A 55713-nucleotide genomic window follows, 5' to 3' on the forward strand; every position below is an offset into this window, starting at 1 on the left:
CCGGGGCGCTGACCGGCCTGCACGAGCTGGGCGTGCGGGTGCCCGGCGACGTGTCCGTCACCGGGTTCGACGACATCCCGTTCGCCCGCTACACCACTCCCCCGCTGACCACGGTGTCGATCCCCAAGAACGAGCTGGGCCGGCAGGCGTGGGACCGGCTGTGGGCGCTGATGAACGGCGAGAGCGGCGGCTACAACGTGCGCTTCCAGCCCCGGCTGCTCATCCGCGACAGCACGGGACCGGCGCCGCCCTGAGAGCAGGCGGGGCTGAGCCTCAGCCGAGCGCGCGGTCGAGGTTGAACGCCGCGCTGATCAGCGCCAGGTGGGTGAAGGCCTGCGGGAAGTTGCCCTGCTGCTCGCCGCTGCGGCTGATCTCCTCGGCGTACAGGCCCACGTGGTTGGCGTAGGTCAGCATCTTCTCGAACGCCAGCCTGCCCTCCTCCACGCGGCCCGCGCGCACGAGCGCCTCAACGTACCAGAACGAGCAGATGGAGAACGTGCCCTCCTCCCCGCGCAGGCCGTCCGGGCTGGCCTTCGGGTCGTAGCGGTAGACCAGCGAGTCGGACACCAGCTCGGCGGTGAGCGCGTCGAGGGTGGCCAGCCACTTCGGGTCGGTCGGCGAGATGAACTTCACCAGCGGCATCATGAGGACGGCGGCGTCGAGCACGTCGGCGTTCTCGTACTGCACGAACGCCTTCAGCTCCTTGGACCAGCCGCGGCTCATGAGCGTGCGGTAGATCTCGTCGCGGGCGAGCCGCCAGCGCGGGATGTCGGCGGGCAGGCCGCGCCGGATGGCCACCCGCATGGCCCGCTCGATCGCCACCCAGCACATCAGCCGCGAGTAGAGGAAGTTCCTGCGCCCGCCCCGGGTCTCCCAGACGCCCTCGTCGGGCTGGTCCCAGTGGTCGCAGACCCAGTCCACCAGGCCGCAGACCTCGTCCCAGTGGTCGCTGGAGATGGGCTGTCCCCACTTGTCGTAGAGGTAGATGGAGTCGATGAGCGCTCCGTAGATGTCGAGCTGGAGCTGGTCCGCGGCGGCGTTGCCGACGCGTACGGGGGCGGAGCCCTGGTGCCCTTCCAGGTGGTCGAGCTCGCGTTCGGGCAGGTCGGTACGCCCGTCGATGCCGTACATGATCTGGAGCGGTCCCGACGGGCCGTCCGCGCACCGGGTGACGCGCCGGGTGAGGAAGTTCATGAACGCCTCGGCCTCGCCGGTGAATCCCAGCCGGAGCAGGGCGTAGACGGCGAAGGCGGCATCGCGTACCCAGAGGTAGCGGTAGTCCCAGTTGCGCTCGCCGCCGACCTGCTCGGGCAGGCTCGTCGTCGGCGCGGCGACGATCGCGCCCGTCGGGGCGTACGTGAGCAGCTTGAGGGTCAGCGCGGACCGGTGCACCATCTCCCGCCACCGGCCGCGGTAGCGGGAGGCGGACAACCACCGCCGCCAGAAGGTGACCGTGGCGGCGAACTCGTCCTCGGCCTCGGCGTACGCGCAGGCGCGCGGCATCACCTCGCCGCCGACCTGGTCGAGCGCGAACACCTCCGACTCGCCCTCGTCGAGGGTGAAGGCCGCTCTGGCGTCCAGGTCGTCGCATTCGACCGGCACCGTGGCGGTCAGCGCCAGCGACAGGTCCTCCGACTCGAACAGCACCATCCCGTCGTGCTCGCGCACGCGGTGCGGCTGCGCCGCGTAGCCGAACCTGGGCGCCACCCGCGCGTGGAACGGGATCGACCCGCGCACGCAGATCACCCGCCGGATCAGCCGGTGGCGGCGGGCCTCGCCCGAGTCGGTGGTCACCGGCATGAAGTCCTGGATCTCGCCCACCCCGCCCTCGGTGAAGAACCGGGTGATCAGGACGTTGGTGTCAGGGAAGTAGAACTGCTTGGTCTTCGCGGGCACGCTCGCGGCCAGTTCGAACGCTCCGCCCTTGTCGGCGTCGAGGATCGAGCCGAAGACGCTGGGCGAGTCGAAGGTCGGGCAGCAGTACCAGTCGATGGTGCCGTCGGTGCCCACCAGCGCCACGGTACGCAGGTCGCCGATCAGGCCGTGCTCGGCGATCGGCAGGTAACGGGCGGGCCCGCCGCGGACCCCCTGATCGAATGTCTCGGCCATGGCAACCTCTTCTCCGGCGTCGCGCTGTCCCTACCCACGGTGCGCCGCCCTCTCTCCCGATCCGGCGGTGCGAACGCCATGGGCGTGCCACGTGTCGGCGGGGCTGCCCCGATCCCGCCGCCCTCCGGTGCAGACTGGCCCGATGGGGGTGCGGGTCCGGGTCGAGGGTGTGGTCCAGGGGGTGGGGTTCCGCCCGTTCGTGCACGGGCTCGCCACCCGGCTGGGTCTGGCGGGCCGGGTCGGCAACGACGCCCGCGGCGTCTTCGTCGAGCTGGACGGCGAGCACGACCGGATCGCCGAGTTCCTGACGCGGCTCGAACGCGACGCGCCCCCGCTGGCCGCGATCGAGAGCGTGACCGTCACCCCGAGCGGCCGGGCGGCCGCCGGGGGTGGCGGCCGGTTCCTGATCGTGGCGAGCGAGCGCTCGGGAACGCCGCGCACGCTGATATCGCCCGACATCGCGACGTGCGCCGACTGCCTGGCGGAGCTGGCCGACCCCGCCGACCGGCGCTACCGCTACCCCTTCGTCAACTGCGTCAACTGCGGGCCACGGCTGACGATCACCCGGGCCCTGCCGTACGACCGGCCGCTGACGACCATGGCGGGCTTCGCCATGTGCGACGCCTGCCTGGCCGAATACCACGACCCGGCCGACCGGCGCTTCCACGCCCAGCCCGTCTGCTGCCCGGCCTGCGGCCCGGCGCTCAGGCTGGTGGACGCGCGGGGCAGGCCGCAGGCCGGCGGCGACCTGCCGGCCGCCGCCGGAGTGCTGGGCGGAGGCGGGGTGCTGGCGGTGAAGGGCCTCGGCGGCTACCACCTGGCGGTCGTGGCCTCCGACGAGCGGGCCGCCGCGGAGCTGCGGCGGCGCAAGCGGCGGGCGGACAAGCCGTTCGCCGTCATGGTGGCCGACCTGGCGCAGGCCCGGCGGCTGTGCGAGGTGGACGCGGTGGCGCAGGAGCTCCTGACCGGCCGCGAGCGCCCCATCGTGCTGCTGCCCCGCCGCACGGACGTCTCCGGGGCCGTGGCGGGCGCGGTCGCCCCCGGGCAGCGCCACCTCGGGCTGATGCTGCCGTACACGCCGCTGCACCACCTGCTGCTCGCGGAGACGGGCGCGCCCATCGTGCTGACGAGCGCGAACCTCGCCGGCGAGCCGATCGAGTACGACGACCGCGCCGCCCTCGACCGGCTCGGCGGCATGGCGGACGCGTTCCTGACCCATGACCGGCCCATCCACCTGCGGGCCGACGACTCGGTCGCCCGGGTGGTCAGGGGCAGGGGCACGCTGGTGCGGCGCTCGCGCGGCCACGCCCCGGCCCCGTTCACGCTGGCGTGGGAGGCGCCCCGGCCGGTCCTCGGCTGCGGCGCGGCGCTGAAGAACACGTTCTGCCTGGTGAGGGGGCGGCACGCGGTCGTCTCCCCGCACCTCGGCGACCTGGAGGGCTACGAGACGCTGCGGGCGTACGAGGCGGGGATCGAGCATTTCTCCGCCCTGCTCGGGGTGCGCCCCGAAGTGGCCGCGCACGACCTCCATCCGGACTACCCGTCCACCCGGTACGCGCTGAGCCTGCCGGACGCCGAACCGGTCCCGGTGCAGCACCACCACGCGCACATCGCCTCGTGCCTGGCCGACAACGGCGAGCACGGCCGGGTGATCGGCGTCGCGTTCGACGGCCTCGGCCACGGCGCCGACGGGACGTTGTGGGGCGGCGAGTTCCTCCTGGCCGACCTGGTCTCCTTCGAGCGGGCCGGGCATCTGGCGCCCGTTCCCATGCCGGGCGGCGCGATGGCGGTCAGGCAGCCGTGGCGGATGGCCGCCGCCTACCTGGCGGGCCTGGACGGCGCGGCGGACGCGGCCGTGGCGCGCCGCGCGGGGGACCGGTGGAGGGCCCAGTGGGAGAGCGTGACCGCGCTGGCCCTGCGCGGCGGGGCGGCGGCGCCGCTGACCTCGAGCGCCGGGCGCCTGTTCGACGCCGTGGCGGCGCTGGCCGGCGTGCGCGACACGATCACGTACGAGGGGCAGGCCGCGATCGAGCTGGAGCAGCTCGCCGACCCCGCGGAACGCGGCGCCTACCCGGCGGGCATCGCGCGGCACGACGGGGTGCTCGTGGTCGCCGGCGCGGACCTGGTGCGGGCGGCGCTGGAGGACCTGACCGGGGGCGCCGGCCCGCCCGTCGTGTCCGCCCGCTTCCACAACGGCGTCCGCGAGCTCATCGTGCGCTGCTGCACGGCGCTGCGCGAGGAGACGGGGCTGACGACGGTGGCGCTGTCCGGTGGCGTCTTCCAGAACGTGCTGCTGACGGAGCGCACGGTGGAGCGGCTGGAGCAGGCCGGGTTCAGGGTGCTCACCCATGCGGGCGTTCCGGCCGGCGACGGCGGCATCAGCCTCGGCCAGGCAGCCGTCGCCGCCGCCCGCGACCTCTTCCGGTAGCCGGGCGCGTTCGCCTCCGTGCAGGTCAGCGAGGTTTCGGCCGGCTTCGGGGGCGGTATGTCCGCTACGTAGAGCTACAGTCCGGGCACATCACGACACCGGACCGGAATCTCTGCATCCGGCCACGAAGGGGGCTTGGGCCATGACGACCACGCAGACGCCAACAGGTCTGGACGAGCTTCACATCCTGTGGACCTCGGAGGGGATGAGCTGCGACGGCGACACCGTCTCCGTCACCGCGGCGTCGCTGCCGAGCCTGGAGGACGTGCTGCTGGGGCTCGTGCCGGGGCTGCCCAAGGTGCACCTGCACAACAAGGTCCTGGCGACCGAGGTGGGCGACGCCTTCATGGCCGCCTTCCACCAGGCCCATCAGGACGAGCTCGGCCCGTTCATCCTCGTGGTCGAGGGATCGATCCCCAACGAGAAGATCAACGGCGACGGCTACTGGACGTCGATGGGCAACGACCCGGCCACCGGCGAGCCCATCACGGTGAACGAGTGGATCGACCGGCTGGCTCCCAAGGCCTGGGCGGTCGTCGCCATCGGCACCTGCGCCACGTACGGCGGCATCCACGCCATGGCCGGCAACCCGACCGGCTGCATGGGGCTGGCCGACTACCTCGGCAAGGACTTCCGCTCGGCCGGCGGCCTGCCCATCGTCAACGTGCCCGGCTGTCCCGTGCAGCCGGACAACTTCATGGAGACCCTGACCTGGCTGCTCTACCAGGCGGCGGGGATGGCCCCCACCATCCCGCTCGACGAGATGCTCCGGCCAACCTGGTTGTTCGGCAAGACCGTGCACGAGGGCTGCGACAGGGGCGGCTACTACGAGCAGGGCGACTTCGCCCACGACTACAACTCCCCCAAGTGCCTGGTGCGCGTCGGCTGCTGGGGCCCGGTGGTCAACTGCAACGTCACCAAGCGCGGCTGGATGGACGGCGTCGGCGGCTGCCCCAACGTGGGCGGCATCTGCATCGCCTGCACCATGCCCGGCTTCCCCGACAAGTTCATGCCGTTCATGGACGAACCCCCCGGCGGATCGGTGTCGGCCGCGGTCAGCGGCGCGTACGGCTCACTGATCCGCAAGATGCGGTCGATCACGAACAACACGGCCAACAAGGAACCGAAGTGGCGTCACAACCGCCGCAGGCTGACGAGCGGGTACGACCCGCGCTGGGGAAACGGCTAAAGGGAGAGTGGCGAGGTGACAACCCGTACGGCGGGCGCCAAGCAGCAAGCGGGCGAGGCCCGCGAGCTGGTGGAGATGTCCTGGGATCCGATCACGAGGATCATCGGCAACCTGGGCATCTACACCAAGATCGACTTCAAGAACCGCGAGGTCGTCGAGTGCAAGAGCACCTCGTCGCTGTTCCGCGGCTACAGCGTGTTCATGAAGGGCAAGGACCCGCGCGACGCGCACTTCATCACGAGCCGGATCTGCGGCATCTGCGGTGACAACCATGCGGTCTGCTCGATCTACGCCCAGAACATGGCGTACGGGGTCAAACCCCCGCCACTGGCCGAATGGATCATCAACCTGGGCGAAGCGGCCGAATACATGTTCGACCACACCCTCTTCCAGGACAACCTGGTCTTCGTCGACTACTGCGAGCAGATGGTCAAGGAGACCAACCCCAGCCTGCTGCGGCGGGCCGAGACCGCCGAGGCGCCGAACGCCGGGGTGCACGGTTTCCGGACGATCGCCGACATCATGCGCGCGTTCAACCCGTTCAGCGGCTCCGTCTACAAGGAGGCGCTGCAGGTCAGCAGGGTGACCAGGGAGATGTGCTGCCTGATGGAGGGCCGGCACGTGCACCCGTCGACGCTCTACCCGGGCGGCGTGGGCACCGTGGCGACGCCCCAGGTGTTCACCGACTACCTGGTGCGGCTGCTGCGGGTGCTCGACTTCGTGAAGAAGGCCGTCCCGATGAACGACGACCTGTTCGACTTCTTCTACGAGGCGCTGCCCGGCTACGAGGAGGTCGGCCGCCGGCGGGTGATGCTCGGCTGCTGGGGCGCCTTCCAGGACCCGTCCGTGGTCGACTACGACTACCGGACCATGAACGCGTGGGGCAGGAAGATGTTCGTCACGCCGGGCATCGTCCTGGACGACGAGTTGCTGACCACCAACCTGGTGGACATCAACCTCGGCATCCGGATCCTGCTGGGCAGCTCCTACTACGACGACTGGCAGTCCGAGGAGACGTTCGTCACCCACGACCCGCTCGGCAACCCGGTGGACCAGCGCCACCCGTGGAACCAGACGACCCTGCCCAAGCCGCAGAAACGCGACCTCGAGCACGGCAACTACAGCTGGGTGATGAGCCCGCGCTGGTACGACCAGCGCACCGGCGACCACCTGGCGCTCGACACCGGCGGCGGCCCGCTGGCGCGGCTGTGGTCGACGGCGCTCGCAGGCCTGGTCGACACCGGCACGGTGCGCGCCACGGGCCGGAGCGTCGAGATCAACCTGCCCAAGAGCGGCTCCCTGCCGGAGATGCGGCTGGAGTGGAAGGTGCCGCGCTGGGCCAACACCATCGAGCGCAACCGGGCCCGCGCGTACTTCGTCGCGTACGCGGCGGCGATGGCGGTGCACTTCCTCGACCAGGCGCTGGGAGAGGTGCGGGCCGGCCGCACGCAGGTGTTCACCGACTTCGACGTGCCGGACGACGCGATCGGCTGCGGCTTCCACGAGGCGGTGCGGGGCGTGCTGTCGCACCACATGGTGATCCGCGACGGCAAGATCGCCAACTACCATCCGTACCCGCCGACGCCGTGGAACGCCAGCCCGCGCGACATGTACGGCACGCCGGGGCCGTACGAGGACGCGGTGCAGGGGTTGCCGATCTTCGAGGAGAACGGGCCCGAGGACTTCAAGGGCATCGACATCATGCGTACGGTGCGCAGCTTCGACCCCTGCCTGCCGTGCGGCGTGCACATGTACCTGGGTGGCGGCAAGGAGCTCAAACAGGTGCACTCGCCCACCTTCGGCGCGAGTCTCTCCGGTTAGGGGCGGGACATGGACGATCGCATCGCGCGGATCGAGGTCATGCTCGACGAGGCCGGCCCCGACGCGGTCGAGCTCGTCAGAGAGCTGCTCGACCTGTACGGCGAGGGCCTGGCCCGTGTCATGTCGGTCCTGGAGGAGGAGCAGGCGGCGCGGCTGGCCGCCGACGAGTCGGTGGCGCCGCTCCTGCTGCTGCACGACCTGCATCCGGTGGACGTGCGGGCCCGCGTGGAGGCGGCGATCGGCGGCTCGGCCGAGGTGCTCGCCGTCGAGGACGACCTGGTGCGGCTGCGCGTGCGGCCCGCCGGCTGCCGCTCCTCCTCCGAGGCCGCGACGTCGGCCCTGCGGGAGGCGGTACGCGCCGCCGCCCCGGAGATCGAGCACGTCGACATCGAGGTCGAACGCGGGGAGACGCCGCTGATCCCGGTCGAGAGCCTGGCCGTGCGCTCCGGCCCGCGGGCGCCGTGACCGGCCTGCTGCGCCGGCTCGCCGCGCAGGCGCAGCAGGCCCGCGAGCGGGAGCCGTCCCGTCAGGCGGAGGCGTGCGCGTTGTGCGGCGAGGCGCTGCCGGACGTGCACCGCCACCTGCTGGAGCTGCCGTCCCGCGAGCTGCGCTGCGCGTGCCGGGCCTGCCAGGTGTTGTTCGACCACGTGGCGGCCGGTGGCGGGCACCTCGTCCTGGTGCCGGACCAGCGCCGGCGGCTGAGCGGCTTCGTCCTTCCCGAGCCGGTATGGGCGCGGCTGGGCGCCCCGGTGCGCATGGTGTGCCTGGTGCGCGACTCGGACTCCGGAGGGATCGTGCAGTTCTACCCGAGCCCTGCGGGGGCGGTGCGGGCGCCCGCCGACCCGGCGGCCTGGGACCTGCTGGTGCGGGACAACCCGGTGCTCGCGCAGCTGCGCCAGGACGTGGAAGCCCTGCTCGTCGACCGTGACCGCGGCGCGTGGATCGTGCCGCTGGACGACTGTTACGCGCTCGTCGGGACGATCCGGGCCCGCTGGCGCGGGCTGACCGGCGGCCAGGACGTGCGCACGCACCTCGCCAGATTCTTCACCGACCTCGACGACCGGTCCGTCACCGTACCGGCCACCGACACCAGGAGCCCAGCGTGAGCAAGAAACATCCGATCAGGACAGGCCGCCCGGACGTGCATCCCGACGCCTCCGCACACGTGAAGGGTGTCAAGGAGGGCAACAGCCGCGGCAACTACGACAAGCAGGACGGCCACCTGCCCGACGGCCGCTCCACGGCCCGGCGCTCGACCGGCATCAGCCCCCGCAAACACGATCCCGTCGACCCCGACATGCCCAACCTGTCGCCCGCCTGATCACGATGCCACCGACAGCACCGGCCGTGCGGATCGATGTCCAGGGCGTCGAGCCGGCCGCTCCGGCCGCTGCGCCCGCCCTGGACTTCCGGCTGCGCGTGCACGCCGACGCGCCGGTCCGCGCGCTCACGCTGGCCACGCAGCTGCGCATCGACGCCGACGCGCGCGACTACGACGAGGACGCGCGACGGCGGCTCGAAGGGCTGTTCGGCCCGCCCGAGACGTGGGGGCGCAACGTGTCCAGCCTGCTGTGGGCCCGGACCGTCACCCACGTGCCCGCCTTCACCGGCAGCACGCCGGCGACGCTCACCGTCCCGTGCACCTACGACTTCGACGTGGCCGCGGCCACCTACCTGCACGGCCTGCCCGGCGGGGAGGTGCCGCTGCGGTTCCTGTTCACCGGCACCGTCTTCTACCTCGACGGCGGTCGCCTGCAGGCGGCCTGCCTGCCGTGGGACACCGAGGCGGGCCACCGCATGCCGGTGCGGGTGTGGAAGGAGCTCATGGACCGCCACTTCCCGCGCACGGCCTGGATCCGGCTGGAGCGCGACACGTTCGACCGCCTGTACGCGCACCGGGTGCGGCACACCCTGCTCGGATGGGACGACACGGTCAGGTCACTGTTGGAAACGAGCGGAGGCTGACCGCGCATGGACCCGCAGACGGATCAGGTACGGCAGATCGCCCAGGCCGTGCTGTACGAGGGCTACCTGCTGTGGCCGTACCGCGAGTCGTCGCTGAAGAACCGGCACCGCTGGACGATCGGCGGCGTGCACCCGGAGGCGTACGGCCGGGCCCACGAGGGCAACCGCTGGCTGATGCGTACGGAATGCCTCGTCGAAGCGGAGCCCGGCGACACCGTCGACTTGTGCGTGCGGTTCCTGCACGTCGTCACCCGCGAGCCGGTCGCCGGCGGCCCCGGCCGCCGGCCCGGCGAGGAGGCGCGGGAGCGCGAGCTGACCATGCCCGGCCTCGTCGTGGACGAGCTGGCGCAGGGCCCGGCCGTCACGGCCATCGACCTGCCCGCCGGACGCCGGATCGAGCCGCTGCACGCGCTCGACGGCGCCACGGACCGAGCCCCGGCGCCGCCGGGCGAGCCGTCAACCGGGCCCCCGACCGGGCTGTCCCCCGGGGCGGGCGGGCCGGCGGGCGCGGTGGTGCGCAGCTGGGAGCCGCTGCGCGGCCGGATCGAGGCGAGCGCGCGGCGGCTGGGACCCGGCCTGTTCGCGATCGCCGTGGAGGTGGTCAACACCACGCCCTGGGGTCCGGGCACCCGCGCCGACGCGCTGCGCCGCACGCTGGTCTCCGCGCACACCGTGCTGCACGCGCCGCGCGCCCGGTTCGTCTCACTCACGGATCCGCCGCCGGAGCTGCGCGAACACGCCGAGGCGTGCCGCAACGAGGGCGCCTGGCCGGTGCTCGTGGGCCCGCACGGCGACCGGCACACCGTCCTGGCCTCGCCGATCATCCTGTACGACCACCCGGAGATCGCGCCCGAGAGCCCCGGCGACCTCTTCGACAACACCGAGATCGACCAGCTGCTCACGCTGAGCGTGCTCGCGCTCAGCGACCAGGAGCGGCAGGAGATCCGTGACGGCGACCCGCGCGCCCGCGCGATCCTCGACCGCTGCACCGCGCTCGCTCCCGAGGACCTGATGCGCCTGCACGGTCTCATGCGCAGGACGGAGCCACAGGCATGAACGACTTCTGGACGCGGATGGCCGGGCGCGGCCCCGGCGAGGTGATCGTGGACGGGACGGCGGTCGGCCCCGGCAGCCTGGTCCGGCTGCGGCCGAGAAGCCGGACCGACGTCTTCGACCTCGTCCTCGACGGCCGGGTGGCGGTCGTGGAGAGCGTCGAGCAGGACGACGAGGGCGCCCTGCACGTCGCGGTCACGCTTGCCGACGATCCCGGACGCGACCTGGGCGAGGCCAGGATGCCCGGGCACCGGTTCTTCTACTCCGCCGAGGAGATCGAGCCGATGGGCGAGCACCAGGAGCGGCCGAGCGGCGCCCGGATCCTGGTCGCCGGCATCGGCAACGTCTTCCTCGGGGACGACGGCTTCGGCGTCGAGGTGGCCCGCCACCTGGCCGAAGGGCCCGCCGTCCCCGGCGCGGACGTCGTCGACTTCGGCATCCGCGGCATGGACCTGGCCTACGCGCTCCAGCGCGCGTACACGGGCGTGATCTTCGTGGACGCGGCGCCACGCGGCCACGCGCCCGGCACGCTCACCGTGCTCGAACCCGACCTGCCGGGCGACGGTGAGGTGTCCTCGGGAGGGCACCTGGAAGGACACGGCATGGACCCGGTCAGCGTTCTGCGGCTGGCCAGGCGGATGGGACACCTGCCCGCCCTGGTGCGGGTCGTCTGCTGCGAGCCGGTCACCGCCGACGAGGCGCTGTTCGAGCTCAGCGAGCCGGTACGCGCCATGGTCGCGACGGCGGCCGACCTCGTGAAGTCCCTGGTTATGGAAATGATTGCGGAAAACGCCGGGCCTGGTTCCCGGGCTCCGCACCCACAGTGAGGTGATGTGAGATGTGGAAGAAGCGCGTGGTGAAGCTGGTCGCGCTCTGCGGGCTGGTGGCGATCGTCGTCCACCAATGGCCGGAGATCCACCGGTACATGAAGATCAAGCGAATGTAGGACGGCATGCACGAGATCGGGATGTGCGAGGGCCTGGTCGAGCTGATCGAGCAGCGGGCGGCGGGCAGGCCGGTCACGGCCGCACGGGTACGGGTCGGCGCCCGCCACGCCGTCGTGGACGACGCCTTCGGGCAGGCCTTCACGCTGGCCGCGGCCGGCACCGCCGTCCAGGACGCCGTGGTGGAGCTGGTCATCACGCCGATGACGGTGGTCTGCCGCGCGTGCGGCGGCCGCTCCGAGTCGGCCGACCCGCTGGCGGCCTGCCCGCTCTGCGGCGACGGGAGCGTCGACCTCAGCGGCGGCGACGAGCTGGTCCTGGAGTCGGTCACCTTCGGCGAGGAGGCGGCCGATGTGCCTCGGCATCCCCGGTGAGCTGGTCGAGTTCGCCCAGGAGCACGAGGACCTGGCCGTCGTCGACGTGAGCGGCGTGCGCCGGCGCGTCAACGTCGGCCTCCTCGCCGACGAGGGGCTGCGGCCCGGCGACTGGGTGCTCGTGCACGTCGGGTTCGCGCTGTCGAAGATCTCCGAGCGGGAGGCGCAGGCGGTGTTCGACTACCTCCAGGGGCTCGGGCGACCGTACGCGGACGAGCTCGACGCGCTGCGCGGCTCGGACATCACGTGAGGCGTGTGAGCTGGAAGGACCGGAGGGGGACCGATGCGGTTCGTCGATGAGTACCGCGACGCGGGCCGGGCGCGGGCGCTGGCCGAGCGGATCGCCGAGAGCTGCCGGCCGGGGCGCCGGTACACGTTCATGGAGGTGTGCGGCGGCCACACCCACACCATCTACAAGCACGGCCTGGAGGACCACCTGCCGTCCGAGGTGAACCTCGTGCACGGCCCCGGCTGCCCGGTCTGCGTGATCCCGATGGGCCGGGTGGACGACGCCATCCACATCGCCCGGCAGCCCGACGTGATCATGACGTCGTTCGGCGACATGACGCGCGTGCCGGGCGGATCGGGGTCGTTCCTGGACGCCAAGGCGGCGGGGGCCGACATCCGGATGGTGTACTCCCCGCTGGACGCGCTGAAGATCGCGCGGGCCAACCCCGACCGGCGGGTCGTGTTCATGGCCATCGGCTTCGAGACCACCGCGCCCTCCACCGCGATGACCGTGCTGCGGGCCGCGGCCGAGGGTCTGGGCAACTTCTCCGTCTTCTGCAACCACGTCATGATCATCCCGGCGATCAAGGCCATCCTCGACTCGCCCGACCTGCGCCTCGACGGGTTCATCGGCCCCGGCCACGTCTCGGCGGTGATCGGCTGCCGGCCGTACGAGTTCATCGCCCGCGACTACCGCAAGCCGCTGGTGGTGGCCGGCTTCGAACCGCTCGACATCCTCACCTCGGTGCACATGCTGCTCGGGCAGCTCGCCGAGGACCGCTGCGAGGTGGAGAACCAGTACGCCCGCGTGGTGCCCTGGGACGGCAACCGCATCGCGCTGTCGGCCATGGGCCAGGTGATGCGGCTGCGGCCGCACTTCGAGTGGCGCGGGCTCGGCTTCATCGCCCACTCCGCCCTCGCCATGGCCGACGAGTACGCCGCCTTCGACGCCGAACGGGTCTTCGACCTGCCCGGCCTCCGCGTCGCCGACCCCAGGTCGTGCCAGTGCGGCGAAGTGCTCAAGGGCGTGCTCAAGCCGTGGGAGTGCAAGGTGTTCGGCACCGCCTGCACCCCGGAGACGCCCATCGGGACGTGCATGGTCTCCTCCGAGGGCGCGTGTGCCGCGTACTACAACTTCGGGCGGTTCAGCCGCGAGCAGATCAGCGCGGCGGCGCGCGAGCCGAGGGAGGCGAGCCGGCCGTGACCCGCGAGCAGCAGGTGCTCGACCGCATCGAGCGGATGCGGCGGCGCAAGCCCGTCGTCAGGGAGGAGCGCATCACGCTCGCCCACGGCGCCGGAGGCAAGGCCACCCAGACCCTGATCGAGGCCGTCTTCCTGGAGGCGTTCCGCAACCCTATGCTCGCCCCGCTGGACGACGGCGCGCTCGTGCGGCTCGGCGACGGTCCCGTGGCCTTCACCACGGACTCGTACGTGGTCTCGCCGCTGTTCTTCCCCGGCGGGGACATCGGCGACCTGGCCGTCAACGGCACCGTGAACGATCTGGCCATGTGCGGGGCCCGCCCGGTCCACCTGTCGGCGGGCTTCATCCTGGAAGAGGGCTTCCCCGTAGCCGACCTGCGGCGCATCACCGCCTCGATGGCGGCGGCCGCGGCGGAGGCGCAGGTGACGATCGTCACCGGTGACACCAAGGTCGTCCAGCGCGGCAAGGCCGACGGCTGCTACGTCACCACGGCCGGGGTCGGCGTCGTCGAGCAGCCGGTCACGCTGTCGGCCTCGGGCGCGCGGCCGGGGGACGCGGTCATCGTCTCGGGCCCGATCGGCGCTCACGGAGCCGCCATCATGCTGGCCAGGGACGACTTCGGCATCGAGGCGGCGATCACGTCCGACACCGCGCCGCTGCACGGCATCGTCGCCGCGTTGCTCGAGGCGCTGCCGCGGCACGTCAGAACCCTGCGGGACGCCACCCGGGGCGGGGTCGCCACCGTGCTCAACGAGGTGGCCCGCGCGTCCGAGGTGGCCGTGGTGCTGCAGGAGGACGAGGTCCCCGTGCACCCGGAGGTGACCGGGGTGTGCGAGCTGCTCGGCCTCGATCCCCTCTACGTCGCCTGCGAGGGCCGCTTCGTGGCCGTGGTCGACGGCGAGCACGCCGGGGAGGCCCTCGACACGCTGCGCGCCCACCCGCTGGGCGCAGAGGCCGCGATCGTCGGGACGGTCGCCGCCGAACCGCCGGGACTGGTGCTGCTGCGCACCGCCTTCGGCGGCACCCGGGTGGTCGACGTTCTGGTGGGCGATCCGCTACCGCGCATCTGCTGAGACCAGCTCGGCCAGCACGTGGTAGAGCGTCGCCTGCGCCTCCTGGATCCGGTGCACCGACGACGACGGGATGACGAACAGGTGCTCGGCCAGCCGTTCCTCGGCCATGCGCCCGCCTCCCGAGCCGGCGAAGCCGACGGTCGTCATGCCCTGGCTCCTGGCCTGGGCCAGGCCGCGCAGCACGTTCGCCGAGCCGCCGCTGGTCGACAGCGCGCAGGCGATGTCGCCGGGACCGCCGAGCGCGGCGAGCTGGCGGGCGAACACCACGTCGAACCCGACGTCGTTGCCGAGCGCCGTCACGAGCGCCGTGTCGCCGGTCAGCGACACCGCCGGCAGGCCGTGGGCGGTGCAGAGGTCGGCCACCGACTGCGCGTCCGTGCTGCTGCCGCCGTTGCCGAAGGCGAACAGCCGCCCGCCGGCGCGGAACGCGGCCGCCAGCTCCGCCGCGGCCACCGCCAGCGGCGTCGACAGCTCGTCGAGGACCCGGCGCCGCAGCTCCAGGCTCTCGCGGGCCTTCTCCTCGGTGGACGCCCGCACGTCCAGCGGGTCGCGCCGCAGGAACGGGTACATCGTCTCGGTCATGCGCCTGCCCTTTCCACCACGGCGATCGCCTCGCCCGCGTGCACCAGCACGGTGTCGCCGACGCGCGCCTCGACCAGCGCCACGCTGATCTCCTCCGTACCCGCGTCCGCCTCTGTGCCCGCGCCGCCTGTACCCGTGCCTGTGCCCGTACCTGTGCTGCCCGTGCCCGTGCCCGTGCCGACCAGCGCCAGCCCGCCGGGCAGCAGGCCGACGACGCGTACGCGCACGGCGACGTCGCCGCACGTCACGCACGAGTCGCAGAACGGTGCCGCCCCTTCGTCGCCATCGCCGGTCACGTGCCCTCCTCCGACTCCAGGAACACGTGCGCCAGCTCCCACAGCAGGTGGTACACCGTGATGTGGATCTCCCGCACGATCAGCGGATCATCGCTGTGCGCGGCCAGCACGTGCTCGGCCGCGACACCCGCCGGCGCGCCCGCCGCTGTGGCAGGCGTGTCGCGGGTCGCGTTCGCGACCAGGGCGACGGTCAGCATGTCCAGCTCGAGAGCGGCGGCGAAGTCGCCCGCGGCCGGGAGCACGCCCACGGCGATGTCACCCGACCGCCCCAGCACCGGCAGCAGGCCGGGCTCGCCGCCCAGGCAGTGCGCGGGAAGCGCGGGCTTGCCGACGATCACCGGGTGGCTGAACTCCACCGCCACGTGCGCCGCGTCGGCCGCCGCCGCGCCCCGGCCGAAGGTCAGCAGCCTGCTCCCCCGCCGGAACCGCCCGGCCATGGCGGCCGCGGCCTCGACGACGGCGCCGGCGTCGGCCACCAGCGCCTGACCGGCGGACTCCCGGCCGGCGCGGATCCGATCGAGCACTCCGGCCATCTCGCCACCCCGCCTTCCCCCCGCTTACCACGACACCGCCCATTCCACCGTGGTCCCGCGCGGCCGGCGCGGCGTTTCCCGCCAGGGGTCCGGCAAGGTCCCGGCAAGTTTCTCCACTTGGTCCCGCCTGCTGGGCCGCCGCTGAGGGCCCGTACGACTGTGTGCCCGCGACGTGGGTAGCTCTCCTGCCGGCGCCCGCGTGGCGGCGGCAGACGTGATCCCCCACCGAGAGGACGTCATGTTCCCGGTCATCCTCGCCCGGATCCGGATGCCGATGATCATCATCGGCCTGCTCCTGGCGATCGGCGAGTTCGTCCACCACGTCCCCCTGCTCAGCGTGGCGGGCGTGATCCTGTTCCTGGCCGGCTTCGCCTCGATGTTCCTGCCCGCGGGCTCCGTCGAACGCGCGCCGATCCCGATCGCCAGCCCCGTGCGGGGACGCTGGCTCGCGGTCAACAGCCCGGCCGACAAGGTGCCCAGCCACGGCCTGCACGCCTACGGCCAGACGTACGCGGTGGACCTGGTGAACTGGCCGGACGAGGACACCGAGTGGAAGGCCGTGGTGCGCGCGCCGTTGATGAGCCGCCCCGAGACGTTCCCCGGCTTCGGCCGCCCGATCTACGCGCCCGCCGCCGGCACCGTCGTCGCCGCCAGGGACTTCTGGCGCGACCACCTGAGCCGCAACTCCTGGCCCGCGCTGGCCTACACCATGGCCGAGGGAGTCGTCCGCGAGCTGGCAGGCCCGGGCGGCGTGCTCGGCAACCACGTTGTCCTCGACCTCGGCGACGGCGTGTACGCCGCGTTCGCCCACCTCAAGCGCGGCTCGGTCCAGGTCCGCAAGGGTGAGCGGGTCGAGGCCGGCCAGCTGATCGGGCAGTGCGGCAACTCGGGCAACTCCAGCGAGCCGCATCTGCACTTCCAGCTCATGGACAACGCGCACCCGTCCATCGCGGCCGGGCTCCCGTTCACCTTCGAGGAGACCCTTCCTGACGGCACCACCCGCCGGCGCGTCCCGAGCAAGCGGCAGCCCTTGCTGTCACCGGCGCGCTGACCGGCACGCGCACGGAGTCTGCACCCCGTAATACGTCAGAGCTACGCCGGAGGTGCACCCCGCAGCGGGACGCCGGCTAGCCGCGGTGATCCATACCTTCGAGGCCCGAGTACGTCTCCGGCACGGAAGGATCACCGCCCATGGCGACCCGCCGGCGAGGCAGCCTGCGCCGCGTCCTGCTCACCACGCTCGTCACCGCCTCGGTGGCGGGACCGATCAGCGGCGTGACCCGCCCAGGCGCGGTTCCGGCGCCCGCGCCCGCCTTCGTGGCCCCGCTGGCCGCCGCGACCCCGTCCGAGCTCGCCCGGCGGTACGCGTCCGCCCGCGCGGAGATCCTGGCCGCCGAACGGACGGCCGCCCGGCACGGCCACCGGTGGCGGGCCGCCCGGCTACGGGAGATGGCCGATCCCGCGCGGCGGTTCCTGGCCTTCGACGGCCGGGACGGCGGCAGGACCGTGGAGGTTCTCGGCGACCTGGCCGCCGCCGAGCGGATCGCCGTGATGGTCCCGGGCGCCGGCGTCGACCTGGACAAGTACGGGATGTTGCGCGGCGGCTCGCTGCGCCTCCATGACGCGCTCGGCGACCGGTCGGCCGTGGTCGCCTGGCTCGGCTACCCCACGCCGAGCAGCGTGAGCCTCCAGGCGGTGACCCCGCACCGCGCCGCCGAGGCCGCTCCCCGCCTGCGCGCCTTCGTACGGGAGCTGCGCGCGGCCAGGCCGGACGCCCGGATCACGCTCCTGTGCCACTCCTACGGCTCCGCGGTGTGCGGCCTGGCCGCGCCGGGGCTGGACGTCGCCGGCATCGTCCTGTCCGGCAGCCCAGGCGCGGGCGTGCCCGACGCCGCCGCGATGCGTACCCCGGCCACGGTGTGGGCGGGGCGCACGGCCGGAGACTGGGTCGCGGGCGTGCCGCATGTGTCGGTCGCGTTACCGTTCGTCACGGTGGGGCTCGGCGCCGACCCGGTCTCGCCCCGGTTCGGCGCCCGGATCTTCGCGGCGGGCGGGGGCGGGCACAGCGACTACCTGGCATCCGGATCGAAGGCGCTCGAGAGCATCGCGCGGATCGTGTCCGGGCCGGCCGGCGCCGATGCGTGACCTCACCGCACGGACCGCGTCCGCGCGACCCGCACGGATGCGTGACCTCGCCACGCGGATCGACGCCGCGACCCCGGCCGGCCGCGACCGCGCCCTCGACGCCCTGCGCGCCCTGGCCATCCTCGGCGTGGTGGCCGGGCACTGGATGGTGACCGCGCTGGTCGTGGAGAGCGGGACCGTGCGGGTCGCCAGCCCGCTGCGGCACATGCCGCAGCTCGCGCCGCTGTCGTGGGTGTTCCAGACTCTGGCGGTCTTCTTCCTGGTGGGCGGGCTGGTGGGGACGCGGTCCCACGTCCGTGCCCGTGCGGAGGGCATGCCGTACGGGCGGTGGCTCGCCGGGCGGGTGGCCCGGCTCTTCCGGCCGGCGGTGGTCGTGCTGGCGGTGTGGGCGGTGGTGGCCCTGGTGATGCTGGCCGGCGGGGCGCGGCTGGAGAGCGTGCAGGCGCTGGTCAAGCTCGTGCTGTCGCCGATGTGGTTCCTGCTGGTGTTCGCGGCGCTGACCACGGCGACCCCGCTGGTGTCGAGGCTGCACCCGGCCTGGCCGTTCGCCGTGGTCGCGGGCGCCGACCTGGTCAGGTTCGGCGGTCTCGCGGAGGACCCGCCGGCCGGGCTCGTGGGCGGCTCGCTGTGGTGGGTCAGCGTGGCGGCCGGGTGGCTGGTGCCGTACTGCATCGGGGCGGCCCGGGCCCGTGACCGCCTGAAAGGGCGCGCGACCGGGTGGGCGCTGCTGCTCGGCGGCGGGGCCGCCGCCGTCGCGCTCATCGGCTGGGGCGGCTACCCCGCCACCATGGTCGGCGTGCCGGGTGCGCCGCAGTCCAACCTCGACCCGCCCTCGCTGGCGGCCGTCACCTTCGGGATCGCCCAGAGCGGCGCGGCCCTGCTGCTGCTCGGCCCGCTGCGGCGGCTGCTGCGCCGCCCCGCCGCCTGGGCCGCGGTGGCGCTGGCGAACCTGGCGGCGATGACGATCTTCCTGTGGCACCAGACCGCGATGATCGCGGTCGCCTCGGTCGCCCTGCTCGCCGCGGGCACGACGCCGTGGACCGGGCTGCACACCGTCCCCGACGGGCCGGACTGGGTGCTCGCCCGGGTGGCCTGGCTTCCGGCGTTCGCGGTGGCGCTGCTGGTGTGCTGCGCGGCGTTCCGCCGACACGAGCGGGCACGATCGCCCGCCGGACCGGTTGCGGAGCGCCCGCATGCTGGATCATCCTGACCGGGGGCGGGTTGAGGGCAGAGAGGGCGTGGGCGAGGTGGGCAGGCTACGACGAGCCCTCGGCGCCGTACGCGCGGACCTGTGGACGACCCGCTCCGACCCCCTTCCCCGCATGTCGCGCCCGCGCGGGTTGTCCCGCCTCCCGCACGTCCTCGTCATCCTCTACGCGCTGGTCATGGGCCTGTTCCCCGAAGGGGAGGGCATCGACCCGACGGTTCCGCTGCTCGCCATGATCCACGCGGCGGCCCTCGTGCTGGCGATGTCCCGCCCGCTGCCCGCCTGGTGGGCGTCGATCGCCGTCATGGTCATCGGGGCGCGTACGGGAATGACCTACCTTCCGTGGTCCGAGAGTTTTCCCTGGATGATCACCTCGCACGAGCTGGCTAACGTCAGGCCCGTGATCCACGACGCGGTGGCGTACCCGTGGACGGGCTCCGGCATCGCGCTGCAGGCCGGTGTGATGTTCCTGCTGGCACTGCGGGTGCGCCCCCGCGTCGCGGCCCAGGCACTGGCGATCACCACGCTGGCGGTCGTGCTCTGCGTCGTGTTCCTGCCCTTGAGCAACGGGAGCGGCGGAGTGCTGGTGGCCCCGGTGGTCGACGCGACCGCGGTCGCGGTCGGGGCGGGGGTGCGCGCGCTCAGGACCACCCGTACCCGTCTGGAGGCGCAGGAGGAGCTGACGGCCGAGGAGCGGGCCCGCCGCACGCTGCTGGAGGAGCGCAGCAGGATCGCCCGCGAGCTGCACGACGTGGTCGCGCACCACATGTCGGTGATCTCCATCCAGGCGCAGGTGGCGCCGCACCTGGTGACGAACCCGTCCGACGAGCTGAAGGAGAACCTCGCGGGCATCCGCGAGAACGCCGTGGAGGCGCTGACCGAGCTCCGCCGGGTCCTCGGCGTCCTGCGCGCGCAGGACCCGCCCGGGGACGCGCCGCAGCCCACGCTCGACCGGCTCGACGAGTTGTTCGCGAACGTGCGCGGCGCGGGTGTGGCCCTCACCACCGAGATCGCGGGCACGCCGCGCCCGCTGTCGCCCGGGGTGGAGCTGTCGGCGTTCAGGATCGTGCAGGAGGCGCTCAGCAACGCCATGCGGCACGCGCCGGACACGCCGGTGACGGTCCGGCTCTCCTACCGGCCTGACGCCCTCGGCCTCAGGGTCGTCAACGCCGCGCCCGGCGCGCCGGTCCCGTCCTCGCCCGGGGCGGGTCACGGGCTGCTGGGGATGCGCGAGCGCGCGGCCATGCTGGGCGGCGACCTCGTCGCGGGGCCCACGCCGGACGGCGGCTACGAGGTCAGCGTGTTCCTGCCGGTCGGCACGGAGAAGGACACGGGTGAAGACGCGGAGAAAGGCATCGAGGCCACCCCATGACCAGCATCCGCGTGCTCATAGCCGACGACCAGGTGATGGTCCGTCAGGGTTTCACCGTGCTGCTCAACGCCGAGCCCGGCATCGAGGTCGTCGGCCAGGCCGTCAACGGCCTCGACGCCGTCGCGAAGGTCGCCGAGCTGGAGCCCGACGTGGTGCTCATGGACGTGCGGATGCCCGAGCTGGGCGGCATCGAGGCGACCCGCCGCATCGCCGGGCAGCCGGACGCGACCGCGAAGGTCCTGGTCCTGACCACCTTCGACCTGGACGACTACGTCTACGAGGCGCTGCGGGCGGGTGCCTCCGGCTTCCTGCTCAAGGAGGCGTCGGCGGCCGACCTGGCCCACGCGGTGCGGGTGGTCGCGGCCGGGGACGCCCTGCTCGCGCCGAACGTCACCAAACGCCTGATCGCCGAGTTCTCCCGGGTGAGCGGCGCGCCGCGCGCCCCGCTGAAGGAGCGCGTGGGCGACCTGACGGAACGCGAGACCGAGGTGTTGTCGCTGATCGCCCAGGGCCTGTCGAACGCGGAGATCGCCGCGGGCCTGGTCGTCTCCGAGCAGACCGTCAAGACCCATGTGAGCAGGATCCTGGTCAAGCTCGGGCTGCGTGACCGCACCCAGGCGGCCGTCTACGCGTACGAGACGGGGCTGGTGCGCCCGTCGGGTTACTAGGCGCGCCTACCGTGCGCTGACAGCGAACCCCGTCCGCTGTCGGTGAACCCGCCTGGGCGCCTGGACGCTCGCGGTGCTTGGGTGGCGGGATGGACATCGTGGTTCTGGGCGGGACAGCGTGGGTGGGCCGGGAGGTTTCCCGGCAGGCGATCGAGCGCGGGCACAAGGTGACGTGCCTGGCGCGCGGCGAGAGCGGGCCGGTGGCCGACGGCGCGGCCCTGGTGACCGCCGACCGGCGTGACCCTTCGGCGTACGCGCCGCTGCTCGACCGCGACTGGGACGCGGTCATCGAGGTGTCGTGGCAGCCGGGCTTCGTGCGCGAGGCGCTCGCCGCGCTGGGCGGCCGGGCCCGCCACTGGGCCTATGTCTCCTCCGGCAACGCCTACGCCTCCCACGCCGAGCAGGGCATGGACGAGTCCGCGCCCCTCCTGGCTCCTACAGACCGCGCCGAGGCCGACCGCGCACTCTACGGCGAGGCGAAGGTCGCCTGCGAGCAGGCGTCGGCGGCCGCCGTGGGTGACCGCCTCCTCATCGCCCGCGCCGGTCTCATCGGCGGCCCGGGCGACCACAGCGGGCGCTCCGGCTACTGGGTGGCCCGTGCCGCGCGCGACCCGCACGGGCCGATGCTGGTTCCGGCCACGCCGGACGAGCCGACGCAGGTCATCGACGTACGCGACCTCGCCGCCTGGCTGCTCGACGCGGCGGAGCGCGGCACCACCGGCACCTACAACGCCGTCGGTCCCGTCGTCCCGTTCGACGAGTGGATCGAGCTGTGCCGCACCGCCGGCGGGCACACCGGCCCGGTCGTCACCGCCGGATCGGCCTGGCTGCTCGAGCAGGGCGTGACCCAGTACATGGGTGCCGAGTCGCTGCCGATGTGGCTGGTCGAACCGGGCTGGGAAGGATGGTCGGCCAGGAGCGGCGCCGCGGCGCAGGCGGCTGGGCTGCGCCATCGGCCCCGGGCCGAGCTGGTGTCCGCCACGCTGGCCTGGGAACGCGAGCAGGGCCTCGACCGCGAACGACGCGCCGGCCTCAGCGCCGAGCGCGAGCGCGCGCTCCTCGACGCCCTCGGCCGAGGGACCGCACGCCGGTGACCGCGCGACAATCTCACCATGATTGTGGACAAGGCCATCTACCGCGGCGGTGTGCGTGAGACCGTCAGCGGCGACATCAGCGAAGCCTTCAGCGCCGCCCGGGCCAGAGGCGACAGCTTCCTGTGGATCGGCCTGCACGAGCCCACGCAGGAGGAGTTCGATCTGATCACCCGTGAGGTGCGGCTGCACCCGCTGGCGGTGGAGGACGCGATCCACGCCCATCAGCGGCCCAAGCTCGAGCGCTACGACGACACCCTGTTCGTGGTGCTCAAGCCGCTGCTGTACGTCGAGGAGACCTCCGACATCGAGGTCGGCGAGATCAACCTCTTCCTGGGGAGCGACTTCGTCATCAGCGTCCGCCACGGCCAGGCCAATCCGCTGGGCGGGGTGCGCCGGCGGGTCGAAGCCGATCCCGACCTGCTGTCGACCGGCCCGGCCGGGGTGCTCTACGCGATCTGCGACCAGGTCGTCGACACCTACGCCGAGATCTCCCACGAGGTCGAGCTCGACCTCATCGCGCTGGAACGGCGCGTCTTCAGCGGCGAGCGCGACGACGTCACCGCCGACATCTACTCGCTCAAGCGCGAGGTCCTGGAGTTCCGGACCGCCCAGGACCCGCTGGTGCCCGTGCTGGAGGAGATCGTGAAGGGCCGGGTGGCGTTGTGCGACGGCACCCGCGACCACTTCCGTGACGTCCTGGACCACCTGCTGCGCGTGGACTCCCAGGTCGACGAGCACAACGAACTGCTCACCAGCGCCTTGAGCGCTCACCTGGCCCTGGTCGGGCGTGACCAGAACAAGGTGGCCATGCAGCAGAACGCCGACATGCGCAAGATCTCCTCATGGGCGGCCGTCATCGCGGTCCCCACCATGATCGCCGGGATCTACGGCATGAACTTCGACCACATGCCCGAACTGCACTGGTCGCTCGGCTACCCGCTGAGCCTGTGCCTCATGGTCGTCGCCGTGATCGTCGTCCACCGGCTGCTGCGCAGGAGCGGCTGGCTGTGAGGCGCCACCCGCTCCCGCCGCGCTACGGCTGCTGAGGTTCGAAACGCCAGCGGGTCGCGCCGTACGGTTCCTCGGTCGCGACGCCGACCACCGTGTGGAAGGCGAACCGGTAGACCTGCCAGGGCGGCGGCCCGGCGCTGGGCGCGCTGAACGGGGCCGTGAGCGCGTCACCCTCGACCTCCGCGGGCCAGCCGCCCGCGCGATAGCCGGCGGCGACCTGCTCCAGCGTCTGCGGATCGCTCACTCTGGCCGCGCTGCCGTTGAGGACGAGATCGATGCCGGGAAGCCGGACGGAGATCGTGCAGCGCGGGTTTTCCGCCAGGTCACGAGCCTTGCGGGCGGCTGGGCTGCTGGTGAAGTAGAGGTCGCCGCCCAGCCACTGCGCGCCGACACCCGCGGCGTGCGGCGTTCCGTCGGGGCGGCACGTACCGAGGAAGTACGTGACGTCGGGGCTCGGCTCGGCGGCGAGCGCGTCCCGCGCACGGCTCCACGGCAGCTCCGCGTCTCCGTAACGGTCGAGGTTCGTGGTCGCGCTGGGTGCTTGTTCGCTCATGCACGATGAGACCGACGCGAGGAGCAGAACTCATCGGTGGTGCGTGGGGCTTTCTGACGGTCCGCGGCGTGACCGCAACAGCCTCCTCGTGAAGGGCTCGAACGCCGGACCCGCTGATCACGTCGAAATGTGATAGCCTTTCACAATGTGAATGCTAATCACATTAATGTGCGGCAGCTCGGCGAGACGGGCATCGAGATCAGCCCCATCGGACTGGGGTGCATGCAGTTCGCCGGCACAGCCAATTACACGCGCTTGATCATCAATCCGATCGGCCAGGAGGTGGCCACCTCGGTCGTGCGCGCCGCCCTCGACAACGGGGTGACGTGGTTCGACACCGCCGAGATGTACGGCAGGGGCCGCTCGGAGGAGACCCTCGCCACCGCGTTGCAGCAGTGTGGCCTCGCCCCCGGGCAGGTCAGCGTCGCGACGAAGTGGACGCCGCATCTGCGCACCGCGGCCAGCATCGCCGCGACCGTCGGTGACCGCTTGAAGCACCTGGGCGGCCACCCCATCGCTCTGCACCAGATCCATTCGCCCAGCGGGGGCGTGTCGAGCATCACCGCCCAGCTCAAGGTCATGGCGAGACTGTTCAGGGAAGGAACGATCGGTGCGGTCGGCGTCTCCAACTTCTCCGCCCGGCAGCTCGTGCTCGCCCACAGCGTGCTGGCCGCCGAAGGCGTCACGTTGGCCTCCAATCAGGTGCGGATCAGCCTGCTGCACCGGAAGATCGAGCGGAACGGCGTACTGGAGGCCGCGCGAAGGCTGGGCGTCACGCTCATCGCGTACTCGCCTCTGGAGGGCGGGGTGCTCACCGGGCGTTACCACGACAACGTGAGCCTGGCCAGGTCTGCGCCACCGGCGCGCAGGATCTTCTCCCGTAGCCAGCTGAGCGACCGAGGGCTTGCACGCACCGCTCCGCTCATCAACGCCATGCGCCGCATCGGTGAGGAGCACGGCGCCACGGTCTCCCAGGTGGCGCTCAACTGGCTGATCACCCGGTACGGTGACACCGTCGTGGCCATCCCTGGCGCCTCCCGACCCGGGCAGGCGGCCGAGGCGGCGGGCACGATGAGCTTCCGGCTGACCGAAAGCGAGATCCGTACGCTGGACGAGCTGTCGTTAATCTAAGTGCATGCCCCGACAGGTGTCCCGAACGACCAAGCGTGACCGCTACCACCACGGCGACCTGCGCGCCGCGCTCATCGAAACCGCCATGGAGCTGGTCGCCGAGCGGGGCGTGCAGGCCTTTTCCATGGCGGAGGCGAGCAGGCAGCTGGGTGTCGCGCTCAGCGCGCCCTACCGCCACTTCACCGATCGCGACGAGTTGCTGCTCGCGGTCGGCGTGCGCGCAGGAAACCTCCTGGTCGAAGCCGTCACCGCGGAACACGGCGGCAGCGCACCGCAGGATCGGCTGGTCGCTGTGGCCAGGGGATACGTGCGGTTCGCCGCAAAGCACCGGGCGCTGTTCGAGACGCTGTTCGGCATGTGGTCGACGGCCGGTGAACCGGAGCTGGAACAGGCGTCCCGCCCGGTGAAGGAGGCCTTCCAGGCAGGGGCCATGGCCCTGTCGGCGGATGATCCGGTGGCCGCCGAGGCGCTCGGGCTGGCCGTCGCAGCCACCGCGCACGGCCACGCGGAACTCCTGCACCTGGGCATGTTCGGCACCGGCGAGCAGGGCGTGGAGCTTGCGGTTCAACGCGCGGCCGCCGCCACGCTCGCGCTCATCGACGGCCGCGCCTCCCTCACCAGCTGAACGTGGACCGGCGGGAGCCCGTGGACGGCCAGAAGGTCACAGCCGGGTGCTGGTGCGGCCCTCTCGCCGGACGTTCGGGCAGTGACCGCAGCCGATCGGTTACGCGACCTCGGCGGAGAAGGCTCACGCGCGGCCATCCGCTCCGCGGCGAAGGTGATTGCCCAGGACGGCCGGATCATCACGATCGGCTCCGTCATCGCCGCGCGTGCCGGGTTCACCGGGATGGCCGACTACTCCGCGACCAAGGCCGCGATCGTCGGCTACAGCCGGGGAGCCGCGCGCGACCTGGGCCCGCGCGGGATCACGGTCAACGTCATCCAGCCGGGCGCGGTGGCGACCGACATGAACCCTCCGGAGGGGGGACTTCGCGGACGAGCAGCGAGCGCTCAAGGCACTGGGCCGCTTCGGCCACCCGGAGGAGATCGCGGCGGGTGTGGTCTTCCTCGCCGGCCCGGGCGCGGCGTTCGTCACGGGCACGGTCCTCACCATGGACGGGGGCTATCTGGCCTGACGCCGACGATCGCGTACGAAGCGCCGTGATCACCACACCCTCAGGTGGGACGGTGCTCCGGCGACTGGTCATGACCTCGGGCGATCCGGCACGGGAGGGCCGGTCCGCTGCGTCAGATGATCGCCGCTCCGCAGGGTCCTGAGGAGGAAGCGGAATCGGCCACGGGAACGAGAAGGAAATGGCCACGCGCCCGAAGCGGACGCGGTCCCCCGCTCGTCATCCTGGTCGCATGCTTCCACTTGGCCCGGATCGCCCGCACAGGCGGATCGCCGCCCTCGACGCGCTGCGCGGCTTCGCCCTGTGCGGCATCATCTTCATCAACATTCCCCACTGCTGCCCGGGCTGTTCGCGCTCGGATTCGCCGCGGCGGAGTGTGGGCATGGGCGTCGCTGCCGTGGCCGTGTGGGGGCTGGGGGTCTGGCTCGTCACCCTGCCCTCGCCCAAACTCGCGCAGATCCGGCTCGGGTTGACGGTGTCGCTGGCGACCGCTTGATGACAGGAAGGGCCGGCGAAGCGAGGGTGAGCAGGAAGGGCATGGCGATGGCGCGGCCCAGGGCCGGTCTGCCCGAGGTCCGGGACGTCCTGGTGGCGGCGGTGCTGGCCGTCGTCGTCACGACGCGACTGGCGTTCGTCCTCGACGACGCCCGGAGGGCCGGGCTGCCGGGCTGGGCGTTCGGTGTCAGCCACCTGCTGGCCCTCGCCGACCTCGCCACCATAGCCTTCCGGCGCAGCCACGCCGTGCCCGCTCTCGTGGCCGCCACCGTGATCCCGCTGGTGAGCATGTTGCTACCGACCCGCTCCGCGCTGATCGGGGTAGGTGTGCTGATCTGCTCCTACACAGTGGCGAGCCGCCTGCCGCAGGTCAGGGCCACCGTCGTGGTCTCCGCCTGCGCGGCGGGCCATATGCTCGGCGGTCTGCTCCTGAGCGCCGCCGGCGCCGACCACGGCGGGCTGCTCACGTTCTGGGGAGTGGCGCGGGGCGACGTGCCGGGCATGGTCGCGGCCGTGACCGCGGCTTACCTGCTGCCGGCCACCTTGGGGTTCTCCGTTCGGTCCAGGCGGGCCGCGAAGACCAGGGAGGCCGCGCGCATCGCGGGCGAGCAGGAGGAACGCGCCAGGGCCGCCGTTGCGGAGGAGCGCGCCAGAATCGCCAGGGAACTGCACGACATCGCGGCCCACGATCTGTCGGCGATCGTCGTCCAGGCGGGTGCGGCCGACCGTCTGCTCGATCGCGACCCGGCCGCGGTCAGGGCCACGCTGCGCGCGATCAGGGCACAGGGGCGTGACACGCTGGTGTCGATGCGCGCCCTGGTGGGGATCATGCGCGAGAGCGAGACCGGGAAGGATCTCGACTCCGCACTGGCCTCTCCTCGGGCTGGCCGCTGCCTTGGGGCCTCGTGCTGTTCTTCGTCGGAGCCGTCCTCACCCATCTCCGCGCGCGTGTGTTTCACAACCTCGGCTTCCCGGTGGTCTTCCTCTTCCTGGCAGTGGCTGTCGGCACGCACTTCGGTGGGTCGCTCGCCTGATCGCGCGGGAAGGGCCCGCTGGGAGGGTCTGCGGGGCAGGGGCGCGGAACTGGTCGCCGGGACGACGCCACGCGCAACGGCCTGTGAGATGCGGCCTGAGATGAGGATCTCGCGCGTTCACGACAGGAGGCTACGCCGGATTGGGCATATAGCCATAATTCGGTTGTGATCACGCTTTCTTTAGGAAACCCGGTCATCACAGCGCGGTTTGGATCCGGTAGACCCCGGAAAAGAGTGACTACACAGCGTAACTAATCACTACATATAGCTATCAAGGAGGCTTGTCTTGATCAAGTCGTTCGTCCTACTTCCGGCACTCGCCGCAGCAATGGCCGCATTTCCCGGTACAGCCAGCGCGACCACGAGCCACACGCCGCCGTCCTTCCGGTTCGTCGAGATGACCGGAGAACAAGAGGTTCCCGGCCCCGGCGATCCGGACGGTGTCGGCACCTTCGCCTGGAAGGTGATCGGATCGTCGCTCTGCTATGTCATCACCGCACACAACATCGAGCCCGCGACCGCAGCGCACGTCCACAGAGGCAGGGAAGGGGTGGCGGGTCCGATCGTGGTGACGCTGAAGGCGCCCAGCGAAGGCTTCGCGAGCGAGTGCATCCGCGCCATGAAACGCCAGACGGCCGACAACGCCGATACCACTCTGACCTTCGGCGAATTGAAAGCCATCGCCCACAGTCCGAGACAGTTCTACGCCAACGTCCACAACGAGGAGTTCCCGGACGGCGCCATCCGCGGCCAGCTCTACTGAGGCGGGCGTCACGTTCGTGGCGCTGAGAACGGATGAGCGGGGGCGTAGCAGAGAGCCGGTGACCTCTTCGCGACGGTTCACCGGCTCTCAGGTCTTGTCATTATGTCGTTGACCAGCGGAAACCTCTCAGATCGACGCTAACAAGATCAACATTCGGACCTAGCCAATGACGCTCGGACCGAAGCGATCAGGCGTCAATGTGCAGCTGGGACACGTGAATCTAGCGTGACCAGCGTTCCGAATGCGCTGAAACGCGACGCATGCGAAGAATCCCCATACCCTAATCACCAAGCGCGGACGAGCCGGTACTGCTCGACATCCTCGCCATGGCCAACTCGGTACCGGCAGCCGCCGCGGACCGCACGGTCGGTCCACGTGCCCAGGTTGATCGCGCCACAGTGGTGCATCCACGCCGCCTTGTCCAGCGCCTTCGATCTTAAGCTGGCACGCCATCCTCCTACTCGATCGCCGAAGCCACCAACTGGGAAGGATCTCTTTCCAGTTGGTCCCGAGAATGCAGGTAGATCAGAGTCGTCTCGAACGACTCATGACCCAGAGCCTCCTGAATCTCGCGCGGCTTCGCACCACGCACTTCCGCGATCGACGCCCACGTTTGCCGCAGCGTATGCGGCGTCACCCGCGACGCGATCCCGGCCTGGCGCGCGATCCGCTGCACCAGCTCCCACGCCTTCTCACGCGGCAGCGGCCGGCCCGAGCCCGTCGCGAACAGCGGCCCCCGAAGGTCCCACAGCTCCACCCCGGCCCGGCGCGCCCGCTCCCCGAGATACAGGTCCAGCGCGTACGCCGTCTCCAGCGGCAGCTTCCGAAAATGCGGCTTGCCGCCCTTCAACGACAGCCGCAACGTCCGATAGCCGCGCGAAAACCCCAGGTCGTCGATGTCCGCGCCCACCGCCTCCGTGATGCGCAGCCCGAGTTGAACCAGCATCCGGATCAGCGCCGCGGTGCGCAGCCGCTCCCGGCCGTGGTCCTTGTCGGCGGCCTCGACCAGGGCGTGCGCCTCGTCCTCCGTCAACGCCGTCGTCTCCGGGTGACGTCGAGGGATGTTCGGCCGGTCCGCCTCCGCGAACGGGTTGAACCGGGCAGCGTCGTTCTTGATCAGGTACTTGTACCAGGCAGAAACCGCCGACATCCGCTGCGCGATCGTCTTCGGCGTCGGCGGTTTGCCCCCGGCCTCGACCGCCGTCTCGACCATCCACCGAGCGTACAGCTCGGCGTGTCGTACCGACATGTCCAGCGGGTCCAACCCGATGCGCTCGCAGTACGCGAACCACACCCGGATCGCCCGCCGGTACGCGTCACGCGTGTTCGGCGACCGGCGGGTCTCCAGCCACATGCGCGTGATCTCGATGACGAGCGGCGGCAGGTCGAGCGGAAGCGCAAGCGCGTCATCCTGCCTGACGATGGCCAGCTCAACAGCCATTCGCCATCACCGCCACCGCCGTGCGGGACGACGAACCCTGATCATCAGGCCACCTTCCGGAAGACGACGGTCGCGCGGTAACGGCCCTCGCCCTCCGCGTCCGGCTCGGCTTCGGCGCTAATGACGTCCAACTCAGTACCGGGACCGAAGAAGCTGAGGGCCCGGGCCACGGCGTGCTCTCTGATCTCGTCCGGGGTTGTCTCGCTCACGGTGACGCGCAGGGTAAGCGGAAAGGATCTCACGCTCATGATGATCTTCTTTCACAGAAGGGATGATCACTTCCGAGCGTAACACGGAGAGCGGAACATAACCGGAGTTATGTTCCGGTCTCATCGATCTTAAGCTGAAAATGATCAGTGAAGCCGGACGGCAACATGGCGATTCGATCACGACACTCGAAGGCCGGCACGGCATCACTGCCGCGCTGCCACGGGCTACTGGATGGGCGAAGAAGACGCCTTCGCTCAGGTAGGGGGCGATCTGGTCGTGACAGGCCATCTCCGCTCCCTGATCCCAGGTCAGCGTCAGCCGTACGACTGGCGGCAGGCCGTCGAGAACAGCGATCAGGCCATCGCGAACGGCCTGCGCGTCGTGACGAGCCGGCAGCGGAACCAGGCGCAGGTAGCGACTTTTGCGGTCGACGAGGGTAGCCATCGCGGACTGGTTCAGCCGACCGGTGATCAGGTCTCCCTCCTAGTCTCCGACCCGATGGCGGAGCTCGACGACGGCGGGCCGGTGATCGATGAGCAGCGCGGGCGCGATGAACCGCGGCTGACGCTGGTCAGGTCGGCGGCGGCGCTTGCGCAGCGGTCGGCCAGTACGTAGCCGGCGAGTGAGGCTGCGGCTCACGCCGCCCTTGCCGCCGTGATAGAGCGCCTGGTAGATCGTCTCGTGGCAGACGTGCCAGCTCGGCCGGCCCGGCCATGCGCTGCGCAAATACGCGGCGATCTGCTCGGGGCTCCAGTCCAGCTCCAGCTTGGCCTGCACCTCCGCACGCAGCTGTGCGTCTGCCAGAGCCCTCCCTGACGCGGCCGCCGCGCCCGTTGCCGCGCTCGCGCATGAGCGAGGTCACCGTCGTAGACGCCTCGATCGTGTGAGAGCGTATTGCGCCGCAGTTCGCGGCTGATGGTCGACGAGGAGCGTCCGAGGCGGTCGGCGATCGCGCGCACTCCCAGGCCCTGCGCCCGCAAGGTCGCGATCCGCTGCCGCTCCAGCAGCGATAAGAACCGGGTCGACCGGGCACTCTCAGCCAGCCGCGCCGGTGGTAGCCCGCCGTTCTCCGCCCGCCACCGGTAGCCGGTCTTACGCCCGATCCCGAGGGTGCGACAAGCCCCACCGTTCCCACACCGGACAGCACCAGCCGCCAGTACTCCGACTCCACATCCAACCTGCGCTTGGACCCTCGCCTCGCCATCAACACGCCCTCCATGATCAGGTGTGTTGCGACAAGCACTAGAACCCGAGCGTCGCCTTGGGGTCAGTATTCACGCGTCGTCGACACGCGGTCGTGCGCATCTCTCCTTCTCCGAAAGGCCAGCCACCCCTGGTCCAAGATGCACCGTCAAGCTCGAAGACGAGAGTGAGGCCGCAATGCCTCGAACTGGACAGCCCTTCATCATCCTTGGCGCCGCATTCCTCTCCGGAATAGCGATCTCAGGTTGTGGGACCGAACCTCAGACCCCGATCAAGTTCGAAGAGCCGGTATGAGTCGATGTATCGGCTTCACGTCGGCCCGAAGTGCGGCAAACGGAAGGTGGGGTCGATCAAGCCGTCCGAGATCCAGGAGTTCCTAGCCGAACTCGGTAAGCAGTACGAGGCGTCAACTCCGATTACGGCGCTCCTCGTTCTGCAAGGCATCTTCGATCTCGCCGTTGCCGACGAGAAGATCAAGAAGAACCCAGCCAAGGCCGACATCGTCAAGGCACCTTCGCCCCACGGCCGTACACCCTGCCGTCGGCGGTACCTCACCACCCGGCAGCAGGGCACACACCAGCTCCGTCACTACTTCGCCAGCGTCACCCTGGCAGGTGGTGTGACGATCAAGGATCTCTCCGAGTACTAGGGCCACGCCGACCCGGCACTTACTCTCCGTGTCTGCGCTCACATGCTGCCTTCGTCGCACGACCGCGTCCGCGAGGCCATTGACCGACAGTTCCGGCCACCCGAAGCCGCTGAGACAGAACTGAGACAGAACTGAAAGTCACACAGCGGCGAGGGATCGGTCAGGGGCGGTGTGCCGCGATGATGGTCCTGCGGACACGCCATCCCTTTGACGTGCGGCGTTCTCAGTGGACCGGCAGGCCGGTGACTGCTCTGCCGATGATGAGGCGCTGGATCTCCGACGTGCCCTCGAAGATGGTGAAGATCTTGGCGTCGCGGTGGAAGCGCTCGACCGGATGGTCGCGCGTGTAGCCGGCGCCGCCCAGGATCTGGACGGCCTGCTCGGTCACCCACACCGCCGTCTCTCCCGCCACCAGTTTCGACATCGAGCCCTCCGCCTGCTCGAAGGGCCTGCAGTTCCTGGCCATCCAGGCGGCCCGCCAGGTCAGCAGGCGGGCGACGTCGACGCGGGTGGCCATGTCGGCCAGCAGGAAGGCGATCGCCTGGTTCGATCCGATCCTGCGGCCGAACTGCTCCCTCTCGCGGGCGTAGTCCCTGGCGTACTCGAAGGCCGCCCGCGCGATGCCCACGGCCATCGCGGCGACGGCCGGGCGGGTGGTCTCGAACGTGCGCATCGCCGCCTGCTCCCCCGCCCGCTCCCCGTTGCGCACCCGGCTCAGCCGGGCCTCCAGCTTCTCCTTGCCGCCCAGCAGGCACGAGCCCGGTACGCGGACGCGGTCGAGCACGACCTCGGCCGTGTGCGAGGCGCGGATTCCGTGCTTGCGGAACTTCTGCCCCATCGACAGGCCGGGCGTGCCCGGGGGGACGACGAAGGAGGCCTGGCCGCGGGTGCCGAGTGACGGGTCGACCGAGGCGACGACCACATGCACGTTGGCGATGCCGCCGTTCGTGACCCACGCCTTGACGCCGTCCAGCACCCAGTCGTCACCGTCGGGCACGGCGCGGGTGCGGATGGCGCCGACGTCGGACCCGGCGTCGGGCTCCGACGCGCAGAAGGCGCCCAGCTTGACGTCGCTCTCCGAGCCGAACATCTGCGGCAGCCACTCCCCCACCTGTTCGGGCGTGCCGTTGCCGGCCAGGGCCGCGGCCGCCAGCCCGGTGCCGACGATGGACAGGCCGATGCCCGCGTCGCCCCAGAAGACCTCCTCGAACGCCACCGGCAGCGCCAGCCCGCTCTCCTCGAACCACTGGGTGGCGAAGAAGTCAAGCGAGTAGAGCCCGATCTTGGCCGCCTCCTGGATGACCGGCCACGGGGTTTCCTCGCGCTCGTCCCATTCGGCGCCCGCCGGGCGGATCACGTCGCGGGCGAACGCGTGCACCCAGTCGCGTACCTCGGCCACGTCGTCGCTGGGCTCGGGACAGAAAGCGCTCATGCGGGACCCCTTGCTCGTTACCGGCGGTAACACCCTACCGGCGGGTAGACCGATCAGGAAGCCGTCGATCAGGGGCTCAGGCCGCCATCGTGATCATCGGCGGGCGTTCGGCGATGCCGATGTCGGTCAGCAGGACGTCGTGCCCGTCCGCCGCCCTGCGGAACTGGGCCAGCCGGAGCGACGGCACGTGGCACGCCTCGATCTTGCCCTGGCGTTCCAGCCGTGACCACGCGGCCAGCATGATCTGGGACGCCATCCCCCCCAGGGCCTCCGTCGACTGCGGTGCGTGCTCCCGCGAGCCCAGGTCCACCTGCGCGAACGCGTCCAGACCTGCCAGTTCGAGCAGGTCGATCAGCAGCCCGAGCTCCACGCCGTACCCGGTCAGGAACGGCACGCGCTCCAGGGCGGAGCGCCGGCCGGCGTACTCGCCGGCCAGCGGCTGCACGAACCCGGCCAGCCGCGGCCAGTGGAGGTTGATCAGCGGGCGGGCGACCAGTTCGGTGACGCGGCCGCCGCCGTTCGAGGAGCCGTTCAGGGGACGGTCATAACAGGCCTTGGCGTACACCACGCTCGGATCGGCAAGGATCGGTCCGAGCAGCCCGAAAACCAGTGAAGGATGAAATTTCCGGATATCGCCATCGGCGAACACCAGCACGTCCCCCGACGTGACGGCCAGCGACTTCCAGAGCGCCTCCCCCTTGCCGTCGAGCGGCTTGAGCTGCGGCAGGATCTCGTCCTGAGCGTGCACCGTGGCGCCGGCCCGCGCGGCCACCAGGGCCGTGTCATCGGTGGAACGCGAGTCGATGACCACGACCTCGTCGACGAGCGCGCCCAGCTCTCGCCGGATCACCGTGACGATCTCCCCCACGGTCTCCCGCTCGTCGCGAGCCGGGAGCACCACGCTCACCGTGGTCGCACCCTTGGCGGCCACCAGGTCCCCGAGCGGCCAGTCCGTGACGCACGAAGTACGGCGTCGCAACCATCCACGCACCTCAGGCAGCATGCGACCCCTCCCCCCGTATCCCCACATTTCAGCTTAGGGGGTGGTGGCGTGGCGCTCCAGGAAGGTGTAGACGTCCGCCTCGTCCACGCCGGGGAACGACCCCGGCGGCAGCGCGGCCAGGACATGGGAGTTGGCGCGGGCGGACGGCCAGGCGTACCCCTCCCACCGTTCGGCCAGCCCGGCGGGCGGGCGGCGGCAGCAGTCACCGGTGGGACAGCCGGAACGGGTGCGGTTGGTGGTCTCGCGCCCCCGGAACCAGCGCGACTCCTTGTACGGCACCCCCAGCGTGATGGCGAAGTCCCGCTCGCGCGACGGATCGACGTGGGCCACGCAGAAGTAGGTCCCGGTGGGCGAGTCGGAGTACTGGTAGTACACCGAGAACCGGTCGGGCGAGGCGAACACCTGCCGCCCCGACCACTGCAGGCACATGCGCTGCCCCTCGATGGCCCCCTGCTCGTCGGCGGGGAAGACGATGCCGTCGTTCTCGTACGCCTTGTAGATGATGCCTCCGGCGTCGTTGCGCACGAAGTGGCAGACGAGGCCCAGGTGGTGGGTGGCCAGGTTGGTGAAGCGGTGGGCGGCCATCTCGTACGACACCGCGAACACGTCGCGCAGGTCCTCCACCGACACCGCCCGCTGCGACTTGGCCTCCTGGAGGTAGGGCGCGGCGGCCCGCTCGGGGACGAGCACGGCGGCGGCGAAATAGTTGGCCTCGGTGCGCTGGCGCAGGAAGTCGGCGAAGTCGCGGGGTTTGTCGTGGCCGAGTGCGAGGTGGCCGAGCGTCTGGAGCAGGATCGTGCGCGGGGTGTGCATGCCGAGCTGCTCGTGTTTGACGTAGATGCGGCGGTGGCGGAGGTCGGTGATGGAGCGCACGGAGCGCGGCAGGTCCTGGGCGGTGTGCACGGTGTACCCGAAGTGCGTGACCAGCCCCTGGATCATGCTCTGCGACAGGGCGCCCGTACGGTAGCCGACGGCGTCGAGCGCCTGGGCGGCGGCCTTCTCGATGTCGGGGAAGTAGTTGCCCACCTCCCGCTGGCGTCGGCGCAGCTCGGCGTTGGCGACCCTGGCCTCCTCCGGGGTGGCGGTGCCGCGGGCCTGCCGGGCGCGCAGCTCGCCGTACAGGCCGAGGAGGTGTTCGAGCACGTCGTTCGGCACGCGCGCGGAGACCTTCAGCCGCGGCAGGCCGAGCCCCGCGTAGATGGGGTCGCGCTGGGCCTCCTCCAGCGCGATCTCGAGCTGGGCGCGGCGGTTGGGCGGCTGGCGGCGCAGCAGTTCCTCGACGGGGACGCCGAGGGCGGAGGCCAGCGACTTGAGCAGCGACAGTTTGGGCTCGCGCTTGCCGTTCTCCAGCAGTGACAGCTGGCTGGGCGCCCTGCCGACGCGCGATCCCAGGTCGGACAGGGTCAGGCCGCGCTGTTTACGCAGGTGGCGGAGGCGCTGGCCGAAGGCGATCAGATCCAGCTCCTGCGTCAAAGACAGCGGTTCTTCACCGAGCAACGGCCCCATATGCGGCATCTTAGGCAGAAAAACGAGCCATTTTCTAGCCTTCGCCTTGCTGCCGCGAGCCCGGCGCGGGCGGCTCACGCACGCCTTCCGCGCCGGCGGATCGGCCCGGCGCCGATCCGCCGGCGGGCGCCCATGCAACGTTCCGGTTCAGGCCGGAACCTTGGTCCCGGGAGCGGGGACGGTCACGGGCGGGCAGCGCGGGTCCAGCCGGATCCGTGCCAGGTCGCGGCCCGCGATCGCCCAGGCGTTCCAGGATCCGGGCTCGAAGTGGAGTTGCGGGTTGGTGTGCCACTCGTCGCCCATCCCGGTGGCCAGCAGCCTGGCCCCGCGCTCGGCGTCGAGCTCGTACGCGTTGCCGCCGCCGCGGAAGACCGAGGCGAACAGGCGGCCCCGGTGCACGGTCAGCTCGCCGTAGCCGGACAGCGTGCCCTGCCGGACGACCTGCCGGGTCTCGGGGTCCCAGGCGATCCAGGCTCCCGAGTCGCGCTTGTACGACGCGTACAACAGCCCGCCGTGCAGCTTGACGTCCTGGAAGGTGCGGTGGCCCGGCACCGGCTCGTCCTGCCACAGGACGGTACGGCGGGCGAGGTCGAAGGCGGCTATGGAGGCGGACGGCGCGCTGGTGCCGAACACGTCGCCGGCCAGGTAGACCACGCCCCGCTCGGCGTCGAGCGTCAGGCTCATGAGGCTCTGGCCGGGGATGACCCCCTGGTACACGTCCGTCTCGCCGGTGTGCGGATCGACCACCGACAGCGCGCCGCTGATGCTCGCCGACAACGACGCGGTCGCGACCAGGAGCTTGCCGGAGCGGGGGTCGTACTCGATGTCCCAGGGCCGCTTCTGGTCGTGGCCCAGGTAGCCGAGGCTGCGGACCTCGTCCGTGCGCACGTCGACGGAGATGATCTCGCCGGTGGGGTACATGGCGGCGTAGACCTTGTTCCCGTTGCCGACCATGGCCTTGGGCTCGCCCGGCACCCGGATCCTGCGCCGCTCGCCGGTGCGCAGGTCGCGGATCTCCATGGCGAAGTGCCCGCCGGCGTACACGGCGCGTCCGGGGACGAGCAGCATGCTCTGCGTGCGCTCGGCGCCGGGCGGCAGGCCCGCGTCGATCAGGTCGGTGAACTCGGCCGCGCCGGTGCCCGCGTCCAGCGACCACAACCCGCCGCTGCCGGCGACGGACAGCAGCGTGTTCTCGCCGGTCACGTGGAGCAGGCGGGTCTCGTCGCCGTAGGACGGCGGGGCGATGACCCTGGTGAGCGCCGTGTCGCCGGTCCGGTAGCGGTAGACGGTCCCGTCGGGGCGGGAGGCGGCGTGGACGGAGCCGTCCGCGGCGGTGGTCAGCGCGTCCAGGAGCCCGGACTCGACGGTGATCCGCCGCAGGTCCGTGCCGTCCTTGCGGACGTCGATCAGCTCGCCGCCGGCGGCGGCCAGGACCCGGTCACCGTTGAGCGCGACGACGCCGATCGCGGCTCCGCCGGCCGCGAGCTGCCGTACGGCGCCGCTCTCGCGGTCGATCCGCACGAGCAGCTGCTTCTCCAGCAGGCCCGCGTAGACGTAGCGGTCGTCGGCCGCCACCGCGCGCACGTTGTGCTCGCCCTGAGCCGGCACGTCGTAGCGGCGGACCGCGCCGGTCTCAGGGACGTACTCCCACACGCGCCCGTCGGGGGAGGTGCCCGCGTAGAGGGTGCCGTCGGGGGCCGCGGCCAGGCTCCAGACGAAGCCGCCGGCGCCGCCGAAGGAGTGCAGGTGCTCGACCTTTCCTGTGGCGATGTCGAAGGCGTACAGGTCGGGTACGGGATAGGTGCCGACGTAGACCTTGCCGCCGGACACGGCGACGGCCCAGCCGCCCTCGGGCTCGCCGTCGGCCGGGCCGTCGGGGAGCGTCACGCTCCTGGCCACCTCGCGGGTGCTCAGGTCGATCTCGGCGAGCACGGGCGGCTTGGGGCCGCGGGTGACGACGTAGGCGCGGCCCTCGTGGACGGCGGCCCCGACGACGGCCCCGGTCACCGAGGCCGGTCCGTACGTGGTGACCGCCTGCCCGCCGCACCGCGAGGGGGCGGCGTAGGGGGCTGCCGAGGCGGCGGCTGGTGAGACGAGAGCGGGTAACAGGCCCGCCACGACGACGAGCAGGGATCGGAGCATGCCCAGGGCCTCTCGTTCATTTGTGCTTTATTTTGGTCCAGACCGTAACCTTTTGAGCATCTCCCGTCAACGGACCGACCGCCGCCGACTCGCACGACGTGGTCCGCACGGACCCGATGCACGATCCGCGGCTCCCCCGGACACGCTGATAACGGTCTCGGCCGAATCTCCATCCGACGGCCCGAACCGATCCCGGCGGCCGGATCGGATTCGCCCATCCGGCCCGGAAAGGGTCACGCCTTCCGGACCGAGCCGGCCGGTTCCGATCCGCCCCGGCCTTCGCACCGGCCCGGGATCGAGGCCGCGGGGCGCGAGCCGCGGAGCACGTTTACGATCTGGACATTACGGCCCAGGCCGTTATAACGTGCGGCGAAACCGCACCAGGGAGCCGCACATGATCCCCCGCCGTCGATTCCTGCAGGCTGCCGCCGTCGCCACGGTGGCCTCCGGCCTGCCGGCCACAGCCGTCCACGCCGCCCCACCCGCCGAAGGCACGCTCACCGACCTGGGACCCGCCAGCGTCGCCAGCCCTCTCGGCAACGCCGAGTTCGTCGGCGGCGTGCTCTACGCCGGATCGCGCGGGCTGTCGCCCAACGTGGTCGGCGCCTACGACCTGGCCGAGGATTCGGTCACCGCCCATTTCGACATCCCCACGGGCATCGGGGTATGGGCGATGTGCAGGGTCGGCACCGACGTCTACGTCGGCACCCACGCCAAGTCCGACCTGTACAAGCTGGACACGGTGGCCGGCTCGGTCACCAAGGTCGCCTCCGTCCCCGACCACTTCATCTGGACGCTCGCCGCCGCGCCCGACGGCAAGGTCTATCTGGGCACCTCGGAGCCGGGCAAGGTCAAGGAGTACGACCCCGCCACCGGAACCGTCCGCGACCTGGGCGAGGCCGTGCCGGGCGAGGCGTACGTACGCGCCATCCAGGCCGACGACACGCATGTCTACGCCGGCGTCGGCGCCAACGCCCATCTCATCGCGATCGACCGGGCCACCGGCGAGCGGCGCGACCTGCTGCCGTCCGAGCTGGCCGACCGCGACTGGGTGTCGAGCATGAGCGTCTCCGACACCCACATCGCCGGAGGCATGAACTCGCTCGCCGAGCTGATCATCCTGAACAAGGCCGACCCGTCCGACCACAGGGTCGTCAAGGCCACGGCCCCGGGCGAGAAGTACATCGTCTCGGTCCTCATCCACGACGGCCACGTCTACTTCGCGGGGCGCCCCACCGGCACCTTCTACCGCTGCCGGCTGGACACCGGCGAGCTGGAGGTCCTCGGCGTGCCGTACTTCGAGGCCGCCACCCACCGCATCCTGGCCCATGAGGGCCGGATCTACGGCGTGCAGGACAACGCGGTGTTCGTCTACGATCCGGCGACCGGCGCGCTGGAGTACCGCAACCTGGTGCAGCGCGGTTTCCGCGCGGCGGCGGAAGAGCCGATGTCGGTGCACTCCGACGGCGAGCGCGTCTACGTCGGCGGCAAGAGCGGCGCCGACATCCACGACCTGGCCACCGGCGCGGTCACCCGGCTGTCCATTCCCGGCGAGCCGAAGACCATGCTCACCGTCGCGGGCACCACCTATCTCGGCGTCTACACGCAGGCCGCGCTCTACTCCCACCGCGCCGGCGACGCCGAGGCCAAGCTGCTCGCGCGCACCGGCAACCAGCAGGACCGGCCGCGCGACATCGCCTACGACGACCGGACCGGCGTGCTCGTGATGCCGACCCAGCCCGAGCCCGGGCACATGAACGGCGCGCTGTCCTTCTACTCCCCGCGCACCGGCGAGTACGTCACCCAGCGCCCCGCCGTCGAGCGCCAGACGGTCTACTCGGTCGTCACCCGGAAGGGCATCGCCTATCTCGGCACGCTCACCCAGGAGGGCCTCGGCCTGCCGCCGGTCACCTCCACCGCGCGCCTGGCCGCCTACGACCTGTCGGCGCGCGCGTTGTTGTGGGAGGTCGAGCCCGTCCCCGGCGCCCGCTACCTCTCCGCGCTCGCGCTCGGCCCGAGGCACGTGTACGGCATGGCGAGCACGGGCGTGGTCTTCGAGTTCGACCTGCGGACCCGGAAGGTCACCCGTACGCTCCAGGTCGGCGCGAAGGGCGGGGACCTGTTCGTCGTGGGCCGGGTGGCGTACTGCGGCGACGGCGACAAGGTGTACAAGATCGACCTGGCGAGGTTCACCGCGAAGGCCATCGTGACCGGGCTGGCGGGTCAGTGGTTCGGCGGCGAGCCCAAGCTGGCCCTCGACCCGTCCCGCCGCGCCCTGTACGGAGTCAAGGGCCGCAACCTGGTGCGCATCGCCATCAGCGGCAAGGGGTGACATCGGCCATCGGCCACCACGTGATCCGGCTCTGACCGGGCGCGTGGTGGCCGTTCTCATGTCCGCCGCGACACCGGAGACGGCGAACGGTCACGAGGAGACCGGTTCGGCGAAAACTCGTGAATTTTTTTCCGCAGAATACTGGCAAGTAGTGCATATTCTGAAAATTTCCTCGAATCTTATCGTTGTCACCGACTTTCGACCGGGTGTCCAGGGGCAGAGACTCGGCGTAAGCCCCAGGGGACGACGAAGGAGTGATCATGACGGATCGCCTCAAGGGAGCTGCGGAGCAGCTGCAGGACGAATGGGACGGAGACCCGCGCTGGGCGGGCATCGAGCGCACCTACAACGCCGGCGACGTGATCCGGCTGCGCGGCAGCGTCCAGGAGGAGCACACGCTGGCCCGGCTCGGCGCCGAACGGCTGTGGGGCCTGCTGCGCACCGAGGACTATGTCGCCGCCCTCGGCGCGCTGACCGGCAACCAGGCCGTCCAGCAGGTGAGAGCGGGCCTGAAGGCGATCTACCTGTCCGGCTGGCAGGTGGCGGCCGACGCCAACCTGGGCGGGCAGACGTACCCGGACCAGAGCCTCTACCCGGCCAACTCCGTGCCGGCCGTCGTGCGCCGGATCAACAACGCGCTGCTGCGGGCCGACCAGATCACCTGGTCGGAGGGTGTCGAGAGCCCGCACTGGCTGGCGCCGATCGTGGCCGACGCCGAGGCCGGGTTCGGCGGGGTGCTGAACGCCTTCGAGCTGATGAAGGGCATGATCGCGGCCGGCGCCGCCGGCGTGCACTGGGAGGACCAGCTCGCCTCCGAGAAGAAGTGCGGCCACCTCGGCGGCAAGGTGCTGATCCCCACCGGCCAGCACATCAAGACGCTCAACGCCGCCCGCCTCGCCGCCGACGTCTGCGGCGTCCCCTCACTGATCATCGCGCGGACCGACGCCCAGGCCGCGACGCTGCTGACCAGTGACGTGGACCCGCGCGACCAGGCCTTCACCACCGGCGAGCGCACCGCGGAGGGCTTCTACCGGGTCAGGAACGGCCTGGAGGCGTGCATCGCGCGCGGCCTGGCGTACGCGCCGTACTCCGACCTGCTCTGGATGGAGACCGGCACGCCCGACCTGCAGGTGGCCCGCGAGTTCGCCGAGGCGATCAAGGCCGAGCACCCGGAGCAGATGCTCGCCTACAACTGCTCGCCGTCCTTCAACTGGAAGAAGCACCTGGACGACTCCACGATCGCCAAGTTCCAGCGGGAACTGGGGCACATGGGGTACAAGTTCCAGTTCATCACGCTCGCCGGATTCCACTCCCTCAACCACTCCATGTTCGACCTGGCCCAGGGGTACGCCGGCGACGGCATGCCGGCGTACGTGGAGTTGCAGGAGGCGGAGTTCGCCGCCGAGGCGCGCGGCTACACCGCGACCCGGCACCAGCGCGAGGTCGGCACCGGCTACTTCGACCTGGTCAGCACGGCCGTGGCCCCCGACTCCTCGACGACCGCGCTCAAGGGCTCCACCGAGGAGGAGCAGTTCGCCCGCTGAGCGTCTGACGCGCCGGCCACCTCCAGGGCATGCGAGGGTTCCCCGGCGTCTCGAAGGAAAGGCCGCGCCAGTCCTCCCCAGCACTGGCGCGGCCTTTCCTCATGAGGGGCCTGTGGGCGTCGGCGTCGGGGGGTCCTGGCCGGGCGTGGAGGGACCCGGAGACTCGCCGGGCCCGTCCTGGGGGATCGTGGTGATCGACGATGACGGCCGCGGGCAGTCCCGCCTGGCCATGGGGCCGCGCCTCCTGCCGGCCGGGTCCGCGCACGCGCCGGGGCCGTCCTCGCGGGGCTCCTCCGGCCTGGCGACGCCGGACGGGTGGCCTCCCGGCGGCCGGAACGTGTCCCGCCGATGGGGCGAGGGGCTGCGCACGTCCTCCTTCGTACGGGTGCGCGTGACGAACACCGTGGGAGTGGCGGGCGCCGTCACCGGCGCGGTGCGGGTGGGCGGCACGCGCCCTGCCGGGGTGGCGGCGGGGCGCGCGGTGGACGCGCCGCTGCCCTCCGAGCGCACGGCGGCCGGCGGGTCACCGGGCAGCAGCGAGCCGCCCCCGACGGGCGCGCCGTCCGCCCCGGACGCCGCGATCACGGTGATGGCCGCGATCGAGACCGTGGCCAGCGCGGCGAAGCTGGCGTGCGACAGGCTCGCTCCGGCCCTCGCCCTCCGGCGCCTGCGGGACCGTTCCAGCCCTGCCTCGGCGGCGAGCGCGCCGGGCCCTGTCCCGGCGCCCCCGTGCCCTGCCCGCCCCCCTCCTGGCGGGTACGGCACGGGGGTCCAGATCTCTGCCAGCACCTCGTCGACCGCCTGGCGCAGATCCCACGGATCGCCCACGCCGCCGGCGGCCAGCAACACCCGCAGCAGGTCGGCGGCTCCGGGCCGGCCGGCGGGATCCTTGGCCAGCGCCGCCTCGACGGCGGGCCGCAGCAGGGCGGGCACGCCCTCGATCCGCGGCGGCTCGAACAGGATGCGCCGGGTCAGCACATCCGCCTCCCCGCTCCCGAACGGGTGGTGCCCCGTGGCGGCGAACGCCACCAGGCACCCCCACGCGAACACGTCGGACGCCGGCAGCGCGCCCATGCCCGCCGGCCGGCCCGTCAGCCGCTCCGGCGCCACCCACCCGGGACTGCCCATGACCTGCCCGGCCTGCGTGTGGGCGGACAGCGTGTCGACGTCGCGGGCGATGCCGAAGTCGATGACCCGCGGCCCTTTCGTGGACAGCAGCACGTTGCCCGGCTTGAGGTCCCGGTGCACGAGCCCGGCCTCGTGGACCGCGACCAGCGCGGCGGCGACGCCGAGCGCCACACCGTAGGCGCGGTCGGGCGTCAGCGGTCCCCGCGCCAGGACGACCTGGGAGAGCGCGGGGCCCGGGATGTACTCGGTGACCAGGTAGGGCCGGCCCTGGTCGGCGCCGTCCTCGACGACGGCCGCCGTGCAGAACGGCACCAGTCTGCGCGAGAAGGCCACTTCCTCGGCGAAGCGGGCGCGTAACGTGGCATCGTTGAGATGCACCGTATGTGGTGTCTTGAGCGCCACCAGGCCACCCCGAGGGTGTTCGGCCAGATAGACGATTCCCATCCCGCCCGCGCCGAGGCGGCCCAGCAGCAGGTATCGCCCGATGATGACCGGGTCGCCCACCGTAAGCGGTCGCACGCCGGCAGGCAGGTCGCTCGCACCACGCGCCATCCGGGTTTCGCCCTTCCTGTCTGGAACACGGCACAGCACACTGTGACCGCATCCAGGCAGGCTTTCCGCATGTCTTGCGCAAGCGGTATCAGAGGTAAGGCGTTCGTTCCTCCGAGGTGAGGAGACCGTGTGACGGGAGTGGCGTCGTGCCCCTGGTGATCAGGAGGCGATCGCAGCCGCCTCTTCCGCCTCGACCTGGCGGTTCCAGTCCTTCTTGACCGCCCGCCAGCCCTCGTCGTCCACCCCCGCGCGCCAGTAGCCGGAGATGGAGAGCCGGTCCAGCGGGACGCCCCGCTCGAGCCGCAGGTGCCGGCGGAGTTGCTTGACGAACCCCGCCTCCCCGTGCACGAACGCGTGCACGTCGCCCTCGGGGAAGTCCAGCTCCCGCACCGCCCGCACCAGCGCGTGGCCCACGGGACGGTCGCTCCGATACAGCCACAGGATCCGCGCGTCGGCGGCGGTGTCGAGCTTCTGCTCGTCGCCGGGCCCGTCCACCTCCACCAGGACGTGCGCGAGCGCCCCTTCGGGCAGCGCCTCGAGCGAGGCCGCGATCGCGGGCAGCGCGCTCTCGTCGCCCACGAGGAGGTGCCAGCCCGCCTCGAAGTCGGGCGCGTAGCCGCCGCCGGGGCCGAGCATGAGCAGGACGTCGCCCGGTTTCGCCGCGGCGGCCCACGGCCCGGCCAGCCCTTCGTCACCGTGCACGACGAAGTCGAGGGTCAGCTCGCGCGCGTCGGGGTCCCAGGCGCGCACGGTGTAGGTGCGCAGCCGTGGCCAGTGCTCGCGCGGCATGGTCTCGCGGCACGCCTTCACGCTGAACGGCTCGGGATAGTCCACGTCGTCGTACGGGAAGACCAGCTTCACGTAGTGGTCGGTGAGCCCCGTGGTGGCGAAGCCGGACAACCCGTCGCCCCCGAGCACGACGCGGACCATGTGCCGCGAGATCCACTCGGTCCGCAGGACGGCGCCTTTATGATGATCTGTGGGCTTTTCAGCCATTCGCACAGCCCCCTGACTCATGTTAGGCATACCTAACCTTACATGGTGTCGATCTGCCGCCGCATGCCGATCGCCGGAAAAAGGGACACGCACTATTCAAGCCGCCGCCGTATCCCCCAGCGAACCCGGCCGGCCGGCCACCGCCCCCAGGAACGTCGCCATGTGCCGGAATGCCAGCCGCGCCTCCGGCAGCACGTCCGCCAGGATCGGGAAGACGTGCGGCATGCGGTCCCATTCCTCGTACCTGACCGGCACCCCGGCCTGGCGCGCCCGCTCGGCGACACGCTTGCCCTCGTCGCGCAGCACCTCCGTCGACCCCGTCACGATCATGAGAGGCGGCAGCGCCGTGAAGTCGCCGTGCACCGGCGACACCAGCGGATCCCGCGGATCAAGCCCCGCGGTCCATCTGCGGGCCAGCCAGCGCACCCGGCCGGCCGGCAGCATGGGGTCCTGCCAGCGGTTCGCGTGGCGCGGAGCGTCGGTCAGGTCCGTCCACGGCGACAGGCAGATCGCCGCCGCGGGCAGCGGCAGCCCCTGGTCGCGCAGCGCGAGCAGAGTCGCCAGCGTCAGGTGACCGCCGGCCGAGTCGCCCGCGAGCACGATGTCCCCGGCCTCGTGGCCGCGCCGCAGCAGGCAGTCGTAGGCGCCCATCGCGTCCGCCAGCGAGTCGGCCAGCGTGTGCACGGGCCCCTGCCGGTAGTCGAGCGCCAGCACCGGGCGCCCCGCCGCCGCCGACAGCCGCCACGTGATCGGCCGGTGCGTGCCCGGCGAGCACGAGAAGTATCCGCCGCCGTGGAAGTAGAGCACCACCTTGCGCTCGTCGAGCCCCTCCCCGCCGCGCACCCACTCGCCACCGCACGACGAGAGCGTCGCCGGCGCGATCGCGACATGCTCGGGATACGGCATCTGCACGAGCCGCGCGAGATCCCCGAGCCTGGCCGCGCAGACCAGCGCCAGCGGATGGCGCATGAACAGGAGGGACGCGGGCTTCAACGTGCCGCGCATGAAACCGGTGAGCGCACGGGCCTGCCAGCTCAGAGGGTATTCAGGAACTACGTCCCCGTCGATCCGCATATCGGTCCTCCAGTACGTCCCCTTCCCCCTCTCACCCGCTCCTACCGGCCAGTAAGCAACAGATCCCCGCAGCGCTAAAACGCGTTGCGGGCCACCCGGGCCGCGACGGATAATTTCCTGCTTCTCACCAGCAGACCCGTGCACGGGTCCGGGCACGGTGTGTCACCGTGCCATCACCCCCCGGAGGTGCCAAACCATACCGCTCTATGCCCGGCTCGTCCGGTACGGCTTCAGAAAGCACGCCACCTACCTCGCGGCCGCGCTCGCCGGCGCCTTCACCAACAGCGTGTTCGGCATCCTGCGCGCCTACATCCTCATCGCGCTGTGGCAGGCCCGCCCCGGCCTGGCCGGCTACGACGTCGCCGACGCCATCACGTACTGCTTCGTCACCCAGGCGTTCATCGCGCCGATGCAGCTGTTCGGCGGCGGCCTCGGCATACCCGAACGCATCCGCAGCGGCGACATCGCGCTCGACCTCGTCCGCCCCGCCCCGCTCCAGGCCTGGACCCTCGCCGAGGACGCCGGCAGGGCCGCCTACCTCTTCCTCGTCCGCGGCATCCCGCCCATGCTGGTCGGCGCGGCCGTGTTCGGCGTCGTCGTCCCCGGCGACCCCGGCAGGTGGGCGGCCTTCATGACCGGCTTCGCGCTCGCCGTCGTCGTCAGCTTCGGCTGGCGCTACCTGATCGCGCTGTCGGTCTGCTGGCTCATCGACGACCGCGGCGTGGCCGTGCTGTCGATGGTGCTCACCACCTTCTTCAGCGGCATGATGGTGCCCCTGCACATCTTCCCCGGCTGGCTGGCCGACGTCGCCAGGTCCCTGCCGTGGGCCGCCATGGTCCAGTTGCCCACCGACCTCTACCTCGGCAAGGCCCCCGTCATGGAGACGCTCGCGTTCCAGGCGTTCTGGGCGGCGGTCCTGCTCGGGCTCGGCGCGCTGGCCACCAGGGCGATCCGCCACAAGGTGGTGATCCAGGGTGGTTAGCACCTACGTCCGGCTGGCCTGGACCTGGACCCGCGCCGCCGCCGCATATCCCGCCTCGTTCGCGCTGATGACCGTGCTCGGCTTCGTCACGACCGGGCTCGAACTCGCCGTGGTCCTGATCATCTTCGCCAACACCACCACCCTCGCCGGATTCTCCCGCGACGAGGTGCTTTTCCTGTACGGCGCCGCGGGCGTGTCCTTCGCCCTCAGCGACATGTTCGTCAGCAACATCGACCGGGTCAGCCAGCACATCAAGGCCGGCACCTTCGACACGTTCCTCATCAGACCGGTGAGCACGTGGCTGCAGCTCACCGCCGACCGGTTCAACGCCAACAGGATCGGCCGCGTCCTGCAGGCGGGGCTCGTGCTCGGCTACGCCGTCGCGGCGCTCGGCCTCGAGTGGCGGCGCGCCTGGATGATCCCCGTCATGGTGGTCACCGGGTTCGCCATCTTCGCCGCGCTCTGGACGCTGGCCGGCGCGGTGCAGTTCGTGCTCACGGACGCGCCGGAGCTGGCCAACGCCTTCACCTACGGCGGCCAGCAGCTCACCCAGTACCCGTTCAGCATCTACAGCCGCGACCTGGTCAGAGGCGTGACGTACGCGCTGCCGATGGCCTTCGTCAACTGGCAGCCGGGCCTGTACGTCCTCGACAGGGGCGACCCCCTCGGCACGCCCGAGTTCATGCGTTTTCTCGGGCCGGCCGCCGCGCTGGCCCTCGCCCTGGCGGCCGCGCTGGCCTGGCGGCAGGGCATCAGGCACTACCGATCCACGGGGAGTTGACCATGATCGAACTTGATCGGGCAGGGCGCTCGTTCAAGGTGAGGAGAAAGCTCGTGCACGCCGTGCGCGACCTGTCGTTCACCGTGTCGCCGGGAGAGTTCGTCGGCTACCTCGGCCCCAACGGCGCCGGCAAGTCCACCACGATCAAGATGTTGTGCGGCATCCTCACGCCGACCTCGGGCACCGTGCGGGTGGCGGGCCTGGATCCGTCGCGCAGGCGCACGACTCTGGCCCGGCGGATCGGCGTGGTGTTCGGGCAGCGTACGACGTTGTGGTGGGATCTGCCGCTGGCCGACAGCTTCGAGCTGATCCGGCACCTTTACAAAGTAGATCGCAACGCGTTCCGTTCGAGGCTCGCCGAGCTGGCCGACACGCTCGACCTCGGCGCGTTCATCCGCACGCCGGTGCGCCAGCTCAGCCTCGGGCAGCGCATGCGCGGCGACCTCACGGCGGCGCTGCTGCACGCGCCCGACGTGCTCGTGCTCGACGAGCCGACGATCGGGCTCGACGTGGTCAGCAAGGCCGGCATCCGCGACTTCCTCAAGCGGCTCAACGCCGAACGCGGCACGACCGTGCTGCTGACCACGCATGACCTCGGCGACATCGAGCGCCTGTGCCGCCGGGTCATGCTGATCGACCACGGACGGCTGGCGTTCGACGGGACGCTCGACGACCTGATGGCCACGGCCCCCGACCAGTCCAGCATCGAGGACGTGGTCGCCCGCCTCTACACCGGCAGCGGCGCCGACTAGTAGTAGCTGCTCTCCGGCGTGGTCTCGTACTCCTCGTCCAGGTCGTCGTCCTGCCTCGACCAGCGCGACGGCATCAGCACGGGGATGAAAAGGGCCACGCCGAGGAGGGCGAACACTCCGGTCGTCAGCAGCGTCCTGGCGCCGGCGCCGGCCTCCCTGACGAGCTGGTGCATCGAGGGTTCGGCCGGGATGAACGACAGCGCCCTGTTCACGTCGAGCGCGTAGACGACCGTCCAGGCCAGCAGCAGCATCGACGGCAAGAACGTCGCCAGCGGCGAGACCCGGCCCGCCACCACGAGGCCCACCACCAGCCCGACCGCGGCCATCGAGCCCAGCGCGATCCACAACGTCTGGCTGTCGGGTGCGGTCGCCACGGAGCTTCCGGCCGCCTGCTGGACGGCCCATCCCCCGCCGGCCAGCACAGCCGCCGTCACCACCAGCCCGATGAGCAATCCAGCTAAGTGCCGCAACGTATCTCACCTCAATGTCGACGTGGTGGGCACGACCCTAGCGACAAAAGCCATATTCGGCCCAGGCATTGCACAGCTTCGGCCTCAGGGCCTCATAGGCCCCTGCCCCGTGAGAACATGGGGCACACTCATGCGCGCGCGACTTCCCCTCAGGCTCGCGCGGACGGCCGCCTTCGCCGCCGTCTGCGTGACCCTCGCCGCCCTGGCCCACGTGCTGGGCGGCGGCGCGGCCCCGGCGCCGTGGACCGCCGCGCTCGGGCTCGCGGGCGTGTCCGCGCTGGGTCTGGCGCTGTGCGGCAGGGAGCGCTCGGCCCCTACGATCAACCTCGTGCTCGTCGGCGCGCAACTCGGGCTGCACGAGCTGTTCGCGGGCGAGGGCGCCTCCTACGTCTCGGTGCACGGCCACGCCCAGGGCGGCCTGGCCGTCGGCACCGGCATGCTGCTCACGCACCTGACGGCCACACTGATCACCGGCCTGTGGCTCTCGCGTGGCGAGGCAGCCATCTGGTCGCTGCTGCGCCGCATCGACCGCAGGCTCGTGCTGCTGCTCGCACCCGCCGCCGCGCCCTCCGCGCGGCCCGCCGCACCGATCGTCCGCAGCCGGGTGGTGCCGCTCCAGCCGGGCTTCCGGCACTGCGTGGCCAGGCGTGGTCCTCCACTTCCCGCCTGACCGTCTGACGCCTTATCACCTTCCGACCAAGTGGAGATTCCGCATGTCCTTCGCACGCCGTGCGGCGACCGTGCTCGCCGCCGCCACCGCTCTCACCGCCGGCCTCGCCCTGCCCGCGCTGGCCCACGTCACCGTCCAGCCCGGCACCGCCGAGCAGGGCTCGTTCACCAAGGTCGCCTTCCGGGTGCCGAACGAGCGCGACGACGCCTCGACCACCAAGATCGAGGTCTCCTTCCCCACCGACCACCCGCTGGCCTTCGTGTCGGTCAAGCCCGTGCCCGGGTGGGACGTCAAGGTCACCGAGAGCAAGCTGCCCGCGCCGGTCAAGACCGAATACGGCGACCTCGAGGAGGCCGTCACCAAGGTCGTGTGGTCAGGCGGCAAGATCGAGCCCGGCCAGTTCCAGGAGTTCGAGGTGTCCATGGGTCAGCTGCCCACCGGCACCGACTCCCTGATGTTCCCGACGAAGCAGACCTACTCGGGCGGCGAGGTCGTCGACTGGTCCGAGGCCCCCAAGGCCGACGGCACCGAGGCCGAGCACCCCGCCCCGCTGCTCAAGCTCGTGCCCGCAGCCGGCGACGGGGCGGCCTCCGCCTCGCCGTCCGCGGCGGCATCCACCGCTGGGGCCGCCGCCACGCCGTCGGTCGCCCCCGTGGCGGCCGCGTCGCCGTCCGACGGGACGGCCCGCCTGCTGGGCGGCGCGGGTCTGGTGGCCGGCGTGGCCGGCGTGGTGATCGGGTTCCTCGGCCTGCGCCGCCGCCCCACCGCCTAGCGGCCCGGTCCGCGGGTCCCCTCCGCCCGCGGACCGGCCGGCCGTTCTCCGCGGGCCGCCCGGCGCACGTGCTCCGGCCCGGCCCGCGCGAGCGGCCGGGCCGGGCGCGGGCCTCAGGAGGTGATGTCCTTGCCGGAGAACCTGGCCCAGGCGATCGAGCCGAACAACACGGTGTACGCCCCGAACGCCAGCAGCCCCTCCCCCAGCGCCGCCGTGTCGATGGGGCTGCGCAGCACCGCGTCGAAGTTCGTGAACCGCGTCGGCAGCAGGTACGGCGTGATCGAGCCGAGTTCCGGGATCGCGCGCAGCACCTGGCAGACGATGATCAGCACGATGGTGGCGGCGATGGCCCCGATGGACACCTCGGTGAAGGTCGACAGGGCCAGCGCGACCGCGGCCAGGGCGGCCATGCCCGCACCCACGTAGCCGACGGCGATGAGGATGCGCAGCAGCCCCTCGCCCATCGGGATCGTGGCGCCCGACAGCAGCGTCACGTCACCGGCGGGGAAGAGAGCGAGCCCGGTCGCCAGCGCCGACAGCGCCACCACCGCGGTGACGGCGTACGCGAAGACGACCGCGTTGAGATATTTGACGGCCAGCAGCCGGGTGCGCCCGGCCGGCGCGGCCAGCAGGTAGCGCAGCGTTCCCGCCCCCGCCTCCCCCGCGATCGAGTCGCCCGCCACCACGCTGACGACGACCGGCATCAGCAGCAGCACGAGGAACGAGAACGAGACGAACGTCAGCATGAGGCTGTTGCCCGCGACGTCCTCGATGATCCCGCCCATGCCGTCCTCGCCGGCCACGACCCGCAGCGCGACGCCGATGACCACCGGCACGACACCCAGCGCGGCCAGCATCAGCAGGTTGCGCGGGCGGCGGAAGGTCAGCCCCAGCTCCGAGCGGAGCAGCCGCCAGAACGACCACGGCGTCCGGGCGGGCGGCGTGCCCGGCTCATCGGGATGCCGCGGCCGGCGTTCGGCGCTGCGCAGGGTCTCCTTCACCGGCACGAGCCCGGGCGTGCGCCTGGCCGGCGACCCGGCCGCCGTCCGGGTCGCCGCCTCGGCGGTCGCCTCGGCGGTCGATTCAGCCGTCGACATCGAAGCCCTCCCCTGTCAGTCCGACGAACACGTCCTCGAGGCTGGGCCGGATCACCGCCAGCCCGCGCACGGCCACGCCCTCCCCCACCAGCGCGGCGTTGATCTGCTCCGGCGGGCGCCCGTCCAGCTCGGCCGTGACCTCCGCGCCGGACCGCCGCACGTCGGCCAGGCCCAGCGCGCCGAGCACCCGCGCCGCGTCGTCGGCGTCCGGCGTCTCCACCCGGACGCGGGCGACCAGGCCGCTGCGGAGCGAGGCGATCGTGCCCTGCGCCACGAGCCTGCCGGTCCGCATGATCGCGGCGTGCGTGCACATCTGCTCGACCTCGGCCAGCAGGTGGGAGGAGACGAAGACCGTGGTGCCGTCCGCGGCGATCTCCTTGACCAGCGAGCGGACCTCGCGCGTGCCCTGCGGATCGAGGCCGTTGGTCGGCTCGTCCAGGATGAGCAGCTCGCGCGGGCCGAGCAGGGCGGCGGCGATGGCCAGGCGCTGGCGCATGCCGAGCGAGTAGTTGCGGTAGCGCTTGCCCGCGGCTGCCGACAGGCCCACGCGTTCCAGCGCCTCGGCGATGCGCCGCCCGGCGGAGCCGCCGCGGGCGGTCGGGTCGGCGGCGTCGAAGCGCCGCAGGTTGGCCTCACCCGACAGGTACGGGTAGAAGGCCGGGCCCTCGACCACGGCGCCGACCCTGGGCAGCGCCTGGGCCAGGGGCAGGCCGAGCACGGAGGAGTCGCCGGACGTCGGCGCGACCAGGCCGAGCAGCATGCGGATCGTGGTGGTCTTGCCCGAGCCGTTCGGCCCGAGGAAGCCGAACACCGAGCCGCGGGGCACGGCCAGGTCGAGCGCGTCCACGGCGACCTGGCCCCCGCGAAAACGCTTCGTCAGGCCGCGCGTGACGATGGCGCTCTCCCCGGAGCCGTCCCCCGGGGGCGGGGCCGCCCCGAGAGGCGCCCCCGCTTCCTGCGTGACGGCGGTCACCTGATGCCCGCCGCCTTGGTGATCTCCTCCGGGGTGACCGGGCCGACCAGGAGGCGGCCGTCGTCGGTCAGCAGGGCGGTGACGAGCTTGGTCCTGATCAGCTTGCCGGAGCCCCACGGGCCGCTCACCGGGGTGGCGGACCTGAGCACGCTGTCGAGCAGCGCGCCCGGGTCGGCGTCGCCGCCGAACCGCTCGCCGTCCTCCGGCGCCTGCGCGGCCTCGGCCGCCAGCTCCCTCTGGTCGAACGGCAGGACCGCCACGCTCGCCCAGCCGTCGCCGACGACCTTCACGCGGTCCTTGACGTCCTCGGCCTTCTCGGCCCGCTCCTCCGCGTGCTCGCCGGACCGCTCGCCGAGCGTCTTCTCCTCCACCTTGGCGCCCGCGGGCGGGGTGAAGGCGAAGTTCTCGGGCGCCGGCGGCGTGAACGTCACCTGCGTGAAGCCCACCTGGAACGCCGGCTCAGCCGAACCCTTGGCGTACACCTGGACCTGGAGCGGCACGTACGTCTCGCCGTCGAGCGCGATGCGCACCTCCTGAACCAGCGAGCCCTCCGCCTTGGGCGCCAGCACGAGCTGGTAGGCCGGGCGGCCCGCCACCTCCGCCGTGTTGATCACCCGGACGTCGGTGTACTTCTCGGCGTCCGCCAGCAGCCGCTCCGCCACCTGCTGCGGCGTCAGGTCGCTCGGGTGGGGCATCGGCGTCCTGTGCTCCTGGCCGGCGCCCTCCTTGACCGTCAGCCTGGTGGCGGTGTTGGTCGAGCTGTCCCAGTACCAGCCCTGCTTTCCGTTGAGGATGAGGTTGGTCTCGTTCAGCTGGGTCGGGATGGCCACCCGCATCTTGTCGTGGGCGCCGTACCAGACCTTCACCTCGTGCGAGCCGGACAGCAGGCTGAGCGGCGAGGTGTCGGCGGTCTGCGGCAGCGCGGGCAGGCCGAGCGACGCCGTCTGCTGGACGGTGCCGGACATCGGCGGCACGCCGCCCGCCTTGCTGTTGGCCGCCGCCGCGTCGGCCAGCAGCTGCTGGGCCGAGCGCTCCGGCAGCACGGGATCGCCGCTCACGGCGGCGATCACGGGGCCGGCGCCGATCGCGGCTCCGATGACGGCCGCGACCGCGACCGGGACCCCCCACCTCACGTACGTTCCTCTGCGCATCTCACTCCTTTACCGTATGTCGATGCTCAGAGCCTGCGTCATGCATCCTTAGGCGGACCTGAGACTTTCTGAGACGGCTCTCAGCCTTCTCAGCGCCGTCTCAGCCGAGGACAGGAGAATCGCCACATGAGAGTGCTTGTCGTCGAGGACGAGCGGCGGATGGCCGCCGCGCTCCAGCGGGGGCTCCAGGCGGAGGGGTTCGCCGTGGACCTCGCCCACGACGGCGAGGAGGGACTGCACGCCGCCCGGCACGGCGACTACGACGTCGTGGTGCTCGACATCATGCTGCCGAGGTTGTCGGGCTACAACGTGTGCAAGCGGCTGCGCGCCGAGGAGAACTGGGTGCCCATTCTCATGTTGTCGGCCAAGGACGGCGAGTACGACATGGCCGACGGGCTCGACCTGGGCGCCGACGACTATCTGACCAAGCCGTTCTCGTACGTGGTGCTGGTGGCGAGGTTGCGGGCGCTGCTGCGGCGCGACTCGGGGCGGCGGCCGTCGGTGCTCGTGGCGGGCGACCTGTCGCTCGACCCGGCGCGGCGCAGGGTCGAGCGGGGAGAGCGGCCGGTCGAGCTGACGCCCAGGGAGTTCGCGCTGCTCGAATTCCTGATGCGCAGGCGCGACGAGGTGGTGTCGAAGTCGGAGATCCTCGAGCACGTGTGGGACACCTTCGACACCGACCCCAACGTGGTCGAGGTGTACGTCGGCTACCTGCGGCGCAAGATCGACGCCCCCTTCGGCAGGAACGCGCTGCAGACCGTGCGCGGCGCCGGCTACCGGCTGGCGGGCGACGGTGGCTGACTCGCCGCTGGACTGGTGGCGGCGGCAGGGGCTGCGCTTCCGTCTCACGGTGGCGGCCGCCGCGGTGCTGGCGCTGGCGCTCGCGGTCTCGGCGTCGGTGCTGCTCAGCGTGCTCGACCGGGCCCTGATCGACACCGTGGACGAGTCGACCAGGGCGCAGGCGCAGGCCGTGCGCGTGGCGGCCGACGCCGGGACGCTCACCAGCCCGATCACGACCCACGACGGCACGATCGTGCAGGTCATCGACGACCGGGGGCGGATCACGCACGTGACGTACGGAGCGGACCGGCTGGTGCCGCTGCTCGACGCGGAGGCCAGGGAGAAGGTGCTGGCGGACGGGCAGGCCACGCTGCTGGACGGGCGGCCGTACGCGATCCCGGGGTTCCTGCGGGTGATCGTGCTGCGCGCGGACCGCGGCCAGACCGTGGTGGCGGCCAGGCCCGTCAGCGAGATCCAGACGAGCCTCGGCACGGCGGCCAGGGTGCTGTTCGTCGGCACGCCCGCGCTGGTCGTGCTGCTCGCGGTGGCGAGCTGGCTGATGATCGGCCGGACGCTGCAGCCGATCGCCGCCCTGCGCAGGGGCGCCTCGGAGGTCACGCACACGGCCAGGTCGCGGCGGCTGCCGGTGCCGCAGTCGCGGGACGAGGTGCACTCGCTGGCCACCACGCTCAACGACATGCTGGCCAGGCTGGAGGAGGCGGAGCAGCGCCAGCGGGCGCTGGTCGCCGACGCCGCGCACGAGTTGCGCAGCCCGCTGGCCAGCATCCGGCTGCAGCTGGAGGTGGCGCTCGGGCATCCGGACGGCCAGGACTGGCAGGAGACCGCCGAGGGCGTGCTCGAGGACACGTTGCGGCTGTCCAGGCTGGCCGAGGACCTGCTGGCGCTGGCCCGCCTGGACGAGCGCGGCGGCGTGCCCGCCAGGCGCGAGCCGGTCGACCTCGACGAGGTGGTGCGCCAGGTCGTCGACCGGTACGGCGAGGCGCGGCTGACGGTGTGCGACCCGGTCGTGGTGCGCGGCGACGCCCTCGACCTGAGCCGGGTGCTGACGAATCTGATGGACAACGCGGTACGCCACACCACCTCCAAGATCGAGGTGGCACTGACCGCCGACGGCGTGCTGACGGTGACCGACGACGGCCCCGGCATCTCGGAGCAGGACCGCGATCGGGTGTTCAACCGCTTCACCAGGCTCGATTCCGGGCGCAGCCGCGACGAGGGCGGCGCCGGCCTCGGGCTGGCGATCGTCCGCGAGACCGTGCGGGCGCATGGCGGCACGGTCTCGCTGGAGGACGCCGGCCCGGGGTTGCGGGCCGTGGTACGGCTGCCGGTGTCCCGCTAGGCCTGGCCGGCCCGGACCTGAGCGGCCGCGGCCCTGGCGGGCCGGGTGCGCGTGTCAGGCGACGCGGGTGGTCCTGCCGGAGCCCTGCGCCGCGTCGTACGCGAGGACGCTCGCTTCAGGCGGGCTTCGCCGGGGACTGCCTGGACGGCGTCTGTCACGTGCCAGGAAGGCACACGCCGGCGGGGGTTCCGGGAGGTGCTGGGGGGTCAGAGGCCGGCGACGACGTCGTCTGCGGCCTGCAGGGGCCCTGCAATGGCGCGGTGTGCTCGCCGGGCCTCCGGGCTCGGATGATCCGGGCCCTGTCGGATGGA

56 protein-coding genes and 1 pseudogene (1 of these 57 running past the window's edge) are annotated in these 55713 nt (G+C 71.7%); 38 read left to right on the forward strand and 19 right to left on the reverse strand.

Annotated features, from left to right (window positions below; translation table 11 throughout):
- Positions 1-254 carry the 3' portion of a LacI family DNA-binding transcriptional regulator gene (locus ACTWPV_RS34790; RefSeq protein ID WP_443155015.1) on the forward strand. Its footprint begins 826 nt before the window's first position, so 254 of the gene's 1080 nt are visible here — the last part of the coding sequence; its start codon lies off the left edge, out of view; it ends in the stop codon at positions 252-254.
- Between the two features lie 19 nt (positions 255-273).
- On the opposite strand, the gene ACTWPV_RS34795 is transcribed toward ACTWPV_RS34790, so the two are convergent.
- Complete coding sequence (locus ACTWPV_RS34795; protein WP_347647386.1) at positions 274-2109, reverse strand: glycoside hydrolase family 15 protein; 1836 nt, start codon at positions 2107-2109, stop codon at positions 274-276.
- Positions 2110-2251: 142 nt separating this feature from the next.
- Here ACTWPV_RS34795 and hypF point away from each other — a divergent pair, with 142 nt between their 5' ends.
- From hypF to hypE, 14 genes are all read left to right on the forward strand, one after another.
- Positions 2252-4537 (forward strand): carbamoyltransferase HypF, encoded by a 2286-nt coding sequence (gene hypF / locus ACTWPV_RS34800; protein ID WP_443155016.1) that lies wholly within the window; start codon positions 2252-2254, stop codon positions 4535-4537.
- Positions 4538-4679: 142 nt separating this feature from the next.
- Positions 4680-5726, forward strand: a complete 1047-nt coding sequence (locus tag ACTWPV_RS34805; RefSeq protein WP_347647384.1) for a hydrogenase expression protein HypE — start codon at positions 4680-4682, stop codon at positions 5724-5726.
- Between the two features lie 15 nt (positions 5727-5741).
- Complete coding sequence (locus ACTWPV_RS34810) at positions 5742-7547, forward strand: nickel-dependent hydrogenase large subunit (protein WP_443155017.1); 1806 nt, start codon at positions 5742-5744, stop codon at positions 7545-7547.
- 9 nt (positions 7548-7556) lie between these two features.
- Entirely contained in the window at positions 7557-8012 is a 456-nt protein-coding gene (locus ACTWPV_RS34815) for a hypothetical protein (RefSeq protein ID WP_443155018.1), read from the forward strand.
- Positions 8009-8653: a DUF5947 family protein gene (locus ACTWPV_RS34820; protein ID WP_347647381.1), complete on the forward strand. Its 645-nt coding sequence runs from the start codon at positions 8009-8011 to the stop codon at positions 8651-8653. Before ACTWPV_RS34815 ends, ACTWPV_RS34820 begins: the two co-directional genes overlap by 4 nt.
- Positions 8650-8868: a hypothetical protein gene (locus ACTWPV_RS34825; RefSeq protein ID WP_347647380.1), complete on the forward strand. Its 219-nt coding sequence runs from the start codon at positions 8650-8652 to the stop codon at positions 8866-8868. The genes ACTWPV_RS34820 and ACTWPV_RS34825 overlap by 4 nt, the downstream gene beginning before the upstream one ends.
- A 26-nt stretch (positions 8869-8894) precedes the next feature.
- Positions 8895-9512, forward strand: coding sequence for a DUF6084 family protein (locus tag ACTWPV_RS34830; RefSeq protein WP_443155019.1), 618 nt, complete (start codon positions 8895-8897; stop codon positions 9510-9512).
- A gap of 6 nt (positions 9513-9518) precedes the next feature.
- Positions 9519-10568: a hypothetical protein gene (locus ACTWPV_RS34835; RefSeq protein ID WP_443155020.1), complete on the forward strand. Its 1050-nt coding sequence runs from the start codon at positions 9519-9521 to the stop codon at positions 10566-10568.
- Complete coding sequence (locus ACTWPV_RS34840; RefSeq protein WP_443155021.1) at positions 10565-11392, forward strand: hydrogenase maturation protease; 828 nt, start codon at positions 10565-10567, stop codon at positions 11390-11392. The genes ACTWPV_RS34835 and ACTWPV_RS34840 overlap by 4 nt, the downstream gene beginning before the upstream one ends.
- 11 nt (positions 11393-11403) lie before the next feature.
- Positions 11404-11511 (forward strand): DUF6893 family small protein, encoded by a 108-nt coding sequence (locus ACTWPV_RS34845; RefSeq protein WP_443155022.1) that lies wholly within the window; start codon positions 11404-11406, stop codon positions 11509-11511.
- A gap of 6 nt (positions 11512-11517) precedes the next feature.
- Positions 11518-11883, forward strand: a complete 366-nt coding sequence (locus ACTWPV_RS34850; protein ID WP_347647376.1) for a hydrogenase maturation nickel metallochaperone HypA/HybF — start codon at positions 11518-11520, stop codon at positions 11881-11883.
- Positions 11861-12133, forward strand: a complete 273-nt coding sequence (locus ACTWPV_RS34855; protein WP_443155023.1) for a HypC/HybG/HupF family hydrogenase formation chaperone — start codon at positions 11861-11863, stop codon at positions 12131-12133. Before ACTWPV_RS34850 ends, ACTWPV_RS34855 begins: the two co-directional genes overlap by 23 nt.
- A gap of 33 nt (positions 12134-12166) precedes the next feature.
- The gene (gene hypD / locus ACTWPV_RS34860; RefSeq protein WP_347647374.1) at positions 12167-13315 is read left to right on the forward strand and encodes a hydrogenase formation protein HypD; all 1149 of its coding nucleotides are present in this window, start codon (positions 12167-12169) and stop codon (positions 13313-13315) included.
- Entirely contained in the window at positions 13312-14385 is a 1074-nt protein-coding gene (gene hypE, locus ACTWPV_RS34865) for a hydrogenase expression/formation protein HypE (protein WP_443155024.1), read from the forward strand. Before hypD ends, hypE begins: the two co-directional genes overlap by 4 nt.
- Here the strand turns inward: hypE and ACTWPV_RS34870 are convergent.
- Genes ACTWPV_RS34870 through ACTWPV_RS34880 form a run of 3 tightly spaced genes read right to left on the reverse strand, consistent with a single transcriptional unit; the run spans position 14368 to position 15796 of the window.
- The gene (locus ACTWPV_RS34870; RefSeq protein WP_443155025.1) at positions 14368-14967 is read right to left on the reverse strand and encodes a D-sedoheptulose-7-phosphate isomerase; all 600 of its coding nucleotides are present in this window, start codon (positions 14965-14967) and stop codon (positions 14368-14370) included. The genes hypE and ACTWPV_RS34870 overlap by 18 nt on opposite strands.
- Complete coding sequence (locus tag ACTWPV_RS34875) at positions 14964-15263, reverse strand: HypC/HybG/HupF family hydrogenase formation chaperone (RefSeq protein WP_443155026.1); 300 nt, start codon at positions 15261-15263, stop codon at positions 14964-14966. Before ACTWPV_RS34875 ends, ACTWPV_RS34870 begins: the two co-directional genes overlap by 4 nt.
- Positions 15260-15796, reverse strand: coding sequence for a phosphoheptose isomerase (locus tag ACTWPV_RS34880; RefSeq protein WP_443155027.1), 537 nt, complete (start codon positions 15794-15796; stop codon positions 15260-15262). The genes ACTWPV_RS34875 and ACTWPV_RS34880 overlap by 4 nt, the downstream gene beginning before the upstream one ends.
- A gap of 214 nt (positions 15797-16010) precedes the next feature.
- On the opposite strand from ACTWPV_RS34880, the gene ACTWPV_RS34885 reads away from it, so the two are divergent.
- The 7 genes from ACTWPV_RS34885 (at position 16011) to ACTWPV_RS34915 (ending at position 23293) form a co-directional block, all read left to right on the forward strand.
- Positions 16011-16847 (forward strand): M23 family metallopeptidase, encoded by an 837-nt coding sequence (locus ACTWPV_RS34885; protein WP_443155028.1) that lies wholly within the window; start codon positions 16011-16013, stop codon positions 16845-16847.
- A gap of 140 nt (positions 16848-16987) precedes the next feature.
- Entirely contained in the window at positions 16988-17941 is a 954-nt protein-coding gene (locus ACTWPV_RS34890; protein WP_443155029.1) for an alpha/beta hydrolase, read from the forward strand.
- A 37-nt stretch (positions 17942-17978) separates the two neighbouring features.
- The gene (locus ACTWPV_RS34895; protein WP_443155030.1) at positions 17979-19151 is read left to right on the forward strand and encodes an acyltransferase family protein; all 1173 of its coding nucleotides are present in this window, start codon (positions 17979-17981) and stop codon (positions 19149-19151) included.
- Entirely contained in the window at positions 19135-20520 is a 1386-nt protein-coding gene (locus ACTWPV_RS34900) for a sensor histidine kinase (protein WP_443155031.1), read from the forward strand. Before ACTWPV_RS34895 ends, ACTWPV_RS34900 begins: the two co-directional genes overlap by 17 nt.
- Positions 20517-21188 (forward strand): response regulator transcription factor, encoded by a 672-nt coding sequence (locus ACTWPV_RS34905; protein WP_347647365.1) that lies wholly within the window; start codon positions 20517-20519, stop codon positions 21186-21188. The genes ACTWPV_RS34900 and ACTWPV_RS34905 overlap by 4 nt, the downstream gene beginning before the upstream one ends.
- A gap of 89 nt (positions 21189-21277) precedes the next feature.
- Positions 21278-22282: an NAD-dependent epimerase/dehydratase family protein gene (locus ACTWPV_RS34910; protein ID WP_443155032.1), complete on the forward strand. Its 1005-nt coding sequence runs from the start codon at positions 21278-21280 to the stop codon at positions 22280-22282.
- Between the two features lie 18 nt (positions 22283-22300).
- On the forward strand, positions 22301-23293 hold the full coding sequence (locus ACTWPV_RS34915) for a magnesium and cobalt transport protein CorA (RefSeq protein ID WP_443155033.1): 993 nt from the start codon (positions 22301-22303) through the stop codon (positions 23291-23293).
- Between the two features lie 22 nt (positions 23294-23315).
- On the opposite strand, the gene ACTWPV_RS34920 is transcribed toward ACTWPV_RS34915, so the two are convergent.
- Complete coding sequence (locus ACTWPV_RS34920; RefSeq protein ID WP_347647362.1) at positions 23316-23846, reverse strand: pyridoxamine 5'-phosphate oxidase family protein; 531 nt, start codon at positions 23844-23846, stop codon at positions 23316-23318.
- Positions 23847-24014: 168 nt separating this feature from the next.
- On the opposite strand from ACTWPV_RS34920, the gene ACTWPV_RS34925 reads away from it, so the two are divergent.
- From ACTWPV_RS34925 to ACTWPV_RS34950, 6 genes are all read left to right on the forward strand, one after another.
- Positions 24015-24977, forward strand: coding sequence for an aldo/keto reductase (locus ACTWPV_RS34925; protein WP_443155034.1), 963 nt, complete (start codon positions 24015-24017; stop codon positions 24975-24977).
- 4 nt (positions 24978-24981) lie between these two features.
- Positions 24982-25602, forward strand: coding sequence for a TetR/AcrR family transcriptional regulator (locus tag ACTWPV_RS34930; protein WP_347647360.1), 621 nt, complete (start codon positions 24982-24984; stop codon positions 25600-25602).
- 81 nt (positions 25603-25683) lie between these two features.
- On the forward strand, positions 25684-26142 hold the full coding sequence (locus ACTWPV_RS34935; RefSeq protein ID WP_443155035.1) for an SDR family NAD(P)-dependent oxidoreductase: 459 nt from the start codon (positions 25684-25686) through the stop codon (positions 26140-26142).
- A 200-nt stretch (positions 26143-26342) separates the two neighbouring features.
- On the forward strand, positions 26343-26606 hold the full coding sequence (locus ACTWPV_RS34940) for a hypothetical protein (protein ID WP_443155036.1): 264 nt from the start codon (positions 26343-26345) through the stop codon (positions 26604-26606).
- Positions 26607-26647: 41 nt separating this feature from the next.
- Entirely contained in the window at positions 26648-27808 is a 1161-nt protein-coding gene (locus tag ACTWPV_RS34945; RefSeq protein WP_443155037.1) for a histidine kinase, read from the forward strand.
- A 117-nt stretch (positions 27809-27925) separates the two neighbouring features.
- Positions 27926-28402, forward strand: coding sequence for a CHRD domain-containing protein (locus ACTWPV_RS34950; RefSeq protein ID WP_443155038.1), 477 nt, complete (start codon positions 27926-27928; stop codon positions 28400-28402).
- 457 nt (positions 28403-28859) lie between these two features.
- Here ACTWPV_RS34950 and ACTWPV_RS34955 read toward each other — a convergent pair whose 3' ends face one another.
- The 3 genes and pseudogenes from ACTWPV_RS34955 to ACTWPV_RS34965 all read right to left on the reverse strand — a co-directional run.
- On the reverse strand, positions 28860-29843 hold the full coding sequence (locus ACTWPV_RS34955; RefSeq protein ID WP_443155039.1) for a tyrosine-type recombinase/integrase: 984 nt from the start codon (positions 29841-29843) through the stop codon (positions 28860-28862).
- Between the two features lie 44 nt (positions 29844-29887).
- On the reverse strand, positions 29888-30091 hold the full coding sequence (locus ACTWPV_RS34960) for a hypothetical protein (protein WP_443155040.1): 204 nt from the start codon (positions 30089-30091) through the stop codon (positions 29888-29890).
- A 164-nt stretch (positions 30092-30255) separates the two neighbouring features.
- Positions 30256-31272: pseudogene (locus ACTWPV_RS34965) on the reverse strand (IS30 family transposase); the annotation flags it as partial.
- Between the two features lie 231 nt (positions 31273-31503).
- On the opposite strand from ACTWPV_RS34965, the gene ACTWPV_RS34970 reads away from it, so the two are divergent.
- Positions 31504-31905, forward strand: a complete 402-nt coding sequence (locus ACTWPV_RS34970; protein ID WP_443155041.1) for a hypothetical protein — start codon at positions 31504-31506, stop codon at positions 31903-31905.
- 223 nt (positions 31906-32128) lie between these two features.
- Here the strand turns inward: ACTWPV_RS34970 and ACTWPV_RS34975 are convergent, their stop codons facing one another.
- The 4 genes from ACTWPV_RS34975 to ACTWPV_RS34990 all read right to left on the reverse strand — a co-directional run bounded on the left by ACTWPV_RS34975 (position 32129) and on the right by ACTWPV_RS34990 (position 37988).
- A complete protein-coding gene (locus ACTWPV_RS34975; RefSeq protein ID WP_443155042.1) occupies positions 32129-33337 on the reverse strand; it encodes an acyl-CoA dehydrogenase family protein in 1209 nt (402 codons plus the stop codon).
- A 76-nt stretch (positions 33338-33413) separates the two neighbouring features.
- Complete coding sequence (locus ACTWPV_RS34980; protein ID WP_443155043.1) at positions 33414-34340, reverse strand: glucosyl-3-phosphoglycerate synthase; 927 nt, start codon at positions 34338-34340, stop codon at positions 33414-33416.
- Between the two features lie 33 nt (positions 34341-34373).
- Entirely contained in the window at positions 34374-35846 is a 1473-nt protein-coding gene (locus ACTWPV_RS34985; RefSeq protein WP_443155044.1) for a helix-turn-helix domain-containing protein, read from the reverse strand.
- Positions 35847-35993: 147 nt separating this feature from the next.
- A complete protein-coding gene (locus ACTWPV_RS34990; protein WP_443155045.1) occupies positions 35994-37988 on the reverse strand; it encodes an outer membrane protein assembly factor BamB family protein in 1995 nt (664 codons plus the stop codon).
- A gap of 394 nt (positions 37989-38382) precedes the next feature.
- Between ACTWPV_RS34990 and ACTWPV_RS34995 the strand changes: the two genes are divergently transcribed.
- Entirely contained in the window at positions 38383-40320 is a 1938-nt protein-coding gene (locus ACTWPV_RS34995; RefSeq protein WP_443155046.1) for a PQQ-binding-like beta-propeller repeat protein, read from the forward strand.
- A 260-nt stretch (positions 40321-40580) separates the two neighbouring features.
- Complete coding sequence (aceA, locus tag ACTWPV_RS35000; RefSeq protein ID WP_443155047.1) at positions 40581-41864, forward strand: isocitrate lyase; 1284 nt, start codon at positions 40581-40583, stop codon at positions 41862-41864.
- 99 nt (positions 41865-41963) lie between these two features.
- Here the strand turns inward: aceA and ACTWPV_RS35005 are convergent, their stop codons facing one another.
- The 3 genes from ACTWPV_RS35005 to ACTWPV_RS35015 all read right to left on the reverse strand — a co-directional run bounded on the left by ACTWPV_RS35005 (position 41964) and on the right by ACTWPV_RS35015 (position 45614).
- On the reverse strand, positions 41964-43511 hold the full coding sequence (locus ACTWPV_RS35005; RefSeq protein WP_443155048.1) for a protein kinase domain-containing protein: 1548 nt from the start codon (positions 43509-43511) through the stop codon (positions 41964-41966).
- Between the two features lie 192 nt (positions 43512-43703).
- On the reverse strand, positions 43704-44540 hold the full coding sequence (locus ACTWPV_RS35010; RefSeq protein ID WP_443155049.1) for a siderophore-interacting protein: 837 nt from the start codon (positions 44538-44540) through the stop codon (positions 43704-43706).
- Between the two features lie 96 nt (positions 44541-44636).
- Positions 44637-45614: an alpha/beta hydrolase gene (locus tag ACTWPV_RS35015; RefSeq protein ID WP_347647344.1), complete on the reverse strand. Its 978-nt coding sequence runs from the start codon at positions 45612-45614 to the stop codon at positions 44637-44639.
- A 157-nt stretch (positions 45615-45771) separates the two neighbouring features.
- Between ACTWPV_RS35015 and ACTWPV_RS35020 the strand changes: the two genes are divergently transcribed.
- The 3 genes from ACTWPV_RS35020 to ACTWPV_RS35030 are packed head-to-tail and all read left to right on the forward strand — an operon-like array spanning position 45772 to position 48129.
- Entirely contained in the window at positions 45772-46596 is an 825-nt protein-coding gene (locus ACTWPV_RS35020; protein ID WP_347647343.1) for an ABC transporter permease, read from the forward strand.
- Positions 46589-47377 carry an ABC transporter permease gene (locus ACTWPV_RS35025; RefSeq protein ID WP_443155050.1) on the forward strand — a complete coding sequence of 263 codons (789 nt, stop codon included), beginning with the start codon at positions 46589-46591 and terminating at the stop codon, positions 47375-47377. Before ACTWPV_RS35020 ends, ACTWPV_RS35025 begins: the two co-directional genes overlap by 8 nt.
- A gap of 2 nt (positions 47378-47379) precedes the next feature.
- Positions 47380-48129, forward strand: a complete 750-nt coding sequence (locus ACTWPV_RS35030; protein WP_443155051.1) for an ABC transporter ATP-binding protein — start codon at positions 47380-47382, stop codon at positions 48127-48129.
- Here the strand turns inward: ACTWPV_RS35030 and ACTWPV_RS35035 are convergent.
- A complete protein-coding gene (locus ACTWPV_RS35035) occupies positions 48126-48599 on the reverse strand; it encodes a hypothetical protein (RefSeq protein ID WP_443155052.1) in 474 nt (157 codons plus the stop codon). The two genes, ACTWPV_RS35030 and ACTWPV_RS35035, sit on opposite strands and share 4 nt — an antisense overlap.
- Positions 48600-48729: 130 nt before the next feature.
- On the opposite strand from ACTWPV_RS35035, the gene ACTWPV_RS35040 reads away from it, so the two are divergent.
- Together ACTWPV_RS35040 and ACTWPV_RS35045 are read left to right on the forward strand one after the other, a co-directional pair.
- A complete protein-coding gene (locus ACTWPV_RS35040) occupies positions 48730-49269 on the forward strand; it encodes an MFS transporter (RefSeq protein WP_443155053.1) in 540 nt (179 codons plus the stop codon).
- Between the two features lie 43 nt (positions 49270-49312).
- Entirely contained in the window at positions 49313-50041 is a 729-nt protein-coding gene (locus tag ACTWPV_RS35045) for a YcnI family copper-binding membrane protein (RefSeq protein ID WP_443155054.1), read from the forward strand.
- 113 nt (positions 50042-50154) lie between these two features.
- On the opposite strand, the gene ACTWPV_RS35050 is transcribed toward ACTWPV_RS35045, so the two are convergent.
- The 3 genes from ACTWPV_RS35050 to ACTWPV_RS35060 are packed head-to-tail and all read right to left on the reverse strand — an operon-like array spanning position 50155 to position 53262.
- On the reverse strand, positions 50155-51138 hold the full coding sequence (locus tag ACTWPV_RS35050) for an ABC transporter permease (protein ID WP_443155055.1): 984 nt from the start codon (positions 51136-51138) through the stop codon (positions 50155-50157).
- A complete protein-coding gene (locus ACTWPV_RS35055) occupies positions 51125-52111 on the reverse strand; it encodes an ATP-binding cassette domain-containing protein (RefSeq protein WP_443155056.1) in 987 nt (328 codons plus the stop codon). Before ACTWPV_RS35055 ends, ACTWPV_RS35050 begins: the two co-directional genes overlap by 14 nt.
- Positions 52108-53262 carry a LolA family protein gene (locus ACTWPV_RS35060; RefSeq protein ID WP_443155057.1) on the reverse strand — a complete coding sequence of 385 codons (1155 nt, stop codon included), beginning with the start codon at positions 53260-53262 and terminating at the stop codon, positions 52108-52110. Before ACTWPV_RS35060 ends, ACTWPV_RS35055 begins: the two co-directional genes overlap by 4 nt.
- A gap of 126 nt (positions 53263-53388) precedes the next feature.
- Between ACTWPV_RS35060 and ACTWPV_RS35065 the strand changes: the two genes are divergently transcribed.
- Both ACTWPV_RS35065 and ACTWPV_RS35070 read left to right on the forward strand, forming a co-directional pair.
- Positions 53389-54063 (forward strand): response regulator transcription factor, encoded by a 675-nt coding sequence (locus ACTWPV_RS35065; RefSeq protein WP_347619003.1) that lies wholly within the window; start codon positions 53389-53391, stop codon positions 54061-54063.
- A complete protein-coding gene (locus ACTWPV_RS35070; RefSeq protein WP_443155058.1) occupies positions 54056-55402 on the forward strand; it encodes a sensor histidine kinase in 1347 nt (448 codons plus the stop codon). The genes ACTWPV_RS35065 and ACTWPV_RS35070 overlap by 8 nt, the downstream gene beginning before the upstream one ends.
- The last annotated feature ends 311 nt before the right edge of the window (positions 55403-55713 follow it).

It is taken from the genome of Nonomuraea sp. KM88 (assembly GCF_052245635.1).
GTDB lineage: Bacteria > Actinomycetota > Actinomycetes > Streptosporangiales > Streptosporangiaceae > Nonomuraea.

Bases quoted from the DNA above. Each gene is read 5' to 3' on its own strand.
- ACTWPV_RS34930 (WP_347647360.1), top strand. From the start codon at position 24,982: ATGCCCCGACAGGTGTCCCGAACGACCAAGCGTGACCGCTACCACCAC.
- ACTWPV_RS34805 (WP_347647384.1), top strand. From the start codon at position 4,680: ATGACGACCACGCAGACGCCAACAGGTCTGGACGAGCTTCACATCCTG.
- ACTWPV_RS34910 (WP_443155032.1), top strand. From the start codon at position 21,278: ATGGACATCGTGGTTCTGGGCGGGACAGCGTGGGTGGGCCGGGAGGTT.
- ACTWPV_RS34975 (WP_443155042.1), bottom strand. From the start codon at position 33,337: ATGAGCGCTTTCTGTCCCGAGCCCAGCGACGACGTGGCCGAGGTACGC.
- ACTWPV_RS34900 (WP_443155031.1), top strand. From the start codon at position 19,135: ATGCTGGATCATCCTGACCGGGGGCGGGTTGAGGGCAGAGAGGGCGTG.
- ACTWPV_RS34795 (WP_347647386.1), bottom strand. From the start codon at position 2,109: ATGGCCGAGACATTCGATCAGGGGGTCCGCGGCGGGCCCGCCCGTTAC.
- ACTWPV_RS34915 (WP_443155033.1), top strand. From the start codon at position 22,301: ATGATTGTGGACAAGGCCATCTACCGCGGCGGTGTGCGTGAGACCGTC.
- ACTWPV_RS34995 (WP_443155046.1), top strand. From the start codon at position 38,383: ATGATCCCCCGCCGTCGATTCCTGCAGGCTGCCGCCGTCGCCACGGTG.
- ACTWPV_RS35045 (WP_443155054.1), top strand. From the start codon at position 49,313: ATGTCCTTCGCACGCCGTGCGGCGACCGTGCTCGCCGCCGCCACCGCT.
- ACTWPV_RS34895 (WP_443155030.1), top strand. From the start codon at position 17,979: ATGCGTGACCTCGCCACGCGGATCGACGCCGCGACCCCGGCCGGCCGC.
- ACTWPV_RS35010 (WP_443155049.1), bottom strand. From the start codon at position 44,540: ATGGCTGAAAAGCCCACAGATCATCATAAAGGCGCCGTCCTGCGGACC.
- ACTWPV_RS34960 (WP_443155040.1), bottom strand. From the start codon at position 30,091: ATGAGCGTGAGATCCTTTCCGCTTACCCTGCGCGTCACCGTGAGCGAG.
- ACTWPV_RS34945 (WP_443155037.1), top strand. From the start codon at position 26,648: ATGGCGATGGCGCGGCCCAGGGCCGGTCTGCCCGAGGTCCGGGACGTC.
- hypD (WP_347647374.1), top strand. From the start codon at position 12,167: ATGCGGTTCGTCGATGAGTACCGCGACGCGGGCCGGGCGCGGGCGCTG.
- ACTWPV_RS34850 (WP_347647376.1), top strand. From the start codon at position 11,518: ATGCACGAGATCGGGATGTGCGAGGGCCTGGTCGAGCTGATCGAGCAG.
- ACTWPV_RS34990 (WP_443155045.1), bottom strand. From the start codon at position 37,988: ATGCTCCGATCCCTGCTCGTCGTCGTGGCGGGCCTGTTACCCGCTCTC.
- ACTWPV_RS35065 (WP_347619003.1), top strand. From the start codon at position 53,389: ATGAGAGTGCTTGTCGTCGAGGACGAGCGGCGGATGGCCGCCGCGCTC.
- ACTWPV_RS34905 (WP_347647365.1), top strand. From the start codon at position 20,517: ATGACCAGCATCCGCGTGCTCATAGCCGACGACCAGGTGATGGTCCGT.
- hypF (WP_443155016.1), top strand. From the start codon at position 2,252: ATGGGGGTGCGGGTCCGGGTCGAGGGTGTGGTCCAGGGGGTGGGGTTC.
- ACTWPV_RS34940 (WP_443155036.1), top strand. From the start codon at position 26,343: ATGCTTCCACTTGGCCCGGATCGCCCGCACAGGCGGATCGCCGCCCTC.
- ACTWPV_RS34955 (WP_443155039.1), bottom strand. From the start codon at position 29,843: ATGGCTGTTGAGCTGGCCATCGTCAGGCAGGATGACGCGCTTGCGCTT.
- aceA (WP_443155047.1), top strand. From the start codon at position 40,581: ATGACGGATCGCCTCAAGGGAGCTGCGGAGCAGCTGCAGGACGAATGG.
- ACTWPV_RS35060 (WP_443155057.1), bottom strand. From the start codon at position 53,262: ATGCGCAGAGGAACGTACGTGAGGTGGGGGGTCCCGGTCGCGGTCGCG.
- ACTWPV_RS34845 (WP_443155022.1), top strand. From the start codon at position 11,404: ATGTGGAAGAAGCGCGTGGTGAAGCTGGTCGCGCTCTGCGGGCTGGTG.
- ACTWPV_RS34985 (WP_443155044.1), bottom strand. From the start codon at position 35,846: ATGGGGCCGTTGCTCGGTGAAGAACCGCTGTCTTTGACGCAGGAGCTG.
- ACTWPV_RS35050 (WP_443155055.1), bottom strand. From the start codon at position 51,138: ATGTCGACGGCTGAATCGACCGCCGAGGCGACCGCCGAGGCGGCGACC.
- ACTWPV_RS34855 (WP_443155023.1), top strand. From the start codon at position 11,861: ATGTGCCTCGGCATCCCCGGTGAGCTGGTCGAGTTCGCCCAGGAGCAC.
- ACTWPV_RS34880 (WP_443155027.1), bottom strand. From the start codon at position 15,796: ATGGCCGGAGTGCTCGATCGGATCCGCGCCGGCCGGGAGTCCGCCGGT.
- ACTWPV_RS35015 (WP_347647344.1), bottom strand. From the start codon at position 45,614: ATGCGGATCGACGGGGACGTAGTTCCTGAATACCCTCTGAGCTGGCAG.
- ACTWPV_RS35040 (WP_443155053.1), top strand. From the start codon at position 48,730: ATGCGCGCGCGACTTCCCCTCAGGCTCGCGCGGACGGCCGCCTTCGCC.
- ACTWPV_RS34890 (WP_443155029.1), top strand. From the start codon at position 16,988: ATGGCGACCCGCCGGCGAGGCAGCCTGCGCCGCGTCCTGCTCACCACG.
- ACTWPV_RS34815 (WP_443155018.1), top strand. From the start codon at position 7,557: ATGGACGATCGCATCGCGCGGATCGAGGTCATGCTCGACGAGGCCGGC.
- ACTWPV_RS34980 (WP_443155043.1), bottom strand. From the start codon at position 34,340: ATGCTGCCTGAGGTGCGTGGATGGTTGCGACGCCGTACTTCGTGCGTC.
- ACTWPV_RS34870 (WP_443155025.1), bottom strand. From the start codon at position 14,967: ATGACCGAGACGATGTACCCGTTCCTGCGGCGCGACCCGCTGGACGTG.
- ACTWPV_RS35030 (WP_443155051.1), top strand. From the start codon at position 47,380: ATGATCGAACTTGATCGGGCAGGGCGCTCGTTCAAGGTGAGGAGAAAG.
- ACTWPV_RS34835 (WP_443155020.1), top strand. From the start codon at position 9,519: ATGGACCCGCAGACGGATCAGGTACGGCAGATCGCCCAGGCCGTGCTG.
- ACTWPV_RS34840 (WP_443155021.1), top strand. From the start codon at position 10,565: ATGAACGACTTCTGGACGCGGATGGCCGGGCGCGGCCCCGGCGAGGTG.
- ACTWPV_RS34920 (WP_347647362.1), bottom strand. From the start codon at position 23,846: ATGAGCGAACAAGCACCCAGCGCGACCACGAACCTCGACCGTTACGGA.